Source organism: Streptomyces sp. NPDC097595, assembly GCF_044761525.1.
Lineage (GTDB): Bacteria > Actinomycetota > Actinomycetes > Streptomycetales > Streptomycetaceae > Streptomyces > Streptomyces drozdowiczii_A.
On sequence record NZ_JBIWCN010000015.1, the window covers coordinates 169,091 to 214,198 of the forward strand.

The 45,108-nt window shown below is 72.4% G+C and carries 41 protein-coding genes and 2 pseudogenes; 26 read left to right on the forward strand and 17 right to left on the reverse strand.

Annotated elements, in window-relative coordinates:
- Nucleotides 1-201: 201 nt before the first annotated feature.
- The gene (locus tag ACIQZN_RS23315; RefSeq protein WP_403997063.1) at nt 202-1,476 is read right to left on the reverse strand and encodes an MFS transporter; all 1,275 of its coding nucleotides are present in this window, start codon (nt 1,474-1,476) and stop codon (nt 202-204) included.
- Nucleotides 1,477-1,547: 71 nt separating this feature from the next.
- Here ACIQZN_RS23315 and ACIQZN_RS23320 point away from each other — a divergent pair, with 71 nt between their 5' ends.
- Nucleotides 1,548-2,564, forward strand: coding sequence for a LuxR C-terminal-related transcriptional regulator (locus ACIQZN_RS23320; RefSeq protein WP_403997066.1), 1,017 nt, complete (start codon nt 1,548-1,550; stop codon nt 2,562-2,564).
- A 40-nt stretch (nt 2,565-2,604) separates the two neighbouring features.
- Here the strand turns inward: ACIQZN_RS23320 and ACIQZN_RS23325 are convergent, their stop codons facing one another.
- Complete coding sequence (locus tag ACIQZN_RS23325) at nt 2,605-4,272, reverse strand: fumarate hydratase (RefSeq protein ID WP_329028676.1); 1,668 nt, start codon at nt 4,270-4,272, stop codon at nt 2,605-2,607.
- 156 nt (nt 4,273-4,428) lie between these two features.
- Here ACIQZN_RS23325 and ACIQZN_RS23330 point away from each other — a divergent pair, with 156 nt between their 5' ends.
- Together ACIQZN_RS23330 and ACIQZN_RS23335 are read left to right on the forward strand one after the other, a co-directional pair.
- A complete protein-coding gene (locus ACIQZN_RS23330; protein WP_403997070.1) occupies nt 4,429-5,094 on the forward strand; it encodes a DUF1707 domain-containing protein in 666 nt (221 codons plus the stop codon).
- Nucleotides 5,095-5,259: 165 nt separating this feature from the next.
- Nucleotides 5,260-5,631: a WhiB family transcriptional regulator gene (locus tag ACIQZN_RS23335; protein ID WP_403997072.1), complete on the forward strand. Its 372-nt coding sequence runs from the start codon at nt 5,260-5,262 to the stop codon at nt 5,629-5,631.
- An 84-nt stretch (nt 5,632-5,715) separates the two neighbouring features.
- Here ACIQZN_RS23335 and glpX read toward each other — a convergent pair whose 3' ends face one another.
- A complete protein-coding gene (gene glpX / locus ACIQZN_RS23340; protein WP_403997075.1) occupies nt 5,716-6,747 on the reverse strand; it encodes a class II fructose-bisphosphatase in 1,032 nt (343 codons plus the stop codon).
- Between the two features lie 143 nt (nt 6,748-6,890).
- Between glpX and ACIQZN_RS23345 the strand changes: the two genes are divergently transcribed.
- Nucleotides 6,891-7,409: a DUF4245 domain-containing protein gene (locus ACIQZN_RS23345; protein ID WP_403997078.1), complete on the forward strand. Its 519-nt coding sequence runs from the start codon at nt 6,891-6,893 to the stop codon at nt 7,407-7,409.
- Between the two features lie 89 nt (nt 7,410-7,498).
- Here ACIQZN_RS23345 and ACIQZN_RS23350 read toward each other — a convergent pair whose 3' ends face one another.
- The 4 genes from ACIQZN_RS23350 to ACIQZN_RS23365 form a co-directional block, all read right to left on the reverse strand.
- Nucleotides 7,499-8,089, reverse strand: a complete 591-nt coding sequence (locus ACIQZN_RS23350; RefSeq protein ID WP_403997081.1) for a malonic semialdehyde reductase — start codon at nt 8,087-8,089, stop codon at nt 7,499-7,501.
- 148 nt (nt 8,090-8,237) lie between these two features.
- Nucleotides 8,238-8,474 carry an exodeoxyribonuclease VII small subunit gene (locus tag ACIQZN_RS23355; RefSeq protein WP_403997084.1) on the reverse strand — a complete coding sequence of 79 codons (237 nt, stop codon included), beginning with the start codon at nt 8,472-8,474 and terminating at the stop codon, nt 8,238-8,240.
- Between the two features lie 61 nt (nt 8,475-8,535).
- Nucleotides 8,536-9,747, reverse strand: coding sequence for an exodeoxyribonuclease VII large subunit (gene xseA, locus ACIQZN_RS23360; protein ID WP_403997087.1), 1,212 nt, complete (start codon nt 9,745-9,747; stop codon nt 8,536-8,538).
- Nucleotides 9,748-9,794: 47 nt separating this feature from the next.
- Nucleotides 9,795-11,168, reverse strand: a complete 1,374-nt coding sequence (locus ACIQZN_RS23365; RefSeq protein WP_403997090.1) for an APC family permease — start codon at nt 11,166-11,168, stop codon at nt 9,795-9,797.
- 74 nt (nt 11,169-11,242) lie between these two features.
- Between ACIQZN_RS23365 and ACIQZN_RS23370 the strand changes: the two genes are divergently transcribed.
- Together ACIQZN_RS23370 and ppgK are read left to right on the forward strand one after the other, a co-directional pair.
- Complete coding sequence (locus ACIQZN_RS23370) at nt 11,243-12,232, forward strand: 4-hydroxy-3-methylbut-2-enyl diphosphate reductase (RefSeq protein ID WP_198956985.1); 990 nt, start codon at nt 11,243-11,245, stop codon at nt 12,230-12,232.
- Between the two features lie 61 nt (nt 12,233-12,293).
- Complete coding sequence (gene ppgK, locus ACIQZN_RS23375; protein WP_403997094.1) at nt 12,294-13,046, forward strand: polyphosphate--glucose phosphotransferase; 753 nt, start codon at nt 12,294-12,296, stop codon at nt 13,044-13,046.
- Nucleotides 13,047-13,109: 63 nt separating this feature from the next.
- On the opposite strand, the gene ACIQZN_RS23380 is transcribed toward ppgK, so the two are convergent.
- Entirely contained in the window at nt 13,110-13,643 is a 534-nt protein-coding gene (locus ACIQZN_RS23380; protein WP_403997181.1) for a DUF6542 domain-containing protein, read from the reverse strand.
- A 244-nt stretch (nt 13,644-13,887) separates the two neighbouring features.
- On the opposite strand from ACIQZN_RS23380, the gene ACIQZN_RS23385 reads away from it, so the two are divergent.
- From ACIQZN_RS23385 to ACIQZN_RS23395, 3 genes are all read left to right on the forward strand, one after another.
- Entirely contained in the window at nt 13,888-14,772 is an 885-nt protein-coding gene (locus ACIQZN_RS23385) for a helix-turn-helix domain-containing protein (protein WP_403997097.1), read from the forward strand.
- A 177-nt stretch (nt 14,773-14,949) separates the two neighbouring features.
- Nucleotides 14,950-15,813 (forward strand): ABC transporter ATP-binding protein, encoded by an 864-nt coding sequence (locus ACIQZN_RS23390; protein WP_403997100.1) that lies wholly within the window; start codon nt 14,950-14,952, stop codon nt 15,811-15,813.
- Nucleotides 15,814-15,890: 77 nt separating this feature from the next.
- A complete protein-coding gene (locus ACIQZN_RS23395; protein ID WP_403997103.1) occupies nt 15,891-16,955 on the forward strand; it encodes an ABC transporter substrate-binding protein in 1,065 nt (354 codons plus the stop codon).
- On the opposite strand, the gene ACIQZN_RS23400 is transcribed toward ACIQZN_RS23395, so the two are convergent.
- Entirely contained in the window at nt 16,928-18,214 is a 1,287-nt protein-coding gene (locus ACIQZN_RS23400) for an RNA-guided endonuclease InsQ/TnpB family protein (protein ID WP_403997106.1), read from the reverse strand. The genes ACIQZN_RS23395 and ACIQZN_RS23400 overlap by 28 nt on opposite strands.
- Before the next feature lie 144 nt (nt 18,215-18,358).
- Here ACIQZN_RS23400 and ACIQZN_RS23405 point away from each other — a divergent pair, with 144 nt between their 5' ends.
- The 4 genes from ACIQZN_RS23405 (at nt 18,359) to ychF (ending at nt 24,051) form a co-directional block, all read left to right on the forward strand.
- A complete protein-coding gene (locus tag ACIQZN_RS23405; protein ID WP_403997109.1) occupies nt 18,359-20,467 on the forward strand; it encodes an iron ABC transporter permease in 2,109 nt (702 codons plus the stop codon).
- Between the two features lie 19 nt (nt 20,468-20,486).
- On the forward strand, nt 20,487-21,539 hold the full coding sequence (locus tag ACIQZN_RS23410) for a peptidase C39 family protein (protein WP_403997112.1): 1,053 nt from the start codon (nt 20,487-20,489) through the stop codon (nt 21,537-21,539).
- A 68-nt stretch (nt 21,540-21,607) separates the two neighbouring features.
- A complete protein-coding gene (locus tag ACIQZN_RS23415; RefSeq protein ID WP_403997115.1) occupies nt 21,608-22,843 on the forward strand; it encodes a GNAT family N-acetyltransferase in 1,236 nt (411 codons plus the stop codon).
- A 119-nt stretch (nt 22,844-22,962) separates the two neighbouring features.
- Nucleotides 22,963-24,051, forward strand: coding sequence for a redox-regulated ATPase YchF (gene ychF, locus ACIQZN_RS23420; protein ID WP_403997118.1), 1,089 nt, complete (start codon nt 22,963-22,965; stop codon nt 24,049-24,051).
- A gap of 20 nt (nt 24,052-24,071) precedes the next feature.
- Here ychF and ACIQZN_RS23425 read toward each other — a convergent pair whose 3' ends face one another.
- The 3 genes from ACIQZN_RS23425 to ACIQZN_RS23435 all read right to left on the reverse strand — a co-directional run bounded on the left by ACIQZN_RS23425 (nt 24,072) and on the right by ACIQZN_RS23435 (nt 26,027).
- Entirely contained in the window at nt 24,072-24,557 is a 486-nt protein-coding gene (locus ACIQZN_RS23425) for a nuclear transport factor 2 family protein (RefSeq protein ID WP_403997121.1), read from the reverse strand.
- 116 nt (nt 24,558-24,673) lie between these two features.
- Complete coding sequence (locus ACIQZN_RS23430) at nt 24,674-25,372, reverse strand: ArsR/SmtB family transcription factor (RefSeq protein ID WP_403997124.1); 699 nt, start codon at nt 25,370-25,372, stop codon at nt 24,674-24,676.
- 70 nt (nt 25,373-25,442) lie between these two features.
- A complete protein-coding gene (locus ACIQZN_RS23435) occupies nt 25,443-26,027 on the reverse strand; it encodes a TetR/AcrR family transcriptional regulator (RefSeq protein WP_403997126.1) in 585 nt (194 codons plus the stop codon).
- Between the two features lie 163 nt (nt 26,028-26,190).
- Here ACIQZN_RS23435 and ACIQZN_RS23440 point away from each other — a divergent pair, with 163 nt between their 5' ends.
- Nucleotides 26,191-27,006 (forward strand): SDR family NAD(P)-dependent oxidoreductase, encoded by an 816-nt coding sequence (locus ACIQZN_RS23440; protein ID WP_403997129.1) that lies wholly within the window; start codon nt 26,191-26,193, stop codon nt 27,004-27,006.
- An 85-nt stretch (nt 27,007-27,091) separates the two neighbouring features.
- Here the strand turns inward: ACIQZN_RS23440 and ACIQZN_RS23445 are convergent, their stop codons facing one another.
- Entirely contained in the window at nt 27,092-27,805 is a 714-nt protein-coding gene (locus ACIQZN_RS23445; protein WP_403997132.1) for a lytic polysaccharide monooxygenase, read from the reverse strand.
- A gap of 382 nt (nt 27,806-28,187) precedes the next feature.
- Between ACIQZN_RS23445 and ACIQZN_RS23450 the strand changes: the two genes are divergently transcribed.
- On the forward strand, nt 28,188-28,514 hold the full coding sequence (locus tag ACIQZN_RS23450) for a hypothetical protein (protein ID WP_403997135.1): 327 nt from the start codon (nt 28,188-28,190) through the stop codon (nt 28,512-28,514).
- A 54-nt stretch (nt 28,515-28,568) separates the two neighbouring features.
- Here ACIQZN_RS23450 and ACIQZN_RS23455 read toward each other — a convergent pair whose 3' ends face one another.
- Nucleotides 28,569-29,954 (reverse strand): glycoside hydrolase family 18 protein, encoded by a 1,386-nt coding sequence (locus tag ACIQZN_RS23455; protein ID WP_403997137.1) that lies wholly within the window; start codon nt 29,952-29,954, stop codon nt 28,569-28,571.
- 202 nt (nt 29,955-30,156) lie between these two features.
- Between ACIQZN_RS23455 and ACIQZN_RS23460 the strand changes: the two genes are divergently transcribed.
- A complete protein-coding gene (locus tag ACIQZN_RS23460) occupies nt 30,157-30,909 on the forward strand; it encodes a GntR family transcriptional regulator (RefSeq protein WP_403997140.1) in 753 nt (250 codons plus the stop codon).
- Nucleotides 30,910-31,139: 230 nt separating this feature from the next.
- The gene (locus tag ACIQZN_RS23465) at nt 31,140-31,340 is read left to right on the forward strand and encodes an SPOR domain-containing protein (protein WP_073964871.1); all 201 of its coding nucleotides are present in this window, start codon (nt 31,140-31,142) and stop codon (nt 31,338-31,340) included.
- Nucleotides 31,341-31,401: 61 nt separating this feature from the next.
- On the opposite strand, the pseudogene ACIQZN_RS23470 reads toward ACIQZN_RS23465, so the two are convergent.
- Nucleotides 31,402-31,560: pseudogene (locus ACIQZN_RS23470) on the reverse strand (MATE family efflux transporter); the annotation flags it as partial.
- Between the two features lie 239 nt (nt 31,561-31,799).
- On the opposite strand from ACIQZN_RS23470, the pseudogene ACIQZN_RS23475 reads away from it, so the two are divergent.
- The 4 genes and pseudogenes from ACIQZN_RS23475 to ACIQZN_RS23490 form a co-directional block, all read left to right on the forward strand.
- Nucleotides 31,800-32,321 (forward strand): annotated as a pseudogene (locus ACIQZN_RS23475) (PadR family transcriptional regulator); the annotation flags it as partial.
- A gap of 12 nt (nt 32,322-32,333) precedes the next feature.
- Entirely contained in the window at nt 32,334-32,729 is a 396-nt protein-coding gene (locus ACIQZN_RS23480; protein ID WP_403997184.1) for an NUDIX domain-containing protein, read from the forward strand.
- 233 nt (nt 32,730-32,962) lie between these two features.
- On the forward strand, nt 32,963-33,391 hold the full coding sequence (locus tag ACIQZN_RS23485; RefSeq protein WP_403997186.1) for an ATP-binding protein: 429 nt from the start codon (nt 32,963-32,965) through the stop codon (nt 33,389-33,391).
- 194 nt (nt 33,392-33,585) lie between these two features.
- On the forward strand, nt 33,586-36,138 hold the full coding sequence (locus ACIQZN_RS23490; protein WP_403997189.1) for a SpoIIE family protein phosphatase: 2,553 nt from the start codon (nt 33,586-33,588) through the stop codon (nt 36,136-36,138).
- A gap of 14 nt (nt 36,139-36,152) precedes the next feature.
- Here ACIQZN_RS23490 and ACIQZN_RS23495 read toward each other — a convergent pair whose 3' ends face one another.
- Together ACIQZN_RS23495 and ACIQZN_RS23500 are read right to left on the reverse strand one after the other, a co-directional pair.
- Nucleotides 36,153-36,866 carry a PspA/IM30 family protein gene (locus ACIQZN_RS23495; protein WP_403997143.1) on the reverse strand — a complete coding sequence of 238 codons (714 nt, stop codon included), beginning with the start codon at nt 36,864-36,866 and terminating at the stop codon, nt 36,153-36,155.
- Between the two features lie 134 nt (nt 36,867-37,000).
- Entirely contained in the window at nt 37,001-39,094 is a 2,094-nt protein-coding gene (locus tag ACIQZN_RS23500; protein ID WP_403997192.1) for a TPM domain-containing protein, read from the reverse strand.
- Between the two features lie 140 nt (nt 39,095-39,234).
- Between ACIQZN_RS23500 and ACIQZN_RS23505 the strand changes: the two genes are divergently transcribed.
- The 5 genes from ACIQZN_RS23505 (at nt 39,235) to ACIQZN_RS23525 (ending at nt 45,012) form a co-directional block, all read left to right on the forward strand.
- Nucleotides 39,235-39,687 (forward strand): MarR family winged helix-turn-helix transcriptional regulator, encoded by a 453-nt coding sequence (locus tag ACIQZN_RS23505; RefSeq protein WP_403997146.1) that lies wholly within the window; start codon nt 39,235-39,237, stop codon nt 39,685-39,687.
- An 11-nt stretch (nt 39,688-39,698) separates the two neighbouring features.
- A complete protein-coding gene (locus tag ACIQZN_RS23510) occupies nt 39,699-41,099 on the forward strand; it encodes an MFS transporter (RefSeq protein ID WP_403997195.1) in 1,401 nt (466 codons plus the stop codon).
- Between the two features lie 35 nt (nt 41,100-41,134).
- Nucleotides 41,135-41,686, forward strand: a complete 552-nt coding sequence (locus ACIQZN_RS23515; RefSeq protein WP_403997149.1) for an isochorismatase family protein — start codon at nt 41,135-41,137, stop codon at nt 41,684-41,686.
- Between the two features lie 220 nt (nt 41,687-41,906).
- Nucleotides 41,907-44,219 carry an ABC transporter family substrate-binding protein gene (locus tag ACIQZN_RS23520; protein ID WP_403997152.1) on the forward strand — a complete coding sequence of 771 codons (2,313 nt, stop codon included), beginning with the start codon at nt 41,907-41,909 and terminating at the stop codon, nt 44,217-44,219.
- Between the two features lie 118 nt (nt 44,220-44,337).
- Nucleotides 44,338-45,012, forward strand: a complete 675-nt coding sequence (locus tag ACIQZN_RS23525; protein ID WP_403997155.1) for a hypothetical protein — start codon at nt 44,338-44,340, stop codon at nt 45,010-45,012.
- Nucleotides 45,013-45,108: the final 96 nt, after the last annotated feature.

Here is a 45,108-nt window from a genome sequence, read left to right on the forward strand (position 1 = left end):
GCGGCCCGGTGCGCGAAAGCGGCGGTGCGCTGCGGGGCGCCGCGGAGGCCGGCCGGGCGTCCGGGGCCCCGCCCCGGTCCCTGCCGGGTCCCCGCGGGTCCGGCCGGCGCCGTGGCGCGGGCGTCGGGGCGGTCGCGCGAGATTGGCTGATTTCCGATGTACGTGTAGGGGCCCCGCTTCGCACCGGGCGGCGCCGCCCCGTCACGGGGTCGGCGCGGTGGCCCGCGCCCGACGCGTTCCCGCCGTCCGCACCAGGAACACCACCGCCACGACGAGGGCCGCGCCGTGCGACCAGCCGACGACCGTGAGCGGGCTGAAGTGTTCGAGGGCCGCCGCCACGGCGATCATCCCGGCCCCGAAGCCCAGGTTCTCCACGGTCGCGGACAGCCCGAAGGCGTGCGCCCGGGGCCCGGCCGGCAGGGTCTGGAGGTGCGAGGTGTACGAGACCTCGGTCAGGCCGTCCGCCGCGCCCGCCACGAGTGCGATCACGGCCGTGGCCGCCGCCGGGAACCCGGCGAACGCCAGGATGAACGCCGCCGACATCACGCAGGTGCCGTAGCCGAAGCCCGCCGCGCCCACGGACCGGCCGGTCCGGCGCCCGTAGCGCTGGATCACCTGCTGCGCCGCGATGTTGCCGACCGCCCACAGGCACCAGAACGCGCTGACGAACAGCGCGGGGTGCGCGTCGTCCAGCGCGGCGGAGTGCACGGGCAGTGCCGCGTTGTGCGACGAGGAGCCGAGCGCGTCCACCCCGCGCAGGCCCACCATCAGCCCGAGACCGGGCACCGCGGCCAGGGCGGCGAACGCGACGGGCCTCCGGCGCCGGGGCCGTTCCCCCTCCGGCTCCTCCGTAACCGCCTTGCCCCGGCCGCCGCCCGCGACCGGCAGCAGCGCCACCGTCAGCGCGCAGACGGCGAAGGTGCACAGGTCCACCACGAACGCGGCGGTGTACCCCACCAGCGACACGACCACACCCGCCGAGGCGAAGCCCGCCACCATCGCCAGCGAACGCCCGGTCACCGACAAGGAGTTCGCCCAGGACCGCCGCTCCTCGCCCACCATCTCCGGCACGGAGCTGCGCAGCGCCACCATGAACAGCGTCCCGCATGACCCGACCACCACCGAGACGGCGAACAGCGCGGGCGTGCGCCAGCCGTCCGGCGCGAGGATCAGCGGCACCATCACGGCGCCCTGCGCGATATTCGTCCACAGCATCACGCTCTTCGCCGTGCACCGCGCGAGCAGCCCGCCCGCGATCATCCCGGCGAGAAATCCGGCACCCAGCCGCAGGGCCATGAACAGCCCCATCGCGAGCGCCCGCCCCGTCGTCTCGTAGACGAAGAGATTGAGCGCCACCATATTGAGGAACGTGCCGTACGAAGAGACCGCGTACCCGGCCACCAGGAAACGGAAGAAGCGCTCACCGCGCTGCGGTACGGGTGGCTCGCCTACGGGAGCGGGGCTGCTGGAGGACACCCGGACATCGTGGGCCAGAGCCCGGAACCGGGACCCGTTCCCCCGTATGCACAAAGGTAATCTGCACCCTTGTGAAGGACGATCAATCCCGCCCAACGGCATGTGATTGCCGCGAATCGGCGCCGGACGGCACCGGTCGGCCGGGAGACCCGCCGCAGCAGCCGTGCGAGCGCGCTCTCGCCGTGTACCGGCGCGCGCTGGTGGCGGGCAGCCTGCCGCGCGAGGAGGTGTCCGGCTGCCTGACCGGCCTGCACCTGATGGTCCCGGACCGCGCGTCACCCGGCTCGATGGTCCCCGTACCGCCGGAGACCGCCTCCTACGCCGCGCTCGCGCCGCTGGAGGAGGCCGTGCTCGAACGGCGCCGCGCGCTGCGGGCCACCCGCGCCACCCTCGCCGCCTTCGAGACCTTGTACGCCGATGTGCACCGGCTCGAACAGCCCGCGCTCACCCGGCTCTCCGGGGAAGCCGTCATCAGCAGGGCCCTGGAGGCCGGGGTGGCCGGCTGCCGCGAGGAGATCCGCACCGCGCAGCCCGGCGGCGGCCGCCCCGAGCAGGCGCTCCGGGAGGCGCTCGTCCGCGACCTGGGGAACCTCCGGCGCGGCATCCGCCAGCGGACCGTCTACCAGCACACCGTCCGCTCGGACCGGGCCACCCTCGCCTACATCGAGCAGGTGAGCGCGGCCGGGGCGGAGATCAGGACGCTCGCCGAGGTGGTGGACCGGGTGATCGTCGTGGACCTCGACCTCGCCTTCGTCCCGTTCTCCGACGCACCGCACGAGGCGCTGTGCGTACGCCATCCGGCGCTGGTGCGCTTCCTGGCCCGCGACTTCGACGAGGCATGGGCGCGCGCCGTCCCCGTACGGCCGGAACGGGCGCCGCTGCGTACCCCGGTCGTCACCTCCGACCTGCAACGGGCCATCCTGCAAGCCGTGGTGAACGGCGAGACGGACGCCGCGATAGCGCGCCGGATCGGGATGAGCCGGCGCAGCGTCGCCGAGCACATGCGCAAGGTCTCCGAGCAGCTGGGCAGCACCAGCCGCGCCCAGCTCGGCTACCTCGTCGCCACCTCGGGGCTGCTCGACGGCTGACCGCCGCCGGAAGGGTCCGGCCCTCCGGCGGCGCGGGCGCTCAGCCCAGGCCCGGGCCGCGCACCGGGATGCTGGTGAAGGTGGGCGCCGGGGCGGGCTCGGTGAAGAAGTCGTTGCCCTTGTCGTCCACGACGACGAACGCGGGGAAGTCCTCCACCTCGATCCGCCAGACCGCCTCCATGCCCAGCTCCTCGTACTCGACGACCTCGACCTTCTTGATGCAGTCCTGCGCGAGCCGGGCCGCCGGGCCGCCGATCGAGCCGAGGTAGAAGCCGCCGTGCTCGCCGCACGCGTCGGTGACCTGCTTCGAGCGGTTGCCCTTCGCCAGCATCACCTTGGAGCCGCCCGCCGCCTGGAACTGCGCGACGTAGCTGTCCATGCGGCCGGCCGTCGTCGGGCCGAAGGAACCGGAGGCGTATCCCTCGGGGGTCTTCGCCGGGCCCGCGTAGTACACCGGGTGGTCCTTCAGGTACTGCGGCATCTCCTCGCCCGCGTCCAGGCGCTCCTTGATCTTGGCGTGCGCGATGTCGCGCGCCACGACCAGCGGACCGGTCAGCGAGAGCCGGGTCTTGACCGGGTACTTGGTCAGCTCCGCGAGGATCTCGTCCATCGGCCGGTTCAGGTCGATCCGGACGACGTCGCCCTCCGTGTCGAGGTGCTCGTCGGTGGTGTCCGGCAGGAAGCGGGCCGGGTCCTTCTCCAGCTGCTCCAGGAAGACGCCCTCGGCGGTGATCTTCGCGGTGGCCTGGCGGTCCGCCGAGCAGGAGACGGCGATGGCGACGGGCAGCGAGGCGCCGTGCCGGGGCAGGCGCACCACGCGGACGTCGTGGCAGAAGTACTTGCCGCCGAACTGCGCCCCGATGCCGATCTTCTGCGTCAGCTCGAAGACCTTCTCCTCCAGCTCCTTGTCCCGGAAGCCGTGCCCGGTGGGGGAGCCCTCGGCGGGCAGCTCGTCCAGGTAGTGCGCGGAGGCGTACTTCGCGGTCTTCAGCGCGAACTCGGCGGACGTGCCGCCGACGACGATCGCCAGGTGGTACGGCGGGCAGGCCGCGGTGCCCAGCGAACGGATCTTCTCCTCCAGGAACTTCATCATGGACGCCTCGTTGAGGACGGCCTTGGTCTCCTGGAAGAGGAACGACTTGTTGGCCGAGCCGCCGCCCTTGGCCATGAAGAGGAACTTGTACGCGCCGCCGTCGGTGGCGTACAGCTCGATCTGCGCGGGAAGGTTGGAGCCGGTGTTCTTCTCCTCCCACATGTTCAGCGGGGCCATCTGCGAGTAGCGCAGGTTGAGCTTGGTGTACGCGTCGAAGATGCCGTGCGACAGGGCCTCCTCGTCACCGCCCTCGGTCAGCACGTTCTGCCCGCGCTTGCCCATGACGATCGCGGTGCCGGTGTCCTGGCACATGGGCAGGACGCCCGCGGCGGCGATGTTCGCGTTCTTCAGCAGGTCGAGCGCGACGAACTTGTCGTTGGACGAGGCCTCCGGGTCGTCCACGATCCGCCGCAGCTGCGCCAGGTGCGCGGGCCGCAGGTAGTGCGAGATGTCGTGCATGGCCTCGGCGGCCAGGGTGCGCAGCGCCTCCGGCTCGACCTTGAGGAACGTACGCCCGTCGGCCTCGAAGGTGGACACACCCTCGGCGGTGACCAGACGGTACGGCGTGGTGTCCTCTCCCAGGGGGAGCAGATCGGAGTACGCAAACTCTGGCATTACGGCCATTCCTCACTCGGCAGACAGCGGCTGGCCACCCTTGGACAGCGCACCCACCAGGGTAGGACGCGCCGGGAGCGGCGGGCTTGTGAGGTAGGGCTCACCACCGGCTCACCACCCCTGTCGCGATCTATCGCGTTTCGGTACGCTGGGGCGGTGGACCTCGACAAGCAGCCTCAGCACCCCACCGCACCGGCGGACACCGACACCATCCGTGCCTCCGACGCGGACCGCGACCGGATCGCGGACATCCTGCGCGAGGCGCTGGCCGAGGGTCGGCTCACCGCCGAGGAGCACGCGGAGCGGGTCGAGTCCGTCTACCGCGCCAAGACCGTCGGCGAGCTCGAACCGCTCGTACGGGACCTGCCGGCGCCCGGCGGTGCGCCCAGGACCGCCGGCACGTCCTATGCGTACGGCCCCGAGCCGACGGCCGGGCCCGCGGACAATCTGGTGGCGATCTTCAGCAGTTCGACCCGCAGGGGCCGCTGGCGGGTGGGTCCCCGTACGAACGCGTTCTCGCTGTTCGGCAGTGTGGAAATCGACCTGACGGAGGCGCTTTTCGGTCAGCGTCTCACCGTCATCAACGCGACGTCCGTCTTCGGCAGTGTGGAGATCCGGGTCCCCGAGAACATCTCGCTGCGCGGCAGCGGAACGGGCATTTTCGGCAGTTTCGAAGTCCGCACGCTGGAATCCGCCGACCCCGAGGCCCCGGTGGTCGTGGTCAACGGATATTCGGTGTTCGGCAGCGTCGAGGCGAAGCCGAAACGCGGCAAGTTCATCGCGGATCTCCAGGACCGGCTGCGCAAACACCTCGGCCACTGACGCTCTCGGCCCGCCGCGCGGAGGCATATTCACTCGGGCCGAAAAGGGACTCGACCGCAATTGCGCGGAACGGACCTGAGTGCCACTCAGTGCATAGGCGCACGCACAGCGGGTAGGGACTGCTGCATCGTCTGTCGCTCGCGAAGCCGTCGTCAGGAGTGGACCGTGCTGCAACTGCCGCATCAGCCCCTGCAGGTCGCCGCCGTTCCCCCGCAGCGGACCCCCGCTCGGGAGGACCAGGCAGGCCCCTGGCATTCGGAGGCGGTGTGCCGCCGGGACGAGGCCGGGCTGTTCTTCGCCCCGTCGAAGGAGCCGACTGCCGCCCGCCTCTCGCGCGAGGAGTCCGCGAAGCGGGTCTGCGCGCGCTGTCCCGTGATGGTGGAGTGCCGTGAGCACGCCCTGATGCAGCCCGAGCCGTACGGGGTGTGGGGCGGCCTCACGGCCGCCGAGCGCCGCGTGGCGCTGGCCCGGCGCAGGCGGCGGGATGTGGAGCTGAAGGCCGCGGGCGCCTCCGACCGGGTGGCCGCGGCGGGCTGACCGGCCCCGCCGGCCTCGTATCCGTACATACGAAGAGGCGCCCCCACCGCACATGGGGGGCGCCTCTTCGGTGGGCGGGCGGTGCTACTTCGCCCGGTCGAAGTCGACGGCGCTGTACGCCCGCAGCTTCGACAGCCGGTGGGTGGAGTTGATCGTCCGGATGGTGCCGGACTTGGACCGCATGACGATGGACTCCGTGGTCGCCGTCTCCGAGCGGTAGCGCACCCCGCGCATCAGCTCGCCGTCGGTGATCCCGGTCGCCACGAAGAACACGTTGTCCCCGCTGACCAGGTCGTCCGTGGACAGCACGCGGTCCAGGTCGTGCCCGGCGTCCAGGGCGCGCCGCCGCTCGGCCTCGTCCTTGGGCCAGAGCTTGCCCTGGATGACACCGCCGAGGCACTTTATGGCGCAGGCCGAGATGATGCCCTCGGGCGTGCCGCCGATGCCCATGAGCAGGTCCACACCGGTGCCCTCGCGGGCGGCCATGATCGAGCCGGCCACGTCGCCGTCGGAGATGAACTTGATGCGGGCGCCGGTCTCCCGGATCTCCTTGACGATGCCCTCGTGGCGCGGGCGGTCCAGGACGACGACGGTGACGTCCTCGGGCGTGGAGTTCTTCGCCCGGGCGACGCGGCGGATGTTCACCGAGACGGGGGCGTTGATGTCCACGAAGTCGGCCGCCTCGGGGCCGGTGACCAGCTTGTCCATGTAGAAGACGGCGGACGGGTCGAACATCGCGCCCCGGTCCGCGGCGGCCAGGACGGCGATCGCGTTCGGCATGCCCTTGGCGTTGAGGGTGGTGCCGTCGATCGGGTCGACGGCGATGTCGACCTCGGGCCCGGTGCCGTCCCCGATGCGCTCACCGTTGAACAGCATGGGCGCCTCGTCCTTCTCGCCCTCACCGATGACGACGACACCGTTCATGGAGACGGTGGAGACCAGGGTCCGCATGGCGTTCACGGCGGCGCCGTCGGCCCCGATCTTGTCCCCGCGGCCGACCCAGCGCCCGGCGGCCATGGCGGCGGCCTCGGTGACCCGGACCAGCTCCAGGGCGAGGTTGCGGTCGGGGGCCTCCGGGGAGACCTCCAGCTGGGACGGCAGATGATGCTCGGACATCGGAGCGCACCTTTCTGTACGGCGACGACCGGATGAGGGTGATCTGACTCTATCGCCAGGCCGATAAAATGAGCAGACCGGGTCACGTTTGAGCGGGGTGGCCCCCGGTTCGGACGTGCGGAGGCTGATGCGACGATGGGGGCGTGGCAAGCAAGCAAGGCAAGCAGACCGTCCGGGACATGATCCTGTCGCTGTTGGCGATCGCCGCCGTGGCGGGTGTCGTCTACATCTTCATCCCGCACGACGACAAGGCCGACCCGGTCAAGGCCGTCGACTACCGCGTCGAGCTCCTGACCGCGCGGCGCGCCGCCCCGTACCCGGTGGCGGCCCCCGACGGGCTGCCCGCGGGCTGGAAGCCCACCTCGGTCACGTACGAACGGGACAAGGGCAACAGCTGGCACCTGGGCTTCCTCGACCCGGAGGGCAAGTACGTCGCCGTCGAGCAGTCCACGGCCCCGGCCACGTCCTACATCACCCAGGTGAGCCAGGAGGCCAAGGACACCGGGCGCACCCAGGAGGTCGCCGGGCAGACCTGGCAGCGCTGGGAGGGCCCGAAGTACGACGCGCTGGTGCGCGAGGAGAAGGGCGCCACGACGGTGGTGACCGGCTCGGCCCCGGCGAAGCGGCTGGCGGAGATGGCGGCGGCGCTGAAGACGTCCTGACCGCCCGTACAACGTACGGAAACGGGGAAGGCCCCGGAGCGGGTGCTCCGGGGCCTTCCCCGTGTTCGACCGTTCGGAACGGCCGTGGCTCAGACGGTCTTGACGACCTCGTCGAAGGCCAGGCGCGGCAGGCGCGGGAACCAGGCGTCCTCGCCCGGCTTGCCGATGTTGACGACCATGAGGACCTTGTGGTCGCCGTCCAGGAACTCCTTCTCGATGCCCGCGGCGTCGTAGCCGGTCATCGGGCCGGCGGCCAGGCCGGCGGCGCGGACGCCGATGATGAAGTACGCGGCCTGGAGGGCGGCGTTCAGCGAGGCGGCGGACTCGCGGACCGGGCGCTCCGAGAAGAACATGTCCTTGGCCTGCGGGAAGTGCGGCAGCAGGGCCGGCAGCTCCTCGTGGAACTCGTTGTCCGCGGCGAGGATCGCGACCAGCGGGGCGGTCGAGGTCTTGGGCTGGTTGCCCTCGGCCATGTGCTGGACGAGGCGCGCGCGGGCGTCGTCGGAGCGCACCAGGACGACGCGCAGCGGCGACTGGTTGAAGGCGGTCGGGCCGTACTTGACCAGGTCGTAGATGGCCTGGACCTGCTCGTCCGTCACCGGCTCGTCGGTGAACGTGTTGGCGGTGCGGGCCTCGCGGAAGAGGAGGTCCTGGGCGGCGGGGTCAAGAACGAGGGACATCGGGCGTATTACCTTCCGGACGTACACGGGGGGATCGGGTCGCGGACACGAAGGTTCCGGCCACGACGATCACCGTACGGCGGAAGTGCGTTAACGTTCAACTAAATGGGGAGTGGGGAGACTCACGCCGCAGAACCGGAATAATTCCTTACGCCTCGTCCTCCGCCGGGCCCGCGAGCGCGGCGTCCAGCCGGGCACGGGCGCCCTCCAGCCAGTGCCGGCACACCTTCGCCAGCTCCTCGCCCCGCTCCCAGAGCGCGAGGGAGTCCTCCAGCGAGGTCCCGCCCGCCTCAAGGCGGCGCACCACCTCGATCAGCTCGTCGCGCGCCTGCTCATAGCCCAGCGGGCTCGTCGCGGCGGCGGCCGCCGTCCCCTCGTCCGTCATGTCTTCCACCCTATGCGTCGTCATGTGTCCGGTCCCTGAATCGATCCCGCCCCGGGGGCCGCTAATCCGCGACCCGCACCGTGAACTCGCCCCCCGACACCCGGGCCCGCAGCGGCTCCCCGGCCCCGCCCGCGTCCGCCGGCTCCCGGACCACGTGCCCGTCGGCGCGCTGGAGCACCGCGTAACCGCGCTCCAGGGTCGCGGCGGGCGACAGCGCGAGCACCCGGGCCCTGGTGTGGGACAGCTCCGAATCGGCCCGGTCCAGCAGATGGCCCAGCACCCGGCGGGCGCGGCCGGCCAGCGCGTCGACGTCCGCCTCGCGCTCGTCCACCATCCGCCCCGGGTGCTCCATGCAGGGCCGCCCCAGCGCGTGGGCGAGGCCCCGCTCCTCCCGGTCGAGCAGCCCCTGGACCGTCCGCAGAGCCCGGTCCCGCAGCTGCCGCACCCGGTCCAGCTCCTCGCCCACGTCGGGCACGACCTTCTTCGCCGCGTCCGTGGGCGTCGAGGCCCGGACGTCCGCGACGAGGTCGAGCAGCGGGGAGTCCGGCTCGTGCCCGATCGCCGAGACCACCGGCGTACGACAGGCCGCGACCGTACGGATCAGCTCCTCGTCCGAGAAGGGCAGCAGGTCCTCGACGCTGCCGCCGCCGCGCGCCACCACGATCACGTCCACGTCCGGGATGCCGTCCAGCTCCTTGACCGCCCCCACCACCTGGTTCACCGCGTGCACCCCCTGCACGGCGGTGTTGCGCACCTCGAAGCGGACGGCGGGCCACCGGCGGCGGGCGTTCTCCAGCACATCGCGCTCGGCCGCCGAGGCCCGGCCGCAGACCAGCCCGATCAGCTGCGGCAGGAAGGGCAGCGGCTTCTTCCGGTCCAGGGCGAACAGACCCTCGGCGGCCAGGGACTTCTTCAGCTGTTCGAGGCGCACCAGCAGCTCGCCGATGCCCACCGGCCTTATCTCCGTCGCCCGCAGCGACAGCTGCCCCCGGGGCGCGTACCACTCCGGCTTGGCGAGGACGACGACCCGCGCGCCCTCCGAGACGACATCGGCGATCCGGTCGAAGACCTGCCGGAAGCACGTCACGCTCACCGAGATGTCGTGCGACGGGTCGCGCAGCGTCAGGAACACCACCCCGGCACCGGGCCGCCGCGACAGCTGCGTGATCTGGCCCTCGACCCAGACCGCACCGAGCCGGTCGATCCAGCCGCCGATGAGCCGCGACACATCACCGACGGGCAGCGGGGCTTCCGGGGAAGTGTTCAGAGCCATGCGAGCGAGCGTAACGGCCGGGACCGACAACGGGCCCCGTCACGGCTTCACGGGGCCACACCCCGCCGCCCCCGCTGCACCAGCACCACCACGAGCCCCACGACCAGCCAGCACGCGCCCACCACCTGCGCGCTCCCCGTCGCCTCCACGATCACCGCGATCAGCACCCCCGCACCGACCACCGGCACCACCAGATGGCGCCACCAGCTCGGCTCGCCCTCCATCCGCCGCACCACGAACCAGCCCACCACCGACGCGTGCAGCAGCACGAACGCCGTCAGCGCCCCGATGTCCACCACCGAGACCAGATGGTCGAGCCCGTCGTCGCGCCGCGCCGCCCACACCGCCGCCACCAGCGTCACGACGGCGGCCAGCAGGATCGCCACCCTCGGCACCCCCGAGCGCGGATCGACCTTCGACAGCAGCCCCGGCAGCCGCCGCTCCCGGGCCATCGCGAACAGCAGCCGCCCCGCCGCCGCCTGCCCCGCCAGCGCCGCGAACGCCGCCCCGATCGCCTTGCTGACGGCCACCAGATCGTGCAGCCAGGTCCCCACCGCCGCGTCCACCGTGTCGTAGAACGCCGAGCCCTGCGCCCCCGGATCGGCGGTCAGCTCCGACGAGGTCATCGGTTCCAGCAGGGCCGCCAGATACGCCTGCGCCACGAACAGCGTCCCCGCGAGCACCAGGCAGAACAGCACCGCCCGCGCCACCTGCGCCGAGCCGCCCGTCACCTCCTCCGCGAACGAGGCGATCGCGTCGAACCCGAGATACGAGAGCACCGCCACGGACACCGCGCCCAGCACCGCCGTCATGGAGAACCCGGAATCCCCGGTGAGCGGCGACAGCCAGCCGCGCTGCGCCCCGTCCCGTACGAGCACCACCACGGCGGACACCACGAACACCAGCAGCACCACGATCTCCATCGCCAGCACCGCGAAACCGACCCGGGCGGCGGCGCGCACGCCCCACAGGTTGAGCAGCGTCGTCAGGACCACCGCGAGCGCCGTCCACACCCAGCGCGAGACGCCGGGAACCAGCGAGTTCATCGCGATCCCCGAGAAGAGGTACGCCACGGCCGGGATCAGCAGGTAGTCCAGCATCGCCATCCACCCGGCGATGAACCCGGGCCCCTCGCCGAGCCCCTTGCGGGCGTACGCGAACACCGACCCGGCCATCGGGGCGACCCGCACCATCTGCGCGTAACTGAACGCGGTGAACGCCATCACCACGGTCGCGGCGACGTACACCAGCGCGACCGCCCCGTCCGACTTCGCGTCCAGCGTGCCGAACACGCCGACCGGGGCCATCGGGGCGATGAAGAGCAGCCCGTAGACCACCAGGTCCCGGAAGCCGAGGGTCCGCCGCAGCCGGGCCTGCTCCGTGGCGCCGCCGCCGCCCGATTCCGTACCGCTGTCGGCCATGAGCCCTCCGTTGGTCGCGTCAAGATCAGTCTCCCGACCTGCTGCCCCACGCGCCCGTCCGATACGGCCTTACGATGGGACGCATGACTGCTACGACCCCCCGACGCGTCCTCCTCGCCGCTCCCCGTGGCTACTGCGCGGGCGTGGACCGTGCCGTGATCGCCGTGGAGAAGGCCCTGGAGCAGTACGGCTCCCCGGTCTACGTGCGCCACGAGATCGTCCACAACAAGTACGTCGTACAGACCCTGGAGAAGAAGGGCGCGATCTTCGTCGAGGAGACGGCGGAGGTCCCCGAGGGCTCGATCGTGATGTTCTCCGCGCACGGCGTCGCACCGACCGTGCACCAGGAGGCGGCCGAGCGGAAGCTCGCCACGATCGACGCGACCTGCCCCCTGGTCACCAAGGTCCACAAGGAGGCCGTGCGCTTCGCGCAGGACGACTTCGACATCCTCCTGATCGGCCACGAGGGCCACGAGGAGGTCATCGGCACCTCCGGCGAGGCCCCCGAGCACATCACCCTGGTCGACGGCCCCGAGGACGTCGAGAACGTCGAGGTGCGCGACCCGTCGAAGGTCGTCTGGCTCTCCCAGACCACCCTCTCCGTGGACGAGACGATGGAGACGGTCGGCGCGCTCAAGGAGAAGTTCCCGCTGCTGATCTCGCCGCCCAGCGACGACATCTGCTACGCCACGCAGAACCGCCAGATCGCGGTGAAGCAGATGGGCGCCGACGCGGACCTGGTGATCGTCGTCGGCTCGAAGAACTCCTCCAACTCGGTCCGCCTGGTCGAGGTCGCCCTCGGCGCGGGCGCGGGCGCCTCCCACCTGGTGGACGGCGCCGACGAGATCGACGAGGCGTGGCTGGACGGTGTCTCCACGGTCGGCGTCACCTCCGGCGCCTCCGTGCCCGAGGTGCTGGTCGACGGGGTGCTGGCGTGGCTGGCCGAGCGGGGTTTCGAGGACGTCGAGATCGTGAAGGCCGCCGAGGAGTCGATCGTCTTCTCGCTGCCGAAGGAGCTCCGCCGCGACCTGCGCGCGGAGGCGGCGGCCCTGAAGGGCGAGTAGCCCGGATCTTCGGAGGCCGTTCCGGGAGTGGGCGCGCGCCGGTGCCCGTACCGTGGATCACATGGAGATCTTCGGCGTGGACATCGGCGGATCCGGGATCAAGGGCGCTCCCGTGGACCTGGACCGCGGAGACCTGGCGCAGGAGCGCCACAAAGTACTGACACCGCACCCGGCGACGCCCGAGGACGTGGCCGGGTGCGTGGCCGAGGTCGTCGGCCACTTCGACTGGAAGGGCCCGGTGGGGATCACCTTCCCGGGCGTCGTCACGGACGGCGTCACCCGCACCGCGGCCAACGTCGACAAGGGCTGGATCGACCAGGACGCCCGCACGCTGCTCGGCGACAGGCTGGGCCTCCCGGTCACCGTGCTCAACGACGCGGACGCGGCGGGCATCGCCGAGATGACGTTCGGCGCGGGCCGGGGCCGCAAGGGCACGGTGATCATGCTGACCTTCGGTACGGGGATCGGCAGCGCGCTCTTCATCGACGGGAAGCTCGTCCCCAACACGGAGCTCGGCCACCTGGAGCTCCACGGCCACGACGCGGAGAAGCACGCCTCCACGAAGGCCAAGGAGGACGAGGACCTGGGCTGGCACCACTGGGCCCGCCGGGTCCAGAAGTACCTGGCCCACGTGGAGATGCTGTTCTCGCCCGAACTGTTCATCATCGGCGGAGGAATCAGCCGTAAAGCCGACAAATTCCTGCCACTGATCGAGCACGTACGGGCGGAGATGGTCCCGGCGGAGCTTCAGAACAACGCGGGGATCGTGGGCGCGGCGATGGCCGCGAAGGCGGCCGCCGCGGCCTCGGACTGACGCCTCGGCGTTTCGCGTTCGGCGTTCGGCCCGGAAGGCCGGCTCAGGGTTGGGAGGGGCGGCTCAGCGCTGGGAGGGGCGGCGGGGTGCCCGCTCCGCCGTGCGGCCCGCCGGTGCCGGCGAGGCGCCGGCGGCGGCCGGCCGGGCGGTGTGCGCGGCCAGCAGCAGCCGCCGCTGCCGGGCCCGCATCAGCCGAACCTTGCGTACGGAGGCGATGAGGCCCGCGACGAGGGTGCCGCCGTACAGCCAGCCGGCGTGCACGGCGAGCGCGGTGACGACGGCCATGGTCCGGCCGCCGAGCCCTCCGCCGCCGCCGGCGATGGGGGCGATGCCGAGCGCGAAGGCGATGGGCACGATGATGGGCGCGGTCACCAGGTCCGCAGGGCGCACCCAGAGCGCGGTGAGCGCGCTGACCGGCAGGAACAGCACCCCGAACACGACCGGCGACTCGTCGAACAGCAGCCAGTCCAGGCACCCGATCAGGAACATGGCGGCGGCCGCGAAGAGCCCGGCGCCGATCCCGGTGAGCCGGGGATTGGGCAGCCGGCGCAGCGCGCCCACGGCGGGGGAGACCGGCCGCCCGGCGGGCGCGCTCATCACCCGGTAACCGAGGGCCCCCGTGCCGTCGGCCTTCCTGGCACCCTTGGCCTCCCCGAGCGGGGACAACGGGGTCTGCCTGCGCTGCGGGGGACGTGTCCTGTGCTGCTCCACCGGGACAACGTAGGTCGCCGGGAGGCCGGAATCAGGTGCGGGACACGCGCTTTGGCCGACCTTGGCGATGAGTTCGATGCCACACGGCGCAACGGGAACCGGTTCGGGGCGGCCGCTTAGACTCGCTCGTATGGTCCGGTCGCAGTTCCCCGAGGTGAGCCCGGGGCTGTGGCGCCGCGAGGCGGGCACGGTCGTGCGCCGGGCCGGGGCGCTCCCGGAGCGGGCGCCGGCCGCGGGCGCCGTCGTCGCGGAATTCCGGATCGTCCCCGCCCCCACGGAGTGGGCCCAGCACGCGCACCAGCTGCACGAGCTCGTCTGGGTGCGCGGCGGAACGCTGACGTCCCGGGTGGGCGGCCGGGTCTTCACCGTGTTCGAGGGCCACGGGCTCTGGATGCCCGCCGGGGTGGTGCACGCGGGCCGGGCGACGGAGGGTGCCCGCTTCCACAGCGCCTTCTTCGCCCCCGACCGCACGCCCTTCGCCTTCGGGGAGCCGGAGGCGATCGCGATGACCCCGCTGCTCGTGTCGCTGCTGACCCATCTGTCGCGTACGGACCTCGACGAGGCCGCCCGGCTGCGGGCTGAGGCCGTCGTATTCGACGTGATCGAGCCCTCGGAGCACGAGCTGGCGCTGCGGCTGCCCGGCGATCCCCGGATCGACGCCATCGCCGAAGCCCTGCTGGACGATCCCGCCGACAGCCGCTCGCTGGAGGAGTGGGCGCGGGAGCTGGGGACCAGCGACCGTACGATCACCCGCGCGTTCCGCCGGTCGACCGGGCTCTCCTTCGCACAGTGGCGGCAGATGCTGCGGGTGCACCGGGCGCTGATGCTCCTGTCGGACGGTTTCGATGTGATGTCCGTCTCCGAGCAGCTTGGCTACGCGCAGCCCAGCTCCTTCATCGCCGCCTTCCGGCGCGTCATGGGGACCACGCCCGGCGCGTTCTTCGGGGCGGTGGCGGCTTCCGGGGATGTCCGGAATTCCGTATCGGGTGGCGAGAACGCCGGATTGTCTGCCTGACAAGCGGAATATAGTCTTCTTCGAGTTAGGTAACCCTTAGTTGTTGCTCGCCGTGCGCGGTGCTGCCCGCGTACGCCCGTAAGCGGTGCCCGCGTACGGGAGAGCGTGCGGCCCGGCCCGTGAAGGCCGGGCGGGGGGTGCCCCACACCGCGCCCCTCCGATCACCCGGACCTCCTCATGTTCACAAGCCCCTTCCGTCGTGCCGGACGACTTCCGGACGGCCCCGCCGCACCGGCGTCCGCGCTCCACGGGCGCGACCTGGTCCTGCGTTACGGCGGCGAGCCGGTCGTCCACGGCGTCTCGGTCACCCTGGAGCCCGGCCGCGCCACCGCCCTCGTGGGGCCGAACGGCAGCGGGAAGTCCACGCTGCTGCGCGCGCTGTCCCGGCTGCACCAGGTGGACGGCGGCAAGGTCACCCTCGGCGCCGCCGACGGAGCGGCCGAGCGCGACGCGGCCCTGCTCAGCCCGCGCGGGTTCGCCCGCGAGGTGACCCTGTTCTCCCAGTCGCGGCCCGCACCCCAGGGGCTGACGGTCGCCGAGGTCGTGGCCTTCGGGCGCCACCCCTACCGGCGCGGCTTCGCGGGACCCACCCCCGAGGACGGCGCCGCCGTCGACCGCGCCATGGGCGTCACCGGCGTACGGGACATGGCGGACCGGCAGGTCGGGGAGCTCTCCGGCGGGGAGATGCAGCGCGTCTGGCTCGCGGCCTGCCTCGCCCAGGACACCGGCGTCGTGCTGCTGGACGAACCGACGAACCACCTGGACCTGCGCTACCAGTTTGAGACGCTCGACCTGGTCCGGGACCTCGTGGAGCGGCACGGCCTCGCCGTCGGCATCGTGCTCCACGACCTCGACCAGGCGTCCCGGGTCGCCGACACGCTGGTCCTCATGCACGCCGGCCGCATCCACGCGGCGGGAGCCCCGGCCGACGTGCTCACCGCCGAGAACATCGGCCTGGTCTACGACATCCGCGTCGACGTCGCCCTCGACCCGCGTACGGGCCGGCTGCGCATCGACCCCCTCGGGCGCCACCTCACCTGACGAGGCCGCCACCCCTTCCGGAGCAGCCGTGCGGCGCTCCGACGCAACGTTCGAGAATTTGAGAAAGAGGACCCTCCATGAACCGCGCCAGCCGCCTGACGGCCGCAGCCACGACCGGGCTCGCCCTGTTCGCCCTCGCCTCCTGCGGCACGACCGACGCCGACGACGTCACGGCCAAGAGCAGCGCCAAGGCAGCCCCCGCGTCGAAGGGCTGCGCCGACGACACCACGACCACGTCGACCGGGCCGGTCTCCCTCACGGACGGCGTCGGCCGGCAGGTGAAGCTCGACAAGCCCGCCAAGCGCATCGCGGTCCTGGAGTGGCAGCAGGTCGAGGACGCCCTGACCCTGTGCGTCACCCCCACCGCCGTCTCGGACGCGAAGGGCTACAGCACCTGGGTCAGCGCGGAGAAGCTGCCCGGCGGGGTGACCGACATCGGCACCCGCGAGGAGCCCGACCTCGACACCCTGTACGCGGCCAAGCCCGATCTCATCGTCGTGGAGGCGTTCGACGCCAAGGACGAGATGATCAAGAAGCTGGAGAAGCGGGGCGTCCCCGTGCTCGCCACGCGCGGAGCCAACCCGAAGGACCCGATCGGGAACATGCGCCAGGTCTTCAGCATGATCGGCCAGGCCACCGGCCGCACCGAGCGCGCCGACCAGGTCCTCAAGGAGTTCGACGACCACCTCGCGAAGGCGAAGCAGCAGGTCACCGACGCCGACCTGCCGACGAAGGACTTCGTGTTCTTCGACGGCTGGCTGGAGGGCAACAACCTCACCGTCCGCCCCTACAGCGACGGCGCCCTCTTCACCGAGCTGGGCAAGGAGCTCGGCCTGAAGCCCGCGTGGACCAGCAGCGTCAACAAGGAGCACGGCGACGGAGGCGTCGACCCCGCCTACGGCCTCGCGCAGACGGACGTCGAGGGCCTTGTCGCGGTGGGTGACGCCAACCTCTTCTACGCCAACGACGAGGGCGCCGGCGGCTATGTCGCCGCGATCCAGAAGAACCCGATCTGGAAGAAGCTCCCGGCCGTCAAGGAAGGCCGCGCCCACGCCTTCCCGGCCCGGGTCTGGGGCGCCGGCGGCCCCCGCTCCAACGAGCAGGCGATCGACGCCTACGTCGACGTACTCGACAAGAATTGACATCCTCCCCGCCCTGAAAGGGTGGGGATTCCTGGCTCACGTTGGCCGGGGACCTGCAGTCCTTCGGCTCTTACACGATCGGCACCAGCCGGGTTGAGACCTGCCCGGACCAGCATCACGCGGGCGGAGTTCTTGTCCCTGGGGGACACGTTCCCGCATGCGGTGCAGGTGTAGGTACGTTCCGAAAGAGGTAGTGCGTGCTTGGTTCTCGCTCCGCACTGTGCGCAGTCCATGGTGGTGTGCGCGGGATGCACAAGACGGATGTCCCGTCCGTGTTTGCGCCCCATCTCGATGAGGGCGGTCTTGGTGGCGCCGATCGCGGCGTCGGCGGCCTTGCGGGCCATGGTGGTCTTCGCCAGGAACTTCGGGCGGAAGTCCTCGACGGCGATGGCGTCGTGGTCGCGGACCACGGATTTGGCCCACTTGCGGGCGGTGTCCTGCCGCTGACGGACCACCTTCTTGTGCAGCTTCGCGGCCTGCCGTCGGGCGTTGCGGTAGCCCTTGGACGCGGCCTTGCCCTTGGCGGGGCGGCGGCGGGCCATCATCCGCTGATAGCGCCCCAGCTTCCGCGCCGCGCTCTTTCCGTGGCCGGGGTGGGGGAGGTCGTGGGCGTCGGATGTGGTGGTGGCGGTCTCCCTGACGCCCCAGTCCACGCCGAGCACGTGCCCCGTGGCGGGGAGCGGCTGGGGCTCGGTGGTGACGACGAACGACGCGTACCAGTGCCCCAGACTGTCCCGGTACACCCGCACCGAGGACGGCACGGACGGCAACTCGCGGGACCACACGACCGTCAGAACGATGCCGCCCGCGAGGTGCAGGCGGCCGTCCTTGAGACGGAAGCCGCGCTGGGTGTAGTTCAGCGTGGGCAGGGCGTCCCGCTTGCGCTTCATCCGGGGCATCCCGGCCCGCCGCCGCACCGACACCCTTGCCACGATGTCCTTGATCGCCTTGACCCGGGACTTCGTAAAGTCACGGATGGTCTGCTGCTGCGGGACGCTCGCCCCCTCCCGCAGCCATGCCATCGACTGCCGGGCCTCGGTCAGCGACTTGTCGAGCTGCGCCGGACCGCACGTCGTCTTCTCGACGGCGTCGCGGTTCGCGGCGTGAACCTTGCGGGACATCGCCACGCACTCGTTCCACACCCACCGACACCGCGCCCACTCCGCCCCAAGACCCGCCCGCGCGGACGACGACACACGCAACCGGTAGGTGTACCGGGCAAGCCCGGACCCCCGCTCAGCCACTGCCGTCGTCGCCATGATCCGCAACGTAACAGCCCCCACTGACAACGAGAGAGAGCGCAGGTCAAGGCCAATGTGCAGCGCACTCCGCCACTTCGCGGCCCCGCACCCAGGACCCATAGCCCCCCGCCCTGAAAGACAGGGCGTCCCGGGAGAACCAAGGTGAGCGCCGTACGCACAGCGCCACCCGCCGAGGGAGCGCCCCCGCGTCCGCTCAAGGAACGCGGCGGCGCTCCCGCCGGGGCGGCCGTCCTGGCGCTCCTCCTCGCCGCGACCGTCCTGGTGGGCCTGTGGCACCTGACCCAGGGCACCTCGGGCGTCGGCGTCGGCGATCTCGTGCGCCACCTCGCCGGGCAGAAGGACAGCGCCGACGGCGCACCGGTCGGCGAGATCCTCACCGGCTCCCGGCTGCCGCGCCTCTTCGCGGGCGTCGCGGTCGGCTTCGCGCTGGGCTGCGCCGGCACGCTGCTCCAGTCCGTCACGCACAACGCGCTGGCCTCGCCCGACACCCTCGCGGTCTCGGCCGGGTCCTACTTCGCCGTCTCGCTGGTCGCCGCCTTCGGCCTCTCCGTACCGCTGTGGGCCTCGGGCGTCGTCGCCTTCACCGGCGGCCTGGTCGCGGCGGCGCTCGTGCTGCTCCTCGCGGGCCGGGCGGCGGGCACCTCGGGCACCCGCCTCATCCTCGCCGGATCGGCGCTGGCGATGGCCCTGGACTCCGCGACCGGGATGCTCCTCATCCTGTTCAAGGACAACACCACCGGCCTCTACGCCTGGGGCAGCGGCTCGCTCGCGCAGCTCGACATCGACGCGTCGCTGCGCGCCATCCCCCTCATCGTCCTGGTGCTCTGCGCGGCCCTCGCCCTTTCCCGGCGCCTCGACGTGATGAACCTCGGCGACGACACCGCGGCCACCCTCGGCGTGCCGATCCGGAGCACCCGGGTGCTCGCCGTGCTCTGCGCGGTCCTCCTGACCAGCACCTCGGTCACCCTCGCGGGCCCGATGGCGTTCGTCGGCCTCGGCGCCCCGGTCCTGGCCCGCCTGATCGCCGGCCGGGTCCGCGCACTGCGCCGCCACCTGCTCCTGATCCCCGCCGCCGGCCTGCTCGGCGCGCTGCTCATCCTGCTCGCCGACGCGGTCCTGCGCGCGGTGCAGGGGGCGGACGGGGCGGCCTCCATCCCCACCGGGGTGCCCACCGCGCTCCTCGGCTCCGTCGTGATCGTGGTCCTCGCGCTCCGGCTGCGCGACACGGGCCGCATCCAGCAGCCGCCACGGGCCCGGGTCGCCGCCCGGTCCCGGCGCGCCTACCTCCTCGTCGTGACCGGCGCGGCGGTGCTGCTGGTGGTGGCCGCCCTCGTCGGCACCCTGGCGGGGAGCCTCTGGCTGAAGACCGGGGACATCGCGCTCTGGATCCAGGGCACCGCCCCCGACCTGATCGGGGCCGCCCTGGACGACCGGGTGCCCCGGGTCACCGCCGCCGTCCTCGCCGGCATGGCGCTCGGACTCGCCGGATGCGTGGTGCAGGGCACCGTACGCAACCCGCTCGCGGAGCCGGGCATCCTCGGCATCACGGCGGGCGCCGGTCTGGGCGCCGCGGGCGTCGTCACCTCGGGGCTCGGCGGCGGACAGACGGTGCTCGTCGCGGTCGCCGTCGCGGCCGGGCTCGCCACCTTCGCGGTGATCGCCCTGCTGGCCTGGCGCGGGGGCTTCCTGCCCGACCGGTTCGTCCTGATCGGCATCGGTGTGGGGTACGGCCTCAGCGCGGTGACCACGTTCCTGCTGCTGCGCGCCGACCCGTACAACACGCCCCGCATCTTCACCTGGCTCTCCGGCACGACCTACGGCCGTACGTTCTCCGACACCGTCCCGGTCGCCGTGGCCCTCGCCCTCGCGCTTCCCGTACTACTGGCCATGCGCGAGCGGCTCGACCTGCTCGCCGTCGACGAGGACACCCCGCGGATCGTCGGCGTCAGGGTGGAGCGCACCCGCTTCGCGGCCCTGGCGATCGCCGCGGTGCTCGCCGCGCTCAGCGTGATCGCCATCGGCGTCGTCGGCTTCGTGGGACTCGTCGCCCCGCACCTCGCCCGCTCCCTGGTGGGCGCCCGGCAGGCCCGGACGATCCCGGTCGCGATGCTGCTCGGCGGGGTGCTGGTGTGCGTGGCGGACGCGCTGGGCCGCACCGTCGCGGCCCCTTCCCAGGTGCCGGCGGGGCTGATGATCGCGCTGGTCGGCGCGCCGTACTTCGTGTGGGTGCTGAAGCAGTCCCGCGCCTGACTTTCTCTGGAGCATTCGAATGTCGTCCTCCCTGCGAGAAGGGCCCGTGCCATACGAGCCCGGCACCGCGCCGGCCCCGCTCGTCCCCCCGGAGGTGGCGGAGCGCTGGGGTGCGGTCGACCGCTCCGCCCACGCCCCGCACCTCGTCGCCGTGCGCGGTGACGGCGAGGAGTGGGCGGGCGCCGCGCTCGTCACCGCCCGCCCGGGGACGGCGTATCTGAAGATCGTGGACGCCGTGGGTGACGTACCGGCCGTCATCGGGGCCGTCGCGGCCCACGCGCGCGAGCGGGGTCTCGTCCAGCTGAAGTGGGAGGGGTGGACGGTCACGCCTTCGGACGCCGCCGCCGCGGGCTTCGCGCCCCTGGACCCGCCGCTCTCGCAGTCGGAGGGCGCGAAGGGGCCGGCCGCCGGTTACGTCCGCTGGCTGAACGACGACGCGGTGGCCGCGCCCCCGTACTACGGGCAGACCACCCACTTCAGCTGTGGCGCCGTCACCGCCCTCGTCGCGCAGGTGCACGCGGGCGTCCTGCCGCGCGAGGCGCTCGACCGCCGGGCGGAGCTGACGCTGTGGCGGGACGCGACCAACTTCATGGCCTGCGAGCCCGTCGGCCTCGGCGTCGCCCTGCGCCGGTCCTGGCCGTCGGCCGGGGTGACGGTCCACCTCGACACGGACCGGCCGCTCATGCTCGACCACCTCGACCCGGGCGACCAGGAGTGGCGCGCGGTGCTCCAGCAGGTGTCCCGTACGGAGGCCGAGCGCATCGGCGTCCCGGTCGACCCCGGCCACTTCCCGCTGAGCGCGGTCCGGGACGCGATCGGCCGGCGGGAGCACGTACTCCTGCTGCTCTCGCTCGCCGCGATGCAGGGGTTCGAGGTCCCGCACTGGGTCCTCTGCCACGGCGTCGTGCCCGGTGCCGTGGTGATCGATGACCCGTGGGCCAACGGCGCGACCGGGGACACCTGGGTCGACGCGCATGTGCTGCCGGTGCCGGACGCGTCGCTGGACGCGATGTCGAGGATGCCGCCAGGGGACTTCCGAGGGGCCGTGACCCTGCGCTCCGCCCAGTTGTAACCCGGTGCGCCCGGCGCGGGGCCACCCGTAGCCTGGCCCCTTTCCGAACCCGAGGAGAAACGGCAGTGATGGAGATCCGTCCCACGACCGACGAGGACTTCGAGGTCTTCGTCGCCACCGTCCACACGGCCTTCGGGCAGTTCCCGGAAACCCCCGTCGCGGAGGGCGGGCGCTGGTGGTCGGCGCTGGAGACGGACCGCGGCCTCCTCGCCGTGGCACCGGACGGCAAGCCCGTGGGCACCGCCGCCGCGTACTCCTTCGAGCTGACCCTGCCCGGCGGGAAGCCCGTCCCGGCCGCCGGAGTGACCGCCGTGGGCGTCCTGCCCTCGCACCGGCGGCGCGGCGTGCTCAGCGCGATGATGCGCCACCAGCTCGCGGACGTGCGGGAGCGGGGCGAGTTCCTGTCGGTGCTGCTGGCCTCGGAGGCGCGTATCTACGGCCGGTTCGGGTACGGCCCCGCGACGTCGACGGCGCGGCTGACGGTGGCGCGGCACCGGGCGGAGCTGGGGGAGCGGCGGGGGGAATCGGCGGGGGACGTCTTTGGCGGACCCGGCACCTCCGGCACCGGCTCCGTCGAGGTGCTGCGGCGGGCCGACTGCGGCGAGATCCTCGAAGCGGTCTACGACCGGTACCGCCGCGCGCAGCCCGGCGCGCTGTCCCGGCCGCCCCGCTGGTGGGAGCTGGGCGCGGGCCAGCCGCCCGTCTCCCGGGCCCCTCGCTACGTGGCCGTCCACCGGGACGCGGACGGTACGCCGGACGGGTACGCCAGCTACTCGACGGACTCCGGCACCCTGACGGTGGACGAGACCATCGCCGTCGATGACGCCGCCTTCACCGCCCTGGCCCGGTACGCCCTCGGCCACGACCTGGTCTCCCAGGTCGTCTTCCGGCACGTCCCGCCGGAGCACCCGCTGCGCTGGCAGCTCGCGGACATCCGGGCCGGTGAGGTCGGCGGCCACACCGACTGGCTCTGGGTGCGCCTGCTCGACGTACCGCGTGCGCTGACGGCGCGCGGCTGGTTCACGGACGGGGAGCTGGTGCTGGACGTGGCCGACCCGTTCCTGGGCGAGCACGGCCGCTACCTGCTGACCGTCCGCGACGGCAGGGCGGAGTGCGTGGCCACGGACCGGCGGCCCGACCTGTCGCTGGACGTACGGGACCTGGGCTCGGTGTACCTCGGCGGCACCCGGCCGAGCACCCTCGTACGGGCCGGACACATCCGGGCGCACGACCCGGCCGCCGCCGCCCGCGCGGACGCGCTGTTCGCGGGCGACGTCTCCCCGCACTGCCTGCAATGGTTCTGACCGAGGAGAGCTCCTCGCCCCGGTCCCTGTACCGTGATACGCGCACGTGGACGATGGCACGCCTGGACTGCCGTCGCGGCCGACCCCACCCTTCTTGATCCTGAGCGGACGTTTGTGGCATGAGTACTAGTATCGGAATCGTCGGACTGCCGAATGTCGGCAAGTCGACCCTGTTCAACGCCCTGACCAAGAACGACGTGCTGGCGGCCAACTACCCGTTCGCCACGATCGAGCCGAACGTCGGCGTGGTCGGCGTCCCGGACCACCGTCTGGGCGCCCTGGCGAAGATCTTCAACTCGCAGAAGATCCTCCCGGCGACGGTGGACTTCGTGGACATCGCGGGGATCGTACGGGGCGCGAGCGAGGGCGAGGGCCTGGGCAACAAGTTCCTCGCGAACATCCGCGAGTCGGACGCGATCTGCCAGGTCATCCGCGCGTTCAAGGACGAGAACGTCGTCCACGTCGACGGCAAGGTCTCGCCCAAGGACGACATCGAGACGATCAACACGGAGCTGATCCTCGCGGACCTCCAGTCGGTCGAGAAGGCGATCCCGCGCCTTCAGAAGGAGTCCCGCCTCCAGAAGGAGAAGGTCGCGGTCCTCGCGGCGGTCGAGGAGGCGCAGAAGATCCTCGAAGCCGGCGACACCCTTTTCCACGCGGGCATCACCGCCTCCACGGAGAAGGGCCGCCTCCTCCACGAGCTCCACCTCCTCACCACCAAGCCCTTCATCTACGTGTTCAACGTCGACGAGGACGAGCTGGTCGACGAGGACTTCAAGAACGAACAGCGCGCCCTGGTCGCCCCCGCCGAGGCGATCTTCCTGAACGCCAAGATCGAGTCCGAGCTGATCGAGCTGGACGACGACGAGGCCCTGGAACTCCTCCAGTCCATGGGCCAGGAAGAACCCGGCCTCGCCACCCTCGGCCGCGTCGGCTTCGACACCCTCGGCCTCCAGACCTACCTCACGGCAGGCCCCAAGGAAACCCGCGCCTGGACCATCAAGAAGGGCGCCACGGCCCCCGAGGCGGCCGGCGTCATCCACACCGACTTCCAGAAGGGCTTCATCAAGGCGGAGATCATCTCCTTCGAGGACCTGATCGAAACCGGCTCGGTGACCGAAGCCCGCGCAGCGGGCAAGGCCCGCATGGAGGGCAAGGAGTACGTGATGCAGGACGGCGACGTGGTGGAGTTCCGCTTCAACGTCTGAGTCGGCCGGTCCCGTGGCGGTCAGGAGGGGCTTGTCCCTTCGGTGTGGGCGCCCGTGTCCCGCATCAGCGGGCTGTGGGCGCCCTCGTGGAAGTCTCCGGCCATGTCGAGCCAGCCGAGGCAGTAGCGGGACCGGATCTCCCGGCATGCGATACGCCAGACGCCGTCCTCCTTCGCGTAGTCGTCGTAGTAGCGCACCGCGGCCAGGACGCAGGTGCCGTCGCGGCCGTGTTCGGCGTGAGCGCTGACGACGCCGGTGGCCCGTTCCTCGTCGATGATCGTGATCACGTGGGAGTGCCGGTAGTGGAACGTGAACTCGTTCTTCGGTAGTTGGGCCCGGTAGAAGGCGTCCAACTGGTCGCGGCCGACCACCTCCCCGCCCTTGAACTTCAGGCGGCCGTTCCGCGTGAAGCAGGAGGTGATGCCGTGCCAGTCGCGGTCGTCCAGCAGATGGCCGTAGCGGTCGGCCAGGTCGGTGAGATCGGCGCGGGTCTGCAGTCGGTTCACTCGCGCGGTCAACAAGTGCGCATCGTCATGTTCGGCCATGCCGCAACGCTAGGACCGAATCGGTTAACCGCCGGTTGAAGTGATCTTGGGCCGACGCGTGACCGTCCGCTCGGCGTTCATCCCTGGCCGCAGGCGTGCAACTGGAAGTTTTCGAGCAGTACTTCACGGCCGTGTTCGCTCACCGAGACGACGCGGCTGGTCTCGCTTGTGTGCAACCAGCCCCGACGGAAGAACTCCGACGCGAGGGTGGCTCCGAGACTTCCGCCGAGGTGGTGGTCCTGCTCGCTCCAGTCGGTGCAGGCGCGGGTCAGCGGGCGTCGCTGCCGGGCCAGTTCACCGACGTCGATCCCCAGCCGGTCGAAGGCCCGTGCCCCGCGAGGGGTGACGTGCGGGACGGGTCCGCGACATTCGAGGAAGCGACCGTCCAGGAGCCCTCTCGTCAACGTCACGCCCGTCCTGCCGCCGATGTGGTCGTGACACATCCGTCCGCGTCGCAGCGCGGCGTTCTCGGACACCTCGCGGAACGAGCGCGCGGGCACACGGGGCGCCACGAGCAGCAGCGCCTCGATGGCGTCGGCTACGGCCTGACCGCTGAGCCGGTAGAAGCGCTGACGTCCGAGCGGCTGCACCGCCAGCAGGCCGCCGGCCATCAGCTTGCGCAGATGCGCACTCGCGAGTGGGGCCGAGACCTTCGCCCGCTCGGCCAGGGCCGAGGCCGCCATCGGGCCGCCGTCCAACAGGGCCAGCAGGATTTTCGCGCGCGTGCGATCGCCGATGAGTGCGGCGACAGCAGCCAGATCCGGTGAGCCGGTCACCTCGTGAAGGTACCGACCCGAGGGCCGGGGAAGCCACCCGCTGGTAAGCACCAGGCCACCGGAGCGTCTCTCAGCCCCGTCCCCCCGCCCCGTGCAAGAACGTCTCCACCACTCGGGCCGCCAGCGCGTCCGGGTCCGTCACCGGGTCGGCCGGGTTGCCGTGCAGCGTCTCGCCGAGCAGGGCGTAGTAGACGCGCTGGAGCCAGTGGAGGTCGGACGAGGGGGCGATGAGGCCCTCCGTGCGGGCGCGGGCCAGGACCGTGAGGCAGTGGTCGGTCATCGTTTCGTGGAGGGTGGCCGCTTCCGTGCCGGGGGTCGCCGGGAGGCTCAGGGCGAACGTCCAGGCGCCCTTGATCTCCAGGACGTTGGCGGTGATGCGGTGCAGGGCCACCAGGGGCGGGGCGGTGGTGGGGCGGCCGTCGTCCACGGCCTGGGCCAGCTGGCGGGCCGCCGACAGGGCCAGGGCGTCGATCAGCGCCTGGCGGTGCGCGAAGCGGCGGTGGATCGTCGTGCGGGACACGCCCGCCTCGGCCGCGATCTGCTCCATCGAGGCGCCGGGGTCCTTGGAGAGCAGGCGTTCCGCCGCCTCCAGGATCAGGCGCACGCTGCGCTCCGCGTCCGCCCGCAGCGGCCGGGCCGTCGTCTCGCCGCCCATGGCGTTCTCCTCGTCGTCTGCCTCGCTGGCTCAGCCCTCTAAACGTAACACTCATGCGCCATCTCTGGCTTAAGTGGGACAGTGCTGTTGCGAATAATGAAGGAATGGGTACTCTGCTGTTGCAGATGCTCCGTCCGTCGACGCCTCGTCAAGGAGACCTCCCATGCCTGCAACCGCTCTCGTCACCGGTGCCTCCTCCGGGCTCGGCGCGGAGTTCGCCGCCCAGCTCGCCGCTCGCGGCCACGACCTCGTCCTGGTGGCGCGCTCCGAGGACCGGCTCACCGCCCTCGCCGCACGGCTGGAGGCCGAGCACGGCGTCCGCGCCCACGTTCTCGTCCAGGACCTCGCCGAGCCCGGCGCCGCCCGCGCCGTCGCCGGCCGGCTCGACGCGCTCGGCCTGCGGATCGGGCTGCTGGTCAACAACGCGGGGTTCGGGACCTGCGGCCGCTTCGAGGGCATCGACGCGGAGCGCGACCACGACCAGCTGATGGTCAACGTCGTCGCGCTCGTCGGCCTCACCCACGCCCTGCTCCCCGGCATGCTGGAACGCGGCACCGGCGCCGTCGTCAACGTCGCCTCCACCGCGGCCTTCCAGCCCGCCCCGTACTTCGCGGTCTACAGCTCCGCCAAGGCGTTCGTGCTGAACTTCGGGCTGTCGCTGCGCCAGGAGTGCCGCGGACGCGGCGTGCGCGTGCTCACCCTGTGCCCCGGGCCCGTCGACACGCCGTTCTTCGAGGCCATCGGGACCCGTGAGGCGGCCGTCAACGGGTCGATGAGCACCCCGGAACCGGTCGTGCGCGCCGCGCTGGCCGCCCTCGACCGCGACCGCGCCTATGTCACCCCGGGCTTCGGCAACTCCCTGTCCGCGCACCTGCTGCCGCGCCGGCCGCGCGCCCTGGTCGCGGCGATCGCCGAGCGCGTCACGCGTAAGGTCCTCACCGCCGAGGACGGCACGCGGACCGAGTCGTACGCGGCATGACTACGCGGCATGAGCCCTGCCCCGTACGTACCTCTCCGCAGGACGTACCTCTCCGCAGGGCCGGGGCCCCGCGGAGAGACGCGCGTCAGCAGGTGCCCAGGTCCTCCCAGACGCCCCACTCGCCGGTCGTGCCGGGCTGGTCGCCCTGGACCCACCACTTGGCGCGCCAGGTGTGACCGTTGTACGCGACCGTGTCGCCGCCGTTGTACACGCGGCCGGCCTCCCACGCCGAGGCGGCGCAGTCGCCCGGGTCGCCGCCGTCACCGTCACCGGGGGTGCCGCCCCCGCCGATCTGGAGGTCGATGCAGGCGTAGAACGCGTTGGCGGTGTCCGCGATGTTCCAGACCGCCAGCACCTTCTGGCGGCCGCTGTAGCCGCCGAGGTTCACGTGGTGGGTCTTGGTGGCGCCGGGCTGGGCGCCGTTGTCATTGAACTCCGCGATCTTCGAGCCGCCGATGTAGTACTGCCAGGTGCTCGTGGCGTGGCGGGCCGTCAGCGTCCAGGAGAAGTCGGCGGAGCTGCCGACCGGGGTGGCCTTCCAGCCCTTGCTGTCGTTGTCCAGCTCGGCGAACTGCGCGTTGCCTCCGCTGCAGCTCATCAGGCCCTTGGGGCCCTCGACGCTCTGCGGCTCGTACTTGATCTGGCCGCAGTCGACGGTGCCCGCCGCGCACTGGGCCTGGCGGCTCGGCGGCGAGGAGACGTAACCGTGCGCACTGGCTGTGGTGGCCGGCAGGACCACCGCGAGCAGGGGGGCGACTCCCGCACCGAGCACGAGGGCCAGTTTTCGCTTCGCGTTCATGCCAACTCCTTCGCTGGGGACTGCCGCGGGGTGACGGCAGCGGTCGGACATGCCCGCACCGGGCAGCGGCCTTGTCAGGGGGTGCCGGCGCGGTGGGGGCAGGGATGCGGCCGGTGGCGAGGGGGTGCCGCCCGCAGCCCCTTCGCGCGCCGTGGGACGCCTGGGGCGACCACGGCTCACCTTAGGTCTAGACCATACTCATGGGCGTGTACTCGTCAATAGGGCCTGTGCTCAAGGATCTTGACGAAGTGTCACGTCGTGAGGTCGTTGCGATCGGCGCTGCTGGGGCGGTGCCGTCGCGATTGGACTGGACCAAATCTGGGCAGCGCTCTTTCGGCGAGTTGCACATCACCGGACCCACCCACCGGATCCAAGGAGTCTCATGTTCGGGAAGCGCAGTGTCATAGGTACCGCGGCCCTTGCCGTGACCGCGGTCGGCGCGCTGCTGACAGCGGCCCCCTCCGCCCAGGCGGCGCCGACCGGCTGCACGGTCTCCTACGGGGGCGGCGCCGGCAGCACGATCTCCAGCCTGTGCACGGGCGGCACCGGCCACCACCGCGTCCACGCGGTGCTCAACGCCCTGGACCCGCGCCTTCCGCAGCGGATCGTCCTGGGCGACTGGGCCCCGGTCGGCCAGGCGTCCGTCGCCACCAACCCCTGGGGTTCCGGTTACATCCAGTCCGTCTGGACGGAGACCGTCGACTGGTGACCGTACGCACGACCGAGGGGCGGCTGCGCACCGGCAGCCGCCCCCGAGGTGTTTCTACCGGTGGGAGAGCCCGCGGTCGACGGCCGTGATCAGCTCGCCGTTCTCAGTGTCGCCGTCCAGCGACCAGAACATCGCGCCGCCGAGCCGGTGGTCGCGGATGTACGCGGTCTTGGTGCGCAGCACCTGGGGGTCGTCGTACGTCCACAGCGTGGTGCCGTCGAACAGCCAGGCGCTGCCGTCGCGCGTGTTGCGGTGCACCTTGTACGTACCGGATTCGGCCAGTTTCCTGAGGGCCTTGTAGTCCTCGTAACCGGCCGCCCAGGTCGCCGGGGCAGGGCCCGCCGCCGGCTGTCCGAGGCCGTCGCCGCCGCCGGTCACGCCCGTCCAGCCCTGGCCGTAGAAGGGCATGCCCATCACCAGCTTGCGTGCCGGTGCGCCCCGCTTCAGCCAGTCCCGCACGGTCCGGTCGACGCTGTAGTCGCCCTTGGCGTACAGCGCGGACTGCTGGGCCGTCTTCGCCTCGCCGGAGACGTGGAAGTCGTAGCCCTGGAGGTTCACGAAGTCGAAGTCCCGCATGATGCGCGGCACGTCGAAGCCGGCGTCGATCTTCTCGGGGGACGCCGGGACGAACGCCGAGAGGTCGTAGTGCTGGGGCTTCGCGCCGTGGTGGCGGCCCTTCCGCTCCTGGGCGGTCTTCTTCGCGTACGCGTCGAGCTGGGTGCGGAACTCGTGGACCAGGGCGGTGAAGTTCCGCTTGTCCTCCGGGCGGTACACCGTGTCGGTGTCACCGGCGGATCCCGGCCATTCCCAGTCGATGTCGATGCCGTCGAAGAGCCCGGCCGCCGCGCCCTCGCCGCCGCGCGTCCCGTCCACCGGCAGGTTGCCCTTGATGTACAGGTCGATGCAGGAGGCGACGAGCGCCTTGCGCGACGCGGCGGTGCGGGCCGCGTCGGAGAAGTGCGTGGACCAGCTCCAGCCGCCGAGCGAGATCATCACCTTGAGGCCGGGGTGCTCGGCCTTGAGCTTCCGCAGCTGGTTGAAGTTGCCCGCGAGCTTCTGGTCGTCGGCGTCGGCGACCCCGTCCACGGAGTTGGCCGCGTCGAGCGGACGGACGTAGTCCGCCCAGGCGTCGGCCTCGCCGGGCACATTGCCCGTGAAGCACTTCCCGTCCGCGCTGACGTTGCCGAACGAGTAGTTGACGTGGGTGAGTTTGGCCGCGGTGCCGCTCGTCTCCAGGTCGTTGACCTGGAAGTCGCGCCCGTAGACGCCCCATTGGGTGAAGTAGCCGACGCGCTTGTAGTCGGGCGCGGAGCCGTGATGACCGTGCCCGCCGCCGTGACTGCCGTGCCCGGACGAGGCGTTGGCGGCGGGAGAGAAGGAGGCCGCGAGCATGAGGGCGCAGGCGGCGATGGCGAGTGAAGACGAGGTTCTTCGACGCATGAGGCCAGAAGTTATTGGTCTGGACCAAACGGGGTCAAGGGTTTGGCAAAGGCGACTTAAAGGGGTTCTGGCCGACGCGTCGCGGACTATGCGCAGGCCCGCCCAATGTCATCACTTCGAGTGAAACTGTGGCCTGCGCTTGCGATCCGGAACCCACGGTTGCGACGCTGTCGCAGTCCGTCAACCTCTTGGGGAGTGGCCTGTGGCTTTCGGTGAGCAGCCCGCCTATCTGCGCGTGGCGAGCGATCTGAGAGAGAAGATCGTCAACGGTTTGCTGCCGCCGCATACGCGCCTGCCGTCACAGGCGCGCATCCGCGAGGAGTACGGGGTCTCGGACACCGTCGCGCTGGAGGCGCGCAAGGTCCTGATGGCGGAGGGCCTGGTCGAGGGCCGCTCCGGCTCGGGGACGTACGTCCGCGAGCGGCCGGTGCCCCGCATGGTCGAGCGCTCCGGCTTCCGGCCCGAGGCGGGCGCGGGCCCGTTCCGGCAGGAGCAGGCGGCCGACGGGGCGCGCGGGACCTGGGAGTCGCGCAGCGAGCAGGAGGGCGCGAGCGCCGAGATCGCCGCCCGACTCGGGATCGAGCCCGACGACCGCGTCATGCGCACGCGTTACGTGTTCCGGGAGGCGGGTGAGCCCGTGATGCTCTCCACCTCCTGGGAGCCCCTGGCCATCACGGGGCGGACGCCGGTGATGCTGCCGGAGGAGGGTCCGCTGGGCGGCTGCGGGGTGGTCGAGCGGATGGCCGCCATCGACGTGATCGTGGACAACGTGGCCGAGCAGGTGGGCGCGCGCCCGGGGCTGGCGGAGGAGCTCCTGGCGCTGGGCGGGGTCCCCGGCCATGTGGTGATGGTGGTCGAGCGGACCTTCTACGCCTCGGGGCGGCCCGTCGAGACCGCCGACGTGGTGGTGCCGGCCGACCGCTACCGGGTGGGATACCGGCTCCCCGTGAGGTGATCCCCGGGCGGACCGCCCCTGACTGTCATGTCCCGACCCCGCTCCAACGCCCTGGGGGCGCATTCGTGAGAATGCGCCCCCAGGGCGTTGGTCCGTTCCTGGCCGGATCGGTACCTCTTTGTGTAAAGACGTATCCGTTGAGTAAAGGTCAGGCGTAGGGTCGGGCATATGCGTACCGGGGTTTCCTGGAGTTCCTTAGAAGCGTGCACATCGTTCAGGGGAGGGGCGCGATGCTCGGGAGAAACACGATGAGTGACAGCGGTGCCGTGCTTTCCTGGCTGGTGATACGGCAGGACGACAACGGCAACCGCTACCGCGTGGGCAGGTACGCCACGCAGGGCGAGGCCCAGCGTGCGGCCGACAAGTTGCAGGACCGGGGGCACAAGCAGCTGTACTGGGTGGAGCGCGTCGGGCAGGCCGCCCAGTCGTAAGGCGTGCGGCGCACGGGGCTGATGCGCCGTGCGCCGGTACAGGGGAGTGACGGCGGCGCACTGCACCGCCGTCGCCGGTCCCGGGGACGAGCCGGGCCGGCGGGGCGCGGCAGAGGTAGCCCCCCACGGCGACCACCGGCGTGACCAGTGTCCACGGCGCCCAGCCGCCGCGCACCGCCGAGCGGAGCGCCGCCGGGTCGCCCGCGCCCCTGGTCCGCGCCCCTGGTCCGCGCCCCTGGTCCGCGCCCCTGGTCCGCGCGACGACCGCTTCCATGACCGCGCCCCTCTTTCCGCTGCACCTCTAATCGAGGTATAGCGGAAAGAGATAACGCCGCGACGACCGCTTCCATGACCGCGCCCCTCTTTCCGCTGTACCCCGAATCGAGGTACAGCGGAAAGAGATAACGTGAGGCGCCCGGACCGGCAAGCGGGACGACGGACGCGGTAGGAGCTCGGCGCGTGCTGGAACTGTCGATTCTGGGATTCCTCTTCGAGGAGCCCCTGCACGGATATGAGCTGAAGGCCCGCATCCAGGCCCTCAGCGGCCACATCCGCACGGTCAGCGACGGTGCGCTCTATCCGGCCATTTCCCGGCTGGTGAAGGCGGGCCTGGTCGACCAGCACACCGAACCCGGCACGGGGTCGGCGCCCCGCCGGGTCCTCTCCCTCACCGAGGCCGGGCGCGAGGAGCTGTACGCCCGGCTCGGGCACCCCAAGGAGGCCGAAATCACCGACGGGCAGCGCTTCTTCACGCTGCTCGCGTTCCTGCACCACCTCCCGGACCGCGCCGGGCAGGCGGCCGTCCTGCGCCGACGGCAGACGTTCCTCGACGCCCCGGCGAGCTTCTTCCACCGGGACGGCGAGCCCGTGCGGGCCGAGGAGGCGCCCACGCTCTTCCGGCGGGGCATGCTGCGCATCGCCCGCGCCACGGGCACCGAGGAGAAGAAGTGGCTGGCCGAGGCGATCGGCGAACTGGAGGGCGGGGACGCGCCGGTGCTGATCGACACGGTGGCGTGGGTGCGGATCGAGGAGGGCCGCATCCTGTGCGCCCGCCCGCGCGGGAAGGACGTCTTCTACATCCCGGGCGGCAAGCGGGAGGGCGCCGAGAGCGACCTCGACACGCTCGTGCGCGAGATCGAGGAGGAGCTGACGGTCCGTATCGACGCGGCGTCGGTCGCGCACGTGGGGACGTACGAGGCCGGCGGACCCGGCCTGCCGGACGGCGCGGTGGTCCGGATGGCCTGCTACACCGCCGGGTTCAGCGGTGAGCTGAGGGCCAGCAGCGAGATCGAGGACGTGGCGTGGTTCTCGTACGCCGACCGCGACCGGGTGCCGCCCGTCGACCAGCTGCTCTTCGACGACCTCAGGGCTTCGGGCGATCTCGGCTGAGGCCCGCGCGAGGAGCCCCGGGTCCCGCGCGAGGAGCCCCGGGTCCCGCGCGCGGATCATGGCGCGGCGCGCGGCGTCCGGAGTGTGCGCCCCCGCTTCCCGGGCACTCGTAGGTGCGCGCCGCCGTACACCCGTACGCCCCGCGTGTCGAGCCCGGCGGTATTCGCTCCTTAATATCGGGTATGTGGTGTTTGCCCCACGCAGACAGGGCGTCACCGTTGCCGGCTCTGGGAGTGATCGGCGTGACCGATACCGAAGGCGATCGAGCCGAGTGGAGTTTTCCGGCTGTCCCCGGTGCCGTGCGCACCGCCCGGCACGCCGTCCAGGACACCCTGCGTGGCTGGGGGCTCGACGCCGCCGTCGGTGACGAAGCGATTCTGCTGGTCAGCGAGCTGGTCACCAACTCCATGCGCTACACCCCGGGTCCCATCGGGGTACGGCTGCTGCGCCCCCACCCGGACGGGGACCACTCCACCGCCCACGCCGGTCTCCTCGTGGAAGTCTCCGATCCCCTCCCCGAGCCACCCACCGAACGTACGGCGGGACCCGACGACGAGAGCGGCCGGGGACTGCAGCTCGTGGCCTGTGCGGCCCGGCGCTGGGGGACCCGGCGGGGAAAGAGCGGCAAGACGGTGTGGTTCGAGCTGGCTCTGCCTGGTTAGGAGTGAGGTGGGACGCACAGCGATCACCGGAGGTCGGGGCCGAACCTGGCTGAAAGGGACTGAGACCGTGCTGTGATCGTGAACGCCGTGCCGGACGGGGCCGTAGTGCTGAATACTGCGGGCATGACCGGTCCGGTGTGTGAGCTGGAGGGGACGGTCGCGTGAGCGAAATACCTGGGACAGCGGGCGACGTCGTGTGGCAGAGCAGTCCGCCCGGCTCGATCTACGACTACATCAGAGTCGCCTCCTTCTCGATCGGGCCCGACGGGCTGATCGAGCAGTGGAGCCGCCGGGCCGCCGGTCTCTTCGGCGTGGCCGCCGACGAGGCCGTGGGCAAGGACCCGGTCGAGGCGTTCCTGCCCGGCGAGGTCCGCCGCGAGGGCCACCGCCGGGTCGGCGAGGTGCTCGACGGCAAGGAGTGGACGGGTCTCGTCCCCTTCCGGATGCCCGGCGGGGACGGGGTGCACGGGCTCGCCGAGATCTATGTGATGCCCAGCGAGACGGCCACCGGCGAACGGGCGGCGGTCTGCATCGTCGTGGACGTGCGCGCCCTGCGCCGCATCGAGACGGACCTCGCCGCCTCGCAGGCGATTTTCGGCCAATCTCCCTTCGGCTTCGTCCTGTTCGGCACCGACCTCACCGTCGTCCGGGCCAACGAGCGCTTCGCCACGGTCTTCGGCGGCCGCGCCGACGACCACCGGGGCCGCACCGTCGGCGACTACCTCACCGGCGCCGACGCCGACCGCCTGACCGCCACCCTCGAACGGGTCCTGGAGACGGGCAACTCCGTCACCGACCTCCAGCTCGTCGGCACGGCCCCCGGCGACACCGAGCGCCGCCACTGGTCGATCAACCTCTACCGGGTGCACAGCGGATCGGGCCGCCCCATCGGCATCGCCGGACTCGCCACCGATGTGACCCGGCGTCACACCGCCGCCCGCGAGGCCGCAAGCGCCCGCCGCAACCTCGCCCTGCTCAACGAGGCCAGCGCCCGCATCGGCAACTCCCTGGACCTGGAGACCACCGCCCGCGAACTCCTCGACGTCGCCGTCCCGGTCTTCTGCGACCTGGCCTCCGTCGACCTCTACCAGGCCCTGCTCACCGGGGACGAGGCGGCGCCCGGCGGCTGGAGCCGGCTCAGCCAGGAAGCGGTCGGCGGCTCCGCCGAACTGCGCCGCGTCGCCTTCGCCAGCGCGGTGTCCGACGCCCTGCCCGGCGCCGCGTACGCCGCGTCCGGGCCCCCGGGCGCCGCACCCCCCGCCCTCGGCGCCGTCCACCGCTACCCCTTCGGCTCGCCGTGCGCCGTCGCGCTGCGCACCGGCCGCATCGAGGACGTGCCCGGCGACGACCGGGGCTTCGTGCAGTCCACGCTGGCCGTGCCGATGGTCGCCCACGACACCGTGGTGGGCCTCGTCCGCTTCTCCCGTACGAAGGGCAGCGAGCCGTTCGACGCCCGGGACCGGGCCCTCGCGACCGAGCTCGCCGCCCGCGCCGCCGTCTGCATCGACAACGCCCGCCTCTACCGCCGCGAGCACGAACGCGCCCTGATCCTCCAGCGCAGCCTGCTGCCCCCCGGCGACCCGGAGGCCGCCGGGCTCGACATCGCCTGTCGCTACCTCCCCGGCAACACCGCCAACGAGGTCGGCGGCGACTGGTTCGACGTGATCGAACTGCCCGGACACCGCACCGCGCTCGTCGTCGGCGACGTGATGGGGCGCGGCCTGCGCGCCGCAGTGGCCATGGGCGAACTGCGCACCGCCGTGCGCACCCTGGCCCTCCTCGACCTGGAACCGGCCGAGGTGCTGTCCGCCCTCGACGAGGTCGCCCGGGGCCTCGGCGCCCCCGGTGCCGCCTCCGCCTCCGGCGGCGGGGGAGCCCAGTGGCCCTCCCGCGCCGCGCACAAGTCCCGTGAGGCGGACCTCTCCGAGGTGTACCTCGCGACCTGCGTCTACGCGGTCTACGACCCGGTCACCCGGCGCTGCACCTTCGCCAACGCGGGCCATCTGCCGCCCGTCGTGGTCGAGCCGGGCGAGGCCGCGCTGCTCCTCGACGTACCGCCCGGGATGCCGCTGGGCGTCGGCGGCGAACCCTTCGAGGAGGTCGAGGTCGAGCTGAAGGAGGGCGCGCTCCTCGCCCTCTACACCGACGGGCTCGTCGAGTCCCGCGACCACCCGCTGGACGAGGGCCTGGCCGCCCTCCGCAAGGCCCTGGTCGAACCGGCCCAGCCGCTGGAGGACGTCTGCGACCGGGTCCTCGGCTCGCTGCACACCCGGCACGGCGAGGACGACATCGCGCTCCTGATGGCCCGCATCCAGGGCCTGCCCACCGAGGCCGTCGGCGACTGGCGGCTGCCCCGCGAGCCCCGCTCGGTCGGCCGCGCCCGCGAGCTGGCCCGGGGCCAGCTCACCAGCTGGGGCCTCGACGACCTGGTCGACACCACGGAACTCCTGGTCAGCGAGCTGGTCACCAACGCCCTGCGCTACGGGGAGGGCGAGATCCGGCTCCGGTTGCTGCGCGACCGCACCCTCGTCTGCGAGGTGTGGGACGCCGGTCTCGTCCAGCCGAGGCGCCGGCGCGCCCGGGACACGGACGAGGGCGGCCGGGGCCTCCAGCTGGTGGGGCTGCTCAGCGCGGCCTGGGGGGCGAGGCGGACCCCGCGCGGCAAGACCGTCTGGTTCGAACTGCCGCTGCCCGACGGCCGCCCGCCCGCCGAGCGCTCGGTGGAGGAGCTGCTCAGCATGTTCTGACAGGGGCCGGGGTCCTACTTGGTGGTCTTCAGCGCGGCGAGCCGGGCCTCCACCTCCGCGCTGTCGCCCAGTGCGTCCAGGTCCTCGAACTGCGCGTCCAGCGAGGAGGCCGCCAGCTCCTGCTTGCCCAGAGCCCGCGCCTCCTCGCGCCGCACCTTGTCCTCGAACCGGCCCAGCTCGCTGGTCGGGTCCAGGACGTCGATGCTCTTCACCGCGTCCATCATCCGGTTCTGCGCCTGCGCCGACTTGGCGCGCGCCACCAGCTCGTCCCGCTTGGCCTTCAGCTCCGACAGCTTCGCCTTCATCTGGTCCAGGCCCGTCTTGAGCTTGTCGACCACCTCGGTCTGCGCCGCGATGGTCGGCTCGGCGGTCCTGGCCTCCTTCTCCGACTGGAGCTGGCGGCCCAGTGCGACCTTGGCCAGGTTGTCGAACTTGTCCGCCTCGGGGCCCGATCCGCCCGCCCGCAGCTCGTCGGCCTTGCGGCTCGCGGCGAGCGCCTTGCCGCCCCACTCCCGCGCCGCCTCCACGTCCTCCACGTGGTCCTGCTCCATGAGGCGCAGATTGCCGATGGTGGCGGCCACCGCCTGCTCGGCCTCCGCGATGTTGTCGGTGTAGTCGCGGATCAGCTGGTCCAGCATCTTCTGCGGGTCCTCGGCCTGGTCGAGCAGGGCATTGATGTTGGCCTTCGCCAGCTGGGTGACACGGCCGAGAACGGTCTGCTTGCTCATGGGGGCCTCTCCTGTTGGATCGTGCTGTTCGTGGGGTCACGCATACGGGGATGGTGCCGCTCGTCGGTCACGCGTACGGCCGTACGGGAAGCTGCTCGCGTCTACGCCTGCGGGGGTACGGGGAGCTGCCCGCGTCAGAAGCGCCCGCCGCCGCCCCGGCGGCCCCGCGTCCCTCCGCCGCCGAAGCTGCCGGGCCCGCCGCCCCCGCCGAAGCCGCCGCTTCCACCTCCGCCGAATCCGCCCCCGAAGCCGCCCCGCCCTCCGCCCCCGCCCATCAGGCCGCCGAGGATGATCCCGCCGAGCACCGCGCCGCCCATGCCCCCGCCCGCCATGGAGCCGGGGCCGCCGCGCCCGCCGTAGCCGTACCCGCGCACGTCCTGCTCGGCAAGGCTCCGCGCCTCGCCCGCCAGCGCGTCCGCGCGGTTCGCCTCGGCCAGGGCGGCCTGCGGGTCGCCGTTCCCCGCCAGCGCGCCGGCCTGCTCCAGGCGGCGCTGCGCCTCCGCGAGCCGGGTCCGGGCGGTGCTGCCGACCGCGCCCCGGTGCGTCGTGACGAAGTCCGCCGCCGCCGCGACCGAGGAGCGCGCGGTGAGCAGCGCCCCGTCGAGCAGCGAGCGCGCCCGGGTGTCGCCCTGCTCCCGCTCCCGCGCCCCGGCCAGCGCCTCGTCCAGCGCCCGGTCCGCCTCCTCCACCCGGCGCAGCGCGTCGATCGGGTCGTACCGCCCGCCCCGCTCCTCGCGCACATCGCCGGCCACCGCCTGCGCACGGGCGATCCGGCCGCGCAGGTCGGCGGTGGACGCCCCCTGTGACGTACCGCCGAGCAGCCCGCCCGCGTCCGCGAGGTCGGTGTCCAGTTCGGTGAGGGCGGCGGTCAGCCGGTCCGCCGCCTCGTCCAGCTCGCGGGCCCGCCGCTCCACGCCGTCCACGAGCGTGCCCGCCTGGTCGAGCGCGCCCTCGGCGGCCCGGACATAGACGGCCGCCGCCGCGTGGTCGCCGCCGTCCACCGCCTGCCGGGCGCTGTCGAGGGAGGAGGCCGCGAAGGAGAGCCGGTCCTCGGCCTGGCCGGCGTCGGCGGCGACGGGGGCGGATGCCTGGTCCGCGTACCGCTCGCGCATCGAGGCGAGTGCCGACTCGGCGGCCGGGACGCGGCCGGTCAGCTCGGTCAGCGCGGTCCCGGCGGCGGCCAGGGCCTGCGGCGCCTCGCGCTCCAGCTCGCGCAGCCGGTCGAAGTCCTCGGAGACGGCGTCCAGGCGGCCGTCGGCGTCCGCGCAGCGGCTGATGATCTCGTCCAGCATCCGGCGCTGCGTCGCCTCGTCCTCCGGGAACGCGTCGTCCAGCTGCTGCCGCAGCCGGAACGCGGTGGTCAGCTCGCCCTTGGCGTAGGCCACCGCCTCGGCGAACGGCGCGGCGGCCTCCTCCCCGAACTGGGCGGTCGCGAACCCCAGCTCCTCCTCGCTCGTGCGGACCGCGTCATCGGTGGCGACGAGCGTCTCCTTGGCCTTCGCGTCGAGCTCCGGCAGCGGGGTGGGCGGGGGCACACCGCCGCCCCAGCCGGTCGTGCCGGGCGTCGTGCGGGTGGTGGCGCGGCGCTTGCGCCGCAGGAACGCGTACGCGGCGACCGCCGCCACCGCGCAGAGCAGGACGATCGGCAGGAGGAGGTCGCCGGTGCTGGTGCCGCCCGAGCCGGAGCCCGGGTCGGAGGCGCCGGGGGTGATCGCGGGGGCGGGCACGGGCTCGCCGGACAGGGCGGCGGTGTAGCCGTCGGCGGCGCCGATCGCGGCGCCCGCCCAGTCGTTCCGCTTGAGCGCCGGCTCGATCGCGGTGTTCGCCACGTCCCGGAGCTGGGCGTCGGTGAGGGGGGCGTCCTGGTCGACCGAGTAGGCGTACTGCCGGGCATGGGTGGCGACGGCGAGCAGGACGTCGTCGCGGCCGAGGCCGTTGCGGTCGGCGGTCGCGTCGGCCCAGTCCTGCGGGGAGCGTCCGGAGAAGTCGCGTACGTACGCCACGAAGAGCTGGAGGCGGTGTTCGGCGTAGAGCCGGTCGAGGGCCGTGACCACCTGGGGGCGGCGGTCGCCGAGGGCGCCCACCTTGTCGGTGATCTGCCCGTCGCGGGACAGCGTGATCGGATCGTCGGCGCGGGCGGCCGGCGCGGGGGCCAGGGCCAGCCAGCACACCGTCAGGAGCACGGCGAGCAGGGCCCGGCCCGGTATGAGGATCCGGGTTCGGCTCACAGGCGGCGTCACGTTTGTGAGGCTATGTCCAGCTTCGGGGAGCCGCGACATGAGGCGCCCGGGAGGGGTGGGGGCGGCGACCGGCCTGAGAATGACAGGCTACCTTGCAAGATGGCCTGTCGGTCTCGTACGGTGAATGTATGACGCACGCATCCGGGGCGGCCCCCGACCCCACGGCCGAAGAGGTGGCGAACCAGCTGGCCGCCGTGGTCGGCCGGCTGCTGCGGCGGCTGCGTTCCTCCTCGTCGGAGTCGCTGCTGACGCCGACCCAGCGTTCGGTGCTCGCCCGGCTCGACGACGGGGGCGCCGCGACCACCGCGGACCTGGCCCGCGCCGAATTCGTACGGCCGCAGTCCATGCGGCTGACCCTGGGCGCGCTGGAGACGCAGGGGCTGGTCGAGCGGGCGCCGGACCCGGCCGACGGGCGGAAGTCCGTCATGTCGATCACGGACGCCGGGCGCACCACGCTCGCCCGGGTCCGGGCCGCCAAGCGGAACTGGCTGGCCGAGGCCGTCGCCGCCGAGCTGGACGGGCACGAGCGGCGGACGGTCGCCGAGGCCGTGGCCCTCATCGAACGTCTGGTCGGTTCGTGACCGCTCGCGAGGTGCTCCCCGGGGCGGTACGCGCGGCGGCCCGCCCGGACCGGACGGCGGCCGACCCCGGCTTCAGCGCCCGGCTCACCGCACCGCTGCTGCTCGGCTCGCTGCTCAACCCGCTGAACACCACGATGATCTCCACCGCGCTGGTGGCGATCGGGCACCACTTCTCCGTCGGCGCCGCCGACACCGCCTGGCTGATCTCCGTCCTCTACCTCGCGAGCGCCGTCGCCCAGCCCGTCCTGGGCCGGCTCGCCGACGTCCTCGGGCCGCGCCGGGTCTTCCTCGCCGGCCTGGTCGTGGTCATCGCCTCCGGTCTGGTCGGCACCTTCGCGCAGGGCTTCGGCCAGCTGATCGTGTCGCGGCTGCTGCTCGGCATCGGTACGTCGGCGGCCTACCCGGCCGCGATGGCGGTGCTGCGCGACGAGTCGGCCCGGATCGGGCGGCCGACCCCGCGCCCGGTGCTGGCCCGGCTCTCCTTCGCCGCGCTCGGCAGCGCGGCGGTCGGGCCCACGCTCGGCGGGCTGCTCGTCATGACGGCCGGCTGGCGCGGGATCTTCGCCGTCAACGTGCCCGTGGCGCTGATCGCCCTCGGCGCGGCGCTGCTCTGGATCCCGGCCGACCCGCCGCGCGCCGTGACGTCCCCGGCGCCCCGGCTGGGGCTCGATCCGCTCGGCATCGGCCTGTTCGCGACCGCGCTCACCGTCCTGGTCTTCTTCCTGCTCGACCTCGCGCACCCGATGTGGTGGCTGCTCGCGCCGTTCGCCGCGCTGACCGCCGTCCTCGTGTGGTGGCAGCTGCGGGCGCCCGCCCCCTTCATCGATCTGCGGATGCTCGCGGGCAACGGCGCGCTCTCGCGTACGTACCTCCGGCACGGCATCAGCTACCTGCTGATCTACTGCGTGATGTACGGATACACGCAGTGGCTGGAGGAGGCCCGGGGCTACTCCTCCGGGCACACCGGACTCCTCATGCTGCCGATGTCCGTCGCCGCGCTGGTGTGCTCGCTGCTCGGCGCCCGTACGAAGGGCATCCGGGGCCCGCTCGTCCTGGCCTGCGTCCTGCTCACCGCCGGGGCCGGAATGCTCTTCCTGCTGTCCGGCGACGCACCGGTCGCCGTCCTGCTGCTCGCCGGCGCCTGCTTCGGCATCCCGCAGGGGCTCATCGGCACCAGCAACCAGGCGGCCGTGCAGGCGTACGCGCCGCCCGCCTCCGTCGGCTCGGCCGCCGGCCTCCAGCGCACCGCCCAGTACATCGGGGCGATCACCGCCTCCAGCCTCATCGCCCTGGCCTACGGGCAGTCGGCCGGCGACCGGGGGCTGCACCTGATGGCCGCCGTCGCCGCCGTCCTGGGCGTCCTGCTCATCGTCCTCACCGTCACCGACCGCGCCCTGCGCGGGCGTACCTGATCCCCCTCAAGCACCACCCCACAAGGAGCACCACCATGACCGCCACCGTCCTCGATCCCCAGACCGCGCTGATCGTCGTCGACCTCCAGAAGGGCATCACCGCCCTGCCCACCGCCCACCCCTCCGCCGACGTCATCGCCAACGCCGCGACCCTCGCCGACGCCTTCCGGGCCAAGGGCCTGCCCGTGGTCCTCGTCCGCGTCACCGGCGGCGCCCCCGGCCGCACCGAGGGCCCGGCCCGGTCCGGGAAGCCGGCCGCCGACTGGGCCGAGATCGTGCCCGAGATGGGCCCGGCCGAGGGCGACATCATCGTCACCAAGCAGCAGTGGGGCGCCTTCTACGGCACCGACCTCGACCTCCAGCTGCGCCGCCGGGGCGTCACCCAGGTCGTGGTCGCCGGCATCGCGACCAGCATCGGCGTCGAGTCCACCGCCCGCTCCGCGCACGAGCACGGCTACCACGTCACGCTCGCCACGGACGCGATGACCGACATGAGCGGCGAGGCCCACGACAACAGCCTGCAGCGGGTCTTCCCGCGCCTCGGCGAGACCGGCACGACCGACGAGATCGTCAAGCTCCTCGGCTGATCGAACCCGCTTGAAACGGAGCGCCGCGGCCCACCCGGGCCGCGGCGCTCCGCCGTACGGGTGGGCTTGGGGGCGTACCCGCCGTGTCGGCACGGCGTTCCCGCGCGAGGGCGTTTTCAGTGGAGGGGCGGAACCAGTGTGATCAACTGCAAATGCCACCAAAAACGCTCAATCAGGCCCTTTCCCACTGCGGGCCGGGCCGTCCCCGGAGGTATCAGCCATGTCCCACGTCGGCGTCCCGCGCGGGACGGCCCGAAAGAGGCGCATCCCCGCCCTGCTCACCGCAGGCGTCCTCACCCTCCCGGCGCTGGCCGGATGCAGCTCGGGCGGGAAGGACACCGCGGCCGTCGCCGCCGTACCGCAGGACGTGGCCCGCGCCGCCCGCGCCCAGGTCGCCGACGGGGGCAAGGTCACCTGGGCGATCGACGCGCTCCCCGCCACCTTCAACGCCTTCCAGGCGGACGCCGACAGCGCCACCACCCGGATCACCGGCGCCCTGCTGCCGACCCTCTTCCCGCTCGACGCCCAGGGCCGCCCCCAGCTCAATCCGGACTACCTCGAATCCGCGAAGGTGACCGAGACCGAGCCCCGCCAGGTCGTCGTCTACCGGCTCAACCAGCAGGCCGTCTGGAGCGACGGCCGCGGCATCGGCGCCCCGGACTTCGTCGCCCAGTGGCGGGCGCTCAGCGGCAAGGACTCCGCGTTCTGGACCGCCCGCAACGCCGGCTACGAACGCATCGAGAAGATCGAGCGCGGCCACGACGACCTGGAGGTCAAGGTCACCTTCGCCAAGCCGTACGCGGACTGGCGCTCGCTGTTCTCGCCGCTCTACCCGAAGCAGGTGACGGGCTCCCCGGACGCCTTCAACGACGGCGCCCGCACCACCCTCAAGGCGACCGCCGGGCCGTTCCGGCTGCGCGAGGTGGACAAGAAGACCGGGTCCGTCACGCTGACCCGCGACCCGCGCTGGTGGGGCGGCCGCGCCAAGCTGGACTCGCTGGTCTTCAAGGCCGTCGAGCCCGATGAGCGCACCGACGCGCTGGCCGAGGGCGCCGTCGACATCGCCGACATCGACTCCACCACCGCCTACCGCATCGCCCAGGCGGCCCGCGAGGGCGCGGCCGGCGCACCGCCCGCCCACGGCCCCGGCGCCGCGCAGAACCCGGCGGACGCCCTGCGCTCCTGGGCCGTGGCGCACGGCACCGACGAGGAGGCGGCCGAGGAGGAGCAGGAGGCGCGGGACGACAAGGCCAGGGCCGCCGACGCGTACGCCACCGAGCAGAGCGGGCTGCGCGCCTTCGTGGTCCGCAAGTCCCTGGAGCCCGCCTACACCCAGCTCGCGCTGAACGGTGAGACCGGACCGCTCGCCGACGACCGGGTGCGCCGGGCCGTCGCCCGCGCCCTGGACCGCCAGGAGCTGGCCGCCACCGTGCTGAAGCCGCTCGGACTGCCCGCGCAGCCGCTCGGCAGCCACCTCGCCGTCGCCGGGCAGCCCGCGTACCGGGACGGCAGCGACGCGCTCGGCAAGCAGGACACCGAGCAGGCGCAGGCGCTGCTCGCGGACGCGGGCTGGACGCGCGAGGGCGCGCTGAGCCGGAGCGACGGCACCAAGGCCGGCAGCGAGGGCGAGAAGAAGGGCGAGGGCGAGAAGAAGGGGAGCGCCGGCAAGGAGGCGGACGACGGCAAGGGGAACCGCGCCGCGGGCGAGCCCGCCGCCGACGACGGCCTCTACATCGTCGGCGACGACAAGCCCGGCGGCATCCACGTCCTCGCCCCGGCCCCCGACGCCGCCGCGCAGAGCGTCGCCCTGCTGCGCCAGGCCGGGCAGCTCGGCTCCACGGGCACATCGGAGGACGCCCGGGACGCGATCCGGGCCCAGGACCGGCAGCCCGGAGGCGCCGCCGGAGCGTATGCCCCGGCGGGCACCGCGGCGCCCGCCAAGGCCGCCGACGCCGCACGCGGTCCGCTCGGCAAGAACGGCAAGCCGCTGAGCCTGCGCTTCGTCCTGCCGTCCGGGCCCGGCTCGGCCGGACTGCGCAGCGTCGGCGAGAAGATCGCCGCGATGCTCGACACGATCGGCATCCGCACCGAGATCACCAAGGTCTCCGACGACAGCTACTTCCGCGACCACGTGGCCTCCGGCGATTACGACATGGCCCTGTACTCCTGGCCCGCCACCGCCTACCCGGCCACCGACGACCGCCCGATCTTCGCCAAGCCGCTGCCCGCCTCCGACGGCTCGCTGCTCGTGGAGCAGAACTACACCCGGGTCGGCACGGACCACATCGACCAGCTCTTCGACCAGGCGGCGTCGGAGCTGGACGAGAAGGCCGCCCAGGACCTCATGCGGCAGGCGGACGCCCGGATCTGGGCCGCCGCGGGATCGATTCCCCTCTTCCAGCGCCCCCAGCTCGTCGCCACCGGCAAGCAGCTCGTGAACGTCGGCGCCTTCGGCCTCGGGGTCCCGCACTACCAGGACATCGGCTACAAGGCCCCGCAGGCGGCGGGCGCCCCGGCCGACCGGAAGAAGTAGCCGGATATCCGCACCTCTGGAACTGCTCAAGTCACTTGTCCGTGAGGTCCGTTACGGCAACCGTGGTCCGTGACCACCGGTGAATTCCACCGGAAGAACGGACCACGGGGGCAGAACCATGAAGCGGACACGAGTGCACATCGGAGCGGCCGCCGCGATCGTCGCGGCGGCCCTCGCGTGCGTCAGCGGCTGCTCGTCGACGGACGGCGGGACCACCGACGCGAAGCCGGCCGGATCGCCGAAGGCGGAGGCGGAGCAAGCGGTCGCCCGGGAGCCGCAGGCGTGCCGGGGCGGCACGTACACCTGGTTCAACATGCGCCAGAACTGGGTGATCAACGGGGTCGCCGAGGCGCAGAGTCTGACCGGGTCCGCCCGCGTGACGAAACCGATCCGGCGGCTGCGCACGGACCCGGCATCCGTGGTGACCGAGGGCGTGGACCTGGACCCGGACCTCGTCCTCCACTCCCTCGGGACGAAGCTCGGACTGGTGTCCGCGGACGACGATCCGAAGGAGGGCTCCGCCCTCGGCGAGCCGGGCACGTACGCGCCGCTCGACGAGCCGTTGGGCCAGGTCAGCGGCTTGAAGGGCAGCGTGCGGCTGGTGAGCTACAGCTACTTCAAGCTGATCGAGACGGACTTCCGCTACACGTGCGCCGGGGGCGGGGACCCGGTCGTCGGGCATGTGTCGACCTGGGGACCTTCCGGCGGGGGCGCGGTCAATTGCGACGAGGCACTGAGCAAGGACGCGTCCGCCGCGGCCCACGAGGCGGTCAAGCTCTCCTGCGCCCCCTAGGTGTTCTGTCCGAGGAGGTTGTGGACGGGTGAGTCATATCTCGGCTGAGGGATCTTGAACGGGTGAGGGCCTTCCGGGTTCGGTGTGGATTGCGAC

Bases quoted from the DNA above. Each gene is read 5' to 3' on its own strand.
- ACIQZN_RS23355 (WP_403997084.1), bottom strand. From the start codon at position 8,474: ATGACGGACGAGGGGACGGCGGCCGCCGCCGCGACGAGCCCGCTGGGC.
- ACIQZN_RS23435 (WP_403997126.1), bottom strand. From the start codon at position 26,027: ATGGGCGGCGAGACGACGGCCCGGCCGCTGCGGGCGGACGCGGAGCGC.
- ACIQZN_RS23400 (WP_403997106.1), bottom strand. From the start codon at position 18,214: ATGGCGACGACGGCAGTGGCTGAGCGGGGGTCCGGGCTTGCCCGGTAC.
- ACIQZN_RS23495 (WP_403997143.1), bottom strand. From the start codon at position 36,866: ATGAGCAAGCAGACCGTTCTCGGCCGTGTCACCCAGCTGGCGAAGGCC.
- glpX (WP_403997075.1), bottom strand. From the start codon at position 6,747: ATGTCCGAGCATCATCTGCCGTCCCAGCTGGAGGTCTCCCCGGAGGCC.
- ACIQZN_RS23380 (WP_403997181.1), bottom strand. From the start codon at position 13,643: ATGAGCGCGCCCGCCGGGCGGCCGGTCTCCCCCGCCGTGGGCGCGCTG.
- ACIQZN_RS23410 (WP_403997112.1), top strand. From the start codon at position 20,487: ATGTCGTCCTCCCTGCGAGAAGGGCCCGTGCCATACGAGCCCGGCACC.
- ACIQZN_RS23525 (WP_403997155.1), top strand. From the start codon at position 44,338: ATGAAGCGGACACGAGTGCACATCGGAGCGGCCGCCGCGATCGTCGCG.
- ACIQZN_RS23445 (WP_403997132.1), bottom strand. From the start codon at position 27,805: ATGAACGCGAAGCGAAAACTGGCCCTCGTGCTCGGTGCGGGAGTCGCC.
- ACIQZN_RS23385 (WP_403997097.1), top strand. From the start codon at position 13,888: ATGGTCCGGTCGCAGTTCCCCGAGGTGAGCCCGGGGCTGTGGCGCCGC.
- ACIQZN_RS23325 (WP_329028676.1), bottom strand. From the start codon at position 4,272: ATGCCAGAGTTTGCGTACTCCGATCTGCTCCCCCTGGGAGAGGACACC.
- ACIQZN_RS23440 (WP_403997129.1), top strand. From the start codon at position 26,191: ATGCCTGCAACCGCTCTCGTCACCGGTGCCTCCTCCGGGCTCGGCGCG.
- ACIQZN_RS23465 (WP_073964871.1), top strand. From the start codon at position 31,140: ATGCTCGGGAGAAACACGATGAGTGACAGCGGTGCCGTGCTTTCCTGG.
- ACIQZN_RS23455 (WP_403997137.1), bottom strand. From the start codon at position 29,954: ATGCGTCGAAGAACCTCGTCTTCACTCGCCATCGCCGCCTGCGCCCTC.
- ACIQZN_RS23395 (WP_403997103.1), top strand. From the start codon at position 15,891: ATGAACCGCGCCAGCCGCCTGACGGCCGCAGCCACGACCGGGCTCGCC.
- ppgK (WP_403997094.1), top strand. From the start codon at position 12,294: ATGGAGATCTTCGGCGTGGACATCGGCGGATCCGGGATCAAGGGCGCT.
- ACIQZN_RS23515 (WP_403997149.1), top strand. From the start codon at position 41,135: ATGACCGCCACCGTCCTCGATCCCCAGACCGCGCTGATCGTCGTCGAC.
- ACIQZN_RS23505 (WP_403997146.1), top strand. From the start codon at position 39,235: ATGACGCACGCATCCGGGGCGGCCCCCGACCCCACGGCCGAAGAGGTG.
- ACIQZN_RS23390 (WP_403997100.1), top strand. From the start codon at position 14,950: ATGTTCACAAGCCCCTTCCGTCGTGCCGGACGACTTCCGGACGGCCCC.
- ACIQZN_RS23365 (WP_403997090.1), bottom strand. From the start codon at position 11,168: ATGGCCGACAGCGGTACGGAATCGGGCGGCGGCGGCGCCACGGAGCAG.
- xseA (WP_403997087.1), bottom strand. From the start codon at position 9,747: ATGGCTCTGAACACTTCCCCGGAAGCCCCGCTGCCCGTCGGTGATGTG.
- ACIQZN_RS23350 (WP_403997081.1), bottom strand. From the start codon at position 8,089: ATGTCCCTCGTTCTTGACCCCGCCGCCCAGGACCTCCTCTTCCGCGAG.
- ACIQZN_RS23370 (WP_198956985.1), top strand. From the start codon at position 11,243: ATGGGACGCATGACTGCTACGACCCCCCGACGCGTCCTCCTCGCCGCT.
- ACIQZN_RS23450 (WP_403997135.1), top strand. From the start codon at position 28,188: ATGTTCGGGAAGCGCAGTGTCATAGGTACCGCGGCCCTTGCCGTGACC.
- ACIQZN_RS23415 (WP_403997115.1), top strand. From the start codon at position 21,608: ATGGAGATCCGTCCCACGACCGACGAGGACTTCGAGGTCTTCGTCGCC.
- ACIQZN_RS23520 (WP_403997152.1), top strand. From the start codon at position 41,907: ATGTCCCACGTCGGCGTCCCGCGCGGGACGGCCCGAAAGAGGCGCATC.
- ychF (WP_403997118.1), top strand. From the start codon at position 22,963: ATGAGTACTAGTATCGGAATCGTCGGACTGCCGAATGTCGGCAAGTCG.